This is a genomic window from Spirillospora sp. NPDC049024 (assembly GCF_040649235.1).
Taxonomy (GTDB): domain Bacteria; phylum Actinomycetota; class Actinomycetes; order Streptosporangiales; family Streptosporangiaceae; genus Spirillospora.
In genome coordinates this window covers 1-55579 of record NZ_JBEZFD010000037.1, presented here as the reverse complement: position 1 = coordinate 55579, position 55579 = coordinate 1, and the positions used below count along the sequence as shown (strand labels likewise).

Below are 55579 nucleotides of genomic sequence, written 5' to 3'. Positions count from 1 at the left end.
GGGCTGGCAGACGCGCGAGGTCGTGGACGCGATGAACGCCGACTCGGGCCTCTCGCTGAAGGAGCTGAAGGCCGACGGCGGCATGACGTCCGACAACCTCGTCATGCAGATGGTCGCCGACGTGCTGAACGTGCCGGTGGCGCGCCCGATGGTGGTGGAGACGGTGTCGCTCGGCGCCGCCTACGCCGCCGGGCTCGCGGTCGGCTACTGGGCGGGGCTCGAAGGGCTGCGGCGCAACTGGCACCGCGCCGCCCGCTGGGTCCCGGCGATGGAGCCCGCGCGGCGGGCCGCCGAGTACGACAACTGGAAGCGCGCCGTGGAGCGCACGTTCGACTGGATCCGGGCGGGGGAGGACCCGGCCGCCGCGCCCTAGATCCGGTCGCGCTCGACGAGCTGCCGGACGATCACGTTGCGCTGGATCTCGTTGGTCCCCTCTCCGACGATCATCAGCGGGGCGTCCCGGAAGTAGCGCTCGACGTCGAACTCGGTGGAGTAGCCGGCCGCGCCGTGGATGCGGACCGCGTTCAGCGCGATCTGCATGGCCGCCTCCGAGGCGTAGAGCTTGGCCATGCCCGCCTCCATGTCGCAGCGCTCGCCCGCGTCCAGGCGCTCGGCGGCGTCGAGGGTGAGCAGCCGGGCCGCGCGGAGCTGGGTGGCCATGTCGGCGAGGTAGTTGCCGATGGACTGGTGCTGCCAGATCGGCTTGCCGAAGGCCTCGCGCTGCTGGGCGTAGCGCAGGGAGTCCTCCAGGGCGGCGCGCCCGACGCCGAGCGCGCGGGCCGCGACCTGGATCCGGCCGACCTCGAGGCCGCGCATCATCTGGGCGAAGCCGCGCCCCTCCGCGCCGCCGAGCACGGCGTCGAGCGGCGCCTCGTAGCCGTCGAAGGACAGCTCGCAGCTCTCCACGCCCTTGTAGCCGAGCTTCGGCAGGTCGCGGGAGACGGTCAGGCCTGGCCCCTTCTCCACGAGCAGGATGCTGATGCCCTTGTGCCGGGGGGACGCGGCCGGGTCGGTCTTGCACATCAGCGCGATCAGGCCGGACGTGCGCGCGTTGGTGATCCACATCTTGGCGCCGTCGACGCGGTAGCGGTCCCCGTCGCGGCGCGCGGTCGTGGTCATGGCCTGCAGGTCGGAGCCGCCGGACGGCTCGGTGAGCGCCATCGTGGCGCGCAGCTCGCCGGTCGCCATCCGGGGCAGGTAGCGGGCCTTCTGCTCCTCGGTGCCGTACACGGCGAGCAGATGGGAGACGACCGTGTGGCCGCCGAACGCGCCCGCGAGCGTCATCCAGCCGCGCGCCAGCTCCTCGGTGACGAGCGCGTAGCAGGCCTTGGAGACGCTGACGTCGCCGTACGGCTCGGGCACGGCGAGCCCGAAGACCCCGAGCTCCTTCATGCGGTCGATGAGGCGGGCGGGATAGGCGCCCGCGTGCTCCAGGTCCCGGGCGACCGGGCGGACCTCCTTGTCGACGAAGTCGGCGACGACCTCGACGATGGCGCGCTCCTCGTCGCTGAGCGTGAACACGGCCCCGCCCCCTCCGGTTCGAGTCTCATATATTTGATAGGAAAATACCGGCTGTCAACGGGCGGCGGGCCTCCGCCCGTCCATAATGTGAGCCCACCACCAGGCGCACGGGGAGACGATGAGAGTGGCCCTTTCCGGTGACCAGGCCCTCGGCAGGCGCCGCCAGCTGAGCGACGAGGTGGCCGCCTACGTCCGCGAGCTCATCATGTCCGGCCAGGTCGGGCACGGGGAGTTCCTCCGCCTGGAGCGCATCGCCGAGGATCTCGGGATCAGCGTCACCCCCGTCCGGGAGGCCCTGCTCTCGCTGCGCGGCGAGGGCTTCGTCACGCTGGAGCCGCGGCGCGGGTTCATGCCGGCGCCGCTCACCCGGCAGGACGTCCAGGACCTGTTCGAGGCGCAGGCGTACTTCGCCGGCGAGCTGGCCGCCCGCGCCGCCGCGAAGATCACCGGGACCGAGCTGGAGTCGCTCGACCGGACGCAGGCGCTGCTGGAGGAGGCGTCCAAGGCCCGCGACTCCGCGGCGATCGAGCGCGCCAACCACCAGTTCCACCGGACCGTCAACCTGTGCGCGGGCTCGCCCAAGACGGCCTGGCTGCTGCAACTCGTGGTGCGGTACGCCCCGCGCCGCTTCTACTCCAGCATCGACGGCTGGACCCAGGCGTCGGTCGACGACCACCGTCTCGTCCTCGCCGCGCTGCGGGCGGGGGACGGCGACGCCGCGCGGCAGGCGATGCGCGCGCACATCCGGCACGCGGGGGCCCTGCTGGTGGTGCACCTGGAAGCGCAGGGCTTCTGGGACGAGCAGTCCGGCTGACACCGGGGTCCCCTTTCATCGCCCCGCAGGCTTCCCATATCGTATAAAAAATTTCCAGGAGGGTTGATGGACGACCGGGACCCCGAACCGGCGCGCGGCTCCGTGGTCACCACCGCCGACCACGGCGCGACGCGGGTGGTCACGCTGAACCGGCCCGAGGCCCGCAACGCGATCGACATCCCGATGCGCGAGCGGCTCCTGGCGGAGGTGCGGCGCGCCGCCGACGACCCCGGCGTCCGCGCCGTCGTGCTGACCGGCGCGGCCGGGACGTTCTCAGCGGGCGGCGACGTCCGCTCGATGGAGGGCGCCGGCCCGGACGCCGTCCGGGCGCGGCTCGACCCGGTGCACGAGGCCGTCCGGATCATCACCACCTGCGGGACGCCGTTCATCGCGGCGGTCGAGGGCGCCGCGGCCGGGCTCGGCGTGTCCCTCGCCGCCGTGTGCGACCACGTGGTCGCCGCCGAGGACGCGCGGTTCGTCGCGGCGTTCGGCAGGGTCGGCCTCGTCGCCGACGGCGGGCTGCTCTGGACGCTCCCGCATCGCGTCGGCATAGGCCGCGCCAAGGAGATGCTGGTGTTCGGGCGGACCGTGCCCGCCCAGCGCGCCTACGAGATCGGCCTGGCCGACTCCCTCGCCCCGTCCGGCAAGGCCCTGGACGCCGCCCTGGAACTCGCCGCCGAGGCCGCCGCCCTCGCCCCGCTGTCGGTCGCCGCGGCCAAGCGCCTCCTCGCCCGCACCGACCACGGCCTGGACCGCCTGCTGGACGCCGAGCGGGAGGAGCAGACCGCCCTGTTCGGCAGCGCCGACTTCGCCGAGGGGCGGGCCGCGTTCGCCGAGCGGCGCACACCGCGCTTCGAGGGCCGCTAGGGAGGATCCAGGACGTGAGCAGGCTGCAGCAGACCCATGGGCTGACCGACGAGCAGCGGGAGATCATCGCGACCGTCCGGGCGTTCGTCGACAAGGAGATCCTCCCGGTCGCGACCGAGCTGGAGCACGCCGACGCCTACCCGCAGGCGATCGTGGACGGGATGCGGGATCTCGGCCTCTTCGGCCTGACGATCGGCGAGGAGCACGGCGGGCTGGGCCAGTCCCTGCTGACCTACGCGCTCGTGGTGGAGGAGCTCTCGCGCGGCTGGATGAGCGTGTCGGGCATCGTCAACACCCACTTCATCGTCGCGTGGATGATCGCGCAGCACGGCACGGCAGAGCAGCGGGCGCACTACCTGCCGAGGATGGCGGCCGGCGAGATCCGCGGCGCGTTCTCGATGTCGGAGCCGGGCTGCGGCTCGGACGTCTCGGCCATCACGACCCGCGCCGTCCCGGACGGGGACGACTACGTGATCGACGGCCAGAAGATGTGGCTGACCAACGGAGGCTCGGCGAACCTGGTGGCGGTGCTGGTCAAGACCGACCCGGGCGCGGGCCACCGCGGCATGACCACGTTCCTGGTCGACAAGACCCCCGGCTTCGGCGAGGTCGCGCCGGGCCTCACCGTCCCCGGCAAGATCGACAAGATGGGGTACAAGGGCGTCGACACCACCGAGCTCGTCTTCGACTCCTATCGGATCCCGGCCGCGCAGGTCCTCGGCGGGGAGCCAGGGCGCGGCTTCTACCAGATGATGGACGGCGTCGAGGTCGGCCGCGTCAACGTGGCGGCGCGCGGCTGCGGCGTGGCCCGGCGCGCCTACGAGCTGGCCCTGGCCTACGCGCGGCAGCGCGAGACGTTCGGCAGGCCGATCGCCGAGCACCAGGCGGTCCTGTTCCGCCTGGCCGAGATGGCGACCAAGGTCGAGGCCGCGCACCAGATGATGGTGATGGCGGCGCGCCGCAAGGACTCCGGTGAGCGCAACGACCTCGAGGCCGGGATGGCGAAGTACCTGGCCAGCGAGTACTGCAAGGAGGTCGTGGAGGACGCGTTCCGCATCCACGGCGGCTACGCCTACTCCAGGGAGTACGAGATCGAGCGCCTGTACCGGGAGGCCCCGATGCTGCTGATCGGCGAGGGCACCGCCGACATCCAGAAAATGATCATCGGCCGCAGGCTCCTGGAGGACCGGTGACGGCGGCGGGCGCTCCGCTGCCGCTGGAAGGGATCACCGTCGTCGCGCTGGAGCAGGCGGTCGCGGCGCCGTTCGCCACGCGGCAGCTCGCCGACCTGGGCGCCCGCGTCGTCAAGGTGGAGCGCGTGGACGGCGGCGACTTCGCCCGCGCGTACGACACGGGCGTGCGCGGCGGCCTCGGCACGCACTTCGCCTGGCTCAACCGGTCGAAGGAGTCGGTCGCGCTCGACCTCAAGCGGGCCGAGGGCCGCGCGGTCCTCACCGAACTGGTCGCGCGCGCGGACGTCTTCCTGCAGAACCTCGCGCCCGGTGCCGCCGCCCGGCTCGGATTCGGCGCGGAGGAGCTGCGGGCCCGGGACCCGCGCCTGATCGTGGTCGAGATGTCGGGGTACGGGTCGCGCGGGCCGTACCGGGACAAGCGCGCCTACGACATGCTCGTCCAGGCCGAGGCGGGGCTGATCTCGGTCACCGGCACGCCCGAGACGCCCGTGAAGGCGGGCTCGCCGCTGGCCGACATCGCGGCCGGCATGTACGCCTTCTCCGGGACGCTCGCCGCGCTCGTGCGGCGCGGCACCACCGGCGAGGGCGCCTCGATCGAGGTCACGATGTTCGACGCGGTCGCCGAGTGGATGGGCCAGGCGATGTACACGACGCTCTACACCGGCTCACCGCCGCCGCGCACGCGGCTGAGCCACCCGGTGATCGCCCCGTACGACGCCTACCCGACGGCCGACGGCGTCGACGTGGTGATCGGCGTCCAGAACGACCGCGGCTGGGCCGCCCTGGCCGCCGGCGTGCTGGAGCGGCCCGACCTCGTGACCGAGCCCGCGTTCGCGACGAACCGGGCGCGGGTCGGCAACCGTGAGAAGGTGGACGCGCTCGTCGCCGCCGTCACGTCCCGCATGGGACGGGACGAGCTGCTCAGGCGGCTCGATGAGGCGGGCGTGCCGAACGCGACCCTCAACGACGGGCACGGCCTTGTCGCCCACCCGCAGCTCGCCGAGCGGGACCGGTGGCGGGAGGTGGGCTCCCCGGTCGGCGGCATCCGGGCGCTGCTCCCGCCGATCACGTTCGCCGGCGCCGAGCCCCGCATGGACCCGGTCCCGGCGCTCGGGGAGCACACCGACGCCGTGCTGCGCGAGCTGGGCCGCGACGACGCCGCCATCGAGGCCCTCCGCTCCGCCGGCGCCATCGCCTGACCGGAGGTCCAACGCGATCTCCGACCGCGCCGCCCCGGGGAGCGGCGGCTATCGTGGCGGCATGGCCAGCCGGACCCCCGCCCCCGACCGCCGCCGCGAGGAACTGCGCGACTTCCTGCGCACCCGCCGCGCCCGGCTCACCCCCGCCGACGTCGGCATGCCCGACGGCGGACGGCGCCGGACGCCGGGCCTGCGCCGCGAGGAGGTCGCGGTGCTCGCGGGGGTCGGGGTCTCCTGGTACACGTGGCTGGAGCAGGGCCGCGACATCAAGGTCTCCGGGGACGTCCTCGACGCGATCGCCCGCGCCCTGCGGCTGGACCGCGCCGAGCGCGAGCACCTTTACCTGCTCGCCGGGCTGAACCCGCCGCGCGCGGAGGCGGGCCCGGCCGCCCCGATCACGCCCGAGCTGCGGCGGGTGCTGGACGCCTGGTCGCCGCGCCCCGCCTACGTCCGCGACCGGCACTGGAACTTCGTCGCGATCAACGACGCGGCCCGCGAGGTGTTCGGGTACGGCGACACCGACCACAACTGCCTGGTCACCTACTTCACGAACGTCCGGTACCGGTCGATGCACACCCACTGGGCCGCCGCCGCGCCCGGCGTCGTGGCGCGGTTCCGCGCCGACGCCGCCCGCTACCCGGGCGACCCCGAGTTCGACCGGATCATCGCGGACCTGCTGGCGGTCAGCCCCGAGTTCGCCGAGCTGTGGCCCCGCCACGAGGTGAGCGCGGAGGCACAGGCGGTCAAGGGCATCAGGCATCCGGACGCGGGCGAGCTCGTCTTCGAGGGCACGCTGCTGCCGCTCGCCGACCGTCCGGGCCACTCCCTGGTGCTGCACAACCCGCGTCCCGGAACCGGCACGCAGGAGCGCCTCGAACGGCTGATGGCGCGCCGCGGCCTCGCCGCCGCAGGCTGACCCGGCCGCCGTCCAGGGTGGTGGTGCCACACCCAGGATGAGCGGAGTCTGTCTACGTTCCGGCCCGTCCAGCACGATCGTCCTCATGAGGAACGAAGGAGACATCATGAGGACGCGCGAGTTCGCCGGGACGCGGGTGGGCGCCGTGGGGCTCGGCTGCATGGGGATGAGCTGGGCCTACAGCGAGTCGGAACGCGACGACGACGCCTCGGTGGCGCTGATCCGGGAGGCGCTCGACCTCGGCGTGACGTTCCTGGACACCGCGCAGCCCTACGGAGACGGCCACAACGAGACGCTCGTCGGGCGGGCGCTGGCGGGACGCCGGGACGAGGCGGTCGTCGCCACCAAGACGGGCCTCGTCGTGGAGTCACTGACCACCCGCAACATCGTGCGGAACGGAAGGCCGGAGCATGTCAAGGCGTCCGCCGAGGACAGCCTGCGCCGTCTCGGCACGGACGTGATCGACCTGTACTACCTGCACCGGGTCGACCCGGAGGTGCCCCTCGCCGACACCTGGGGCGCCATGGCCGAACTGGTCGCCGAGGGCAAGGCGCGCAGCCTGGGCCTGTCGGAGGTCAGCGTCGCGCAGGCCGCCGAGGCGCACGCGATCCACCCGGTCGCGGCCGTCCAGTCGGAGCTGTCGCTGTGGACCCGGGACGCCATGGGCGCGCCCGGCGGGATCGCGGGCACCTTGCCGGGCGACACCGCGGGAGCAGGGGAGGGACCGGGCGACGTGGTCGGCTGGTGCGCCGCCCACGGCGCGGCCTTCGTGCCGTTCTCGCCGCTCGGCCGCGGCTTCCTCACGGGGACGGTCACCGCCGCCGATTTCGAGGACACCGACTTCCGCGGCGGCAACCCGCGCTTCCAGGAGGAGGCGCTGAAGGCCAACCTGCGCATCGTCGACGTGGTGAAGGCGGTCGCCGCGCGGCACGGCGCCACCCCGGCGCAGGTCGCCATCGCCTGGACGCTGGCGCAGGGCGAGCACGTCATCCCGATCCCCGGCACCAAGAAGCGGAAATATCTGCGCGACAACGCCGGAGCCGCCGCCCTGGACCTCACCGAGGCCGACCTCGCCGAGCTGGACGGCGTCCCCGCGGCCGTCGGGGGGCGGTACTGATGCGGGCCGTCACGATCCCCGAGTTCGGCGGCGCGGACGTGCTGCGCCAGGCCGAGGTGGACGTCCCCGAGCCGGGGCCTGGGCAGGTGTCCATCGACGTCGCGTACGCGGGCGCCAACTTCGCCGAAGTCCTGTACAGGCGGGGCGTCGTGGATGTGCCGCTGCCGTTCGTGCCCGGCATCGAGGTCTCCGGGCACATCCGTGCGGTCGGACCCGACGTGGAAGGGCTGCGCAGGGGCCAGCCCGTCGCCGCGCTGACGATCGTGGACAGCGGCGGCTACGCCGAGGTCGCGGTCACCTCCGCCGACCTCGTCGCGCCGCTCGACGGCCTCGGCCTCGGCCTGGACGTCGCGGCGGCCGTCCCGTCCAACGGGGCCACCGCGTTCCTCGTCCTGGACCGCGTCGCGCGCATCGAGCCGGGCGAGACCGTGCTGGTGCACGCCGCCGCCGGGGGCGTCGGCAGCCAGCTCGGCCAGGCCGCCCGGCTGCTCGGCGCGGGCCGGGTGGCCGGCACGGTCGGCGGTCCCGCCAAGATCGAGGCGGCGCGCGGGTTCGGCTACGACGACGTCGTCCTGCGCGACGCGCTGCCGGGCGAGGTCGCCGGCCTCACCGGCGGGCGCGGGTTCGACATCGTGGTGGACATGGTGGGCGGCCCGGCCCGCCGCGCCAGCCTGGACGCCCTGGCCCCGATGGGCCGGATGGTCGTGATGGGCAACGCGTCCGGCGCGGAGGACGTGGGCGTCCCGGCGAACGAGCTGTGGTTCTCCAACAAGACCGTGTCCGGATTCAACCTCGCGGCGTTCGCGGGCGTGGCACCGGCCGAGGCGGGGCGCGCCCTGCGCCGCGCGGTCGCCGCGGCCGCTTCGGGCGACCTGCGGGTCCAGGTGGAGGAACTGCCCCTGGAGCAGGCCGCCGAGGCGCACGAGCGCATCGAGTCCGGCTCCACGACCGGCAAGCTCGTGCTGGCGGTCAAGGGCTGACGCTCAGCCGCGGCCCGGCCGGAGGGCGGTCACCTCGCCGCCTTCCGGCCGGGGGACGGAGCCTGGGCGGCCAGGGCCAGCAGCTCGTCGACCGTCCACTGGTCGTAGGCGTGCTCGCCGTACTTGACCGCGACGATCCTGCCGTCGGTGCCGATCAGGAAGTCGGCGGGCAGCCCGAGGCGGCCGCCGTTCGGCATCAGCTTCGGGGCGGGGCTGCGCCGCCGCAGGACGTTCCAGGTGTCCCGGGCGGAGCCCCGGACGATCGTCCACCACACGCGCGGATCGAGCAGCGCGCGCCGCGCCGACTCCACGCCGAACTCGGCGTACAGGCGCTTGGCCGGGTCGCCGACCAGCGGGAACGGCAGGCCGCCCACGTACTCGCGCAGCTCCTTGGCGGAGGAGTGGAAGACGACGACCTCGCGGATCCCGGCGGCCTCGATCTCGTCGTGCCGCCGCACGATCGAGCGCAGGTGCAGGTTGCAGATCGGGCAGCCCGCGAACCGCCGGAACTGCAGGTGGACGAGTCGGCCGGGGTCGGGGACGGGGATCGGCGGCCCGTCCACGGGGGTCAGGTCTCGCGCGGGCACGTCCGAGCCGGGTGCCAGGTGCATGGTCGCTCCTTTAAGCGTATGTCGTACGCCTACGATCGTAAGCGTATGCCGTACGCTGTCAAGCGCCATGCCTCGACCACGCTCGCTCAGCACCGGGAGGATCGCGGGCGCCGCGCTCGCGGTCATCGACCGGGACGGCCTCGCCGGGCTGTCCATGCGCGCCGTCGCCAAGGAGCTCGGGATGAGCACCATGGCGCTCTACCGGTACGTGCGCGACCGCGAGGAGCTGGAGGGCCTGGTCGTCGACCTGGTGTACGCCGAGGTCGACACGACGCCGCCGCCCGCCGGGCCCTGGGAGGACCGGATCGAGTCCATGGCGCTGCGGATGCGGGCGGCCTTCGGCGCCCACGCGTCGATCGTCCCGCTGACCCTGACGCGCCGGCACGATTCGGCGGGGTCGCTGCGCTGGGGCGAGACGGTCGCGGGCATCCTCGCCGACGCGGGCTTCACGGGGCCCCGCGCGGCGATCGCGATGCGCGCGCTGCTCGCCCACATCATCGGCGCGATCCAGCTGGAGCACCTGAGCGCGCTGTCGGGGGAGGGGACCGCCGCCCTCGCCGGGCTGCCCGCCGACGAGTTCCCCCATCTGGCGCGGACCGCGCGGCACGCCCGCCTGCTCGGCCCCGACGAGGAGTTCCGCGGGGGGCTGGCGGCCGTGCTGCGCGGTCTCCGCGACGACGCGTCCTAGCCGGGGCTAGGTGGCCTGACGCACCAGGTGCGCCTGCTGCGCGGCGATGGCCTCGGCCGCCTGCCGCACGATCGCACCGATCAGGTCGGCGCAGTTCGGCAGGTCGTCGAGCACGCCGACGACCTGGCCGGACGCCATCACGCCGAGGTCGGGCCTGCCGTCCACCATGGCGGCCTTCAGCAGCATGGGCGTGTTGGCGGCCATCAGGACCTGCGACCACGACAGGTCCTTGCCGTGCTTCATCGCCTTGCCGTCGGCGATCATCTCCCGCCACGACATGCCGGACAGCTTCTTGAACCGCGCGCCGTTGCGCAGCGCGCGGACCAGGCCGCCGATCCGGCCGGAGCCCTCCAGCGTGTCGACCAGCTCACTGCGCAGCACCCGGTGCGGCATCCCGTCCACCTGCCGCGTCACCACGGTCTCGCCCGTCCTGAGGTAGACCTGCTTGACCGCGTCGGGCACCGAGCTGTCGGACGTCAGCAGGAACCGGGTCCCCATCGCGACGCCCGCCGCGCCGTAGGCGAGCGCGGCGGCGAGGCCGCGCCCGTCGAAGAAGCCCCCGGCCGCGATGACCGGGATGTCGACGGCGTCCACGACCTGGGGGAGCAGCAGCGTGGTGGCGACGGGGCCGGTGTGCCCGCCGCCCTCGCCGCCCTGCACCAGGACGGCGTCGGCGCCCCACCCCGCGACCTTCTCCGCGTGCCGCCGCGCGCCGACCGAGGGGATCACCACGAGCCCGGCGTCCTTCAGCTTGGCGATCAGCTCCCGCTTCGGCGCGAGCGCGAACGAGGCGACCTTCACGCCCTCCTTGATGAGCAGGTCGATGCGGTCGCCCGCGTCCCCGGCGTCGGCCCGCAGGTTGACGCCGAACGGGGCGTCGGTGCGGTCCTTGACCTCGTGGATCGCTTCCGCGAGCTGGTCGAGCGTCATGGTCGCCGACGCCAGGACGCCGAGCCCTCCCGCGTTCGCCACCGCCGTGACGAGCCGCGGACCGGCCACCCACCCCATGCCGGTCTGCACGACGGGGTGCCGCACGCCGGTCAGCCGGGTCAGCGGCGTGTCGAGCACCTGCCCGATGTCCGCCTCGCTCATGCCTGCTCCTTGCGGGGGGACGACCCCCCGCACCCCCCGGTTCGCTCCGCTCATGCTGGGACCTCCCGCTCCCGCAAGCCCTTGGGGTCGAGGACCTCGCGCATGATCCGCAGTTCCTCGCCGTCCGGCAGCCGCGTCTCGGGCACCTCGTCCGGGACGGCCAGCTCGAAGCCGGTCGCCGAGAGCACGTCGTCGACGCGCACGCCGGGGTGGACCGAGCGCAGCCGCATCCGCCTGTCCGGGGTGTCGAAGTCGAGCACGGCCAGGTTGGTCACCACGGCGCGGATCTCGTGCGCGCCGCGGTCCCAGCCGACGCCGCTCACCATGTCGACCTTCTCGGTGAACACGCGCGCCGAGTGCTTCGGCACCCAGTAGCTCGTCGTGTTCAGCAGCGTGTTGCCCGGCCCGCCGCGCACTCCGAGGAGCTGCCGGGCGGGCTGCTTCCAGTCGCCGATGCACGAGATGTTGGTGTTGCCGTGCGCGTCGATCTGGCTCGGCCCCATCACCACGTGCCGCCGCCCGTTCAGGACGAGCCACAGGTGGTCGCGGAAGGGCAGCCAGCCCTCGACGGTCCCGGCCGACCCGCCGAGCGGGACGGGCTCGGCGCTCAGCGACGGCCCGCCGTCGGTCGTCAGCAGGTCGGGCTCGAACGTCGCCCGCGCCAGCCGGGACCCCAGCATCGGGACGAACCCCGCCACCGCCGCGGCGACGATCTCCCCGTCGCCCCGGAACAGGTCCGCGCACGCGGCCGCGCACACCTCGGCCCTGGTCACCTCGCTCATCGCGCCTCCTCCCGCCAGACCCGGACCGCGTCCTGGTAGGCGGCCTCGTCGCCGGACAGGAACCGCTCGCTGAACGCCGCCCACTTGTCCGGGTCGGCCGCCGACTGCGCGTACAGCTTCTGGAACGCCTCGTCCCGCCCGAAGTCGGGCAGGCAGTCGGTGAAGTGCGCGCCGTTCGGCGTCTCCACCACGCCCGCCACCTGGGAGCGGCTGATCAGCAGCGACTGCACCGGCCCCTCCTTGGCGAAGTCGGCCGTGTCGACGAGCCGCTCGCACGAGACGTACGTCCGGTCGGCCGCCTTGGCGAACAGGTCGTCCATGTACGGGTCGGGGCCGAGGTACTGGGCGTTGCCGCGCGCGTCGGCGCGGTTCATGTGCACCAGCGCCGCGTCCATCCGCAGGGCCGGGACGGCGACGAGCTCCTGCCCGTCCTCGTAGGGCGACCGGACCGTCCGCAGCTCCGGGTTGACCCTCATCACGTCCGAGCCGAGGCCGACCGGGGTGGGCAGGAACGGCAGCCGGTGCGCCGCCGCGTACAGCCCGAACATGAACATGCCCTCGTCGTACTCGGTCAGCTCGATGGCCCCGGACTGGCGCGCCTGCCGGAAGTGCGGCTCCAGCGGGATCGAGTCCATGGTCACGAACGCGGTGACCAGCCGGCGGACCTTGCCCGCCGCGCACAGCAGCCCCACGTCCGGCCCCCCGTAGGAGACCACGGTGAGGTCGGTGACGGGGGAGCGCAGGATCGCCCGCACCAGCGCCATCGGCTTGCGCCGCGAGCCCCAGCCGCCGATCCCGAGCGTCATGCCGCTCTCCAGCGACCCCGCGACCTCCTCGACGGACATCACCTTGGAACTCATCGGGCCCCCTTGGAGACGAAGGCGTCGCGGTGCTCGTCGCCCGCGCCGACGAGGTTCAGCTCGAACGTGAAGCCCTGCTCGTAGCGGTAGCTGCGCTTGACGTCGACCGGGTCGATGCCGTTCAGCGACTCCTTGGCGCGCCGGATCACGTACCGGTCCTTGGCGGCGATGCCCGCGGCGACCTCCATCGCCTTGGCGCGCAGCTCCTCCGCCGGGACGACCTCCAGGACCGAGCCGTGGTGGTGCAGCTCCTCGGCCGTGACGTTGCGGCACGTGTAGACCATCGCGCGCATCAGGTGCTGCGGGACGAGCCGGGCCAGGTGGGTGGCCGCGCCGAGCGCGCCCCGGTCCACCTCGGGCAGCCCGAAGTAGGCGTCCCGCGAGGCGATCACGATGTCGGCGTTGCCGGCGAGGCCGACCCCGCCGCCGAGGCAGAAGCCGTGCACCGCGGCCACGACCGGGACCTCGCAGTCGTAGACGGCGGCGAACGCCGCGAAGCAGCCCCGGTTGGCGCCGACCAGCGCGGCGTGGCCCTCGGTGCTCTGCATCTCCTTGATGTCGACGCCCGCGTTGAAGCCCCGGCCCTCGGCGCGGAGCACGACGGCGCCGACCCCGGGGTCGCGGCCCGCCGCGAGCACCGCGTCGGCCAGCTCGTACCAGCCCGCGACGGTCAGGGCGTTGACCGGCGGCGCGTCCACGACGATCTCGGCGACCCCGTCCAGGGTCGTGGTGGAGACTCCCATGCGCTACCTTTCCACCAAACATTTGTTAGAACAGAAGGTAGCAGAGGCGCACGGAGGAGGCGGAATGTCACCGGAGCCGGAGGCGGCATGTCATTCGCGGCCGGAGGCGGCATGTCACTGACGCTCGACCTGGCGGGCCGGACCGTCGTGGTGACCGGGGGCGTGCGCGGGGTGGGCGCCGGCATCAGCCGCGCCTTCCTGGAGGCGGGCGCGGACGTGGTCGCGGTCGCCCGCCGCGAGCCGGAGGCGGTGCCCGAGGCGGGCGGGCGGGCCGCGCGGTTCGTCTCGCTGGACGTGCGCGACCCGGACGCCGTGCAGGCGTTCGCGGACGGCCTCGACAGCGTGGACGTGCTCGTCAACAACGCGGGCGGCGCCCCCTACCTGCCGGTGGCGGACGGCTCGCTGCGCACCCACGTCAAGATCATGGAGCTGAACCTGACCGCGCCGCTGATCATGGCCAGGGCGCTGCGGCCGCGGATCATGGAGCGGGGCGGCGGCTCGGTCATCAACATCGGCAGCGTGAGCGGCGTGCGGCCGTCGCCCGGCACCGCCGCCTACGGCGCCGCGAAGGCCGGGCTGCACAACCTCACCCAGTCGCTGGCGGTCGAGTGGGCGCCGCACATCCGGGTCAACACGCTGGTCCTCGGCATGGTCCGCACCGAGCTGTCGCACCTGCACTACGGGGACGAGGACGGTGTCGCGGCGGTGGCGAGGACCGTCCCGCTCGGCCGCCTCGCCGACCCCTACGACATCGGCGCCGCGTGCGTGTTCCTGGCGTCCGACCTGGCGTCCTACGTGACCGGCTCGTCGATGCAGGTGCACGGCGGGGGAGAGCGCCCCGCGTTCCTGGACGCCGCCACCGTCAACAAGGAGGAATCGCGATGATCTGCAAGGACCGGGTGGTCGCCGTCACCGGCGCCGGACGCGGCCTCGGCCGGGCGCACGCGCTGGAGTTCGCCCGTCAGGGCGCCCTCGTCGTGGTCAACGACCTCGGGGTCGCCCGCGACGGCACCGGCGCCGCCTCCGAGGGCCCCGCCCACGACGTGGTCCGGGAGATCGAGGCCCTCGGCGGGCGGGCCGTCGCCAACACCGACGACATCGCCACCGACGAGGGCGCCGCCGCGCTGGTCGCCGCGGCGACCGGCACGTTCGGGCGGCTGGACACCCTCGTCAACAACGCCGGGTTCCTGCGCGACCGGATGCTGGTCAACCTCGGCGAGGACGAGTGGGACGCCGTCATGCGCGTCCACCTCAAGGGCCACTTCCTGCCGCTCAAGCACGCCGGGCGGTACTGGCGGGCCGAGAGCAAGGCGGGCCGCGCCGTGGACGCGCGCGTCGTCAACACCTCCTCCGGCGCCGGGCTGCTCGGCAGTGTCGGCCAGGGCAACTACTCCGCCGCGAAGGCGGGCATCGTCGGGCTCACCCTCGTGGCGTCCGCCGAGCTCGGCCGGTACGGCGTCACCGTCAACGCGATCGCCCCCGCCGCCCGCACCCGGATGACCGAGGAGGTCTTCGCGCAGACGATGGCCGCCCCGGCCGAGGGCGAGTTCGACGCCATGGCCCCCGAGAACGTCTCGCCGCTCGTCGTCTGGCTCGGCTCCGCGCAGTCGCGGGACGTCACCGGGCGGGTCTTCGAGGCGGAGGGAGGCAAGATCTGCGTGATGGACGCCTTCCGCCACGGCCCCGCGGCGGACAAGGGCGCGCGGTGGGACCCCGCCGAGGTCGGCGACGTGGTCAAGGACCTCCTGGCGAAGGCCCCCGCGCCCGAACCGGTGTACGGGGCGGGCTGACCGGCGCCTCAGCGCGGCCGGTAGTCGTCCATGTACCGGCGGACCTTCTCGGTGTACGGCCGGAACCTCGCCGGGACGCCGCCCGCCTTCACGACCGTCTTCGACGAACTCCGGTAGGCGGCGGCGAGGTTCAGCGCCGGGTCGCCCGGGACGTTCTTCAGGTCCTTGCCCCAGTAGCACAGGAACCGGCCCATCGCGGGGATCGACAGCTCAGGCGTGATCTGTGCGGGCTTCGGCTCGGGGTTGTCGAGCCCGCCGGGCTGCCAGAACACCAGCACGCGCGGCGTCCACCGGGCGATGCCGTACTCGTCGTGCGCCGGGTCGGACAGGTGGGGGTCGAAGCCGCTCTCCGCCTTCAGCATCGCCGCGATGAGCGCCGGGCTCAGCCCGCGCATCTCGCACCACGTCCCGGCCTGCACGATCAGGTCCCGGTAGTGCGCGGGGATGTCGGATCCCGCGCGCAGCCACTGCCCGGTCCGGTCCTGCGGCTTCGCGCCGCCATTACCCCCGTGGGGGAGCCAGAACGCGACGGCGGCCGCGGCCACCGCCGCGGCCGCCCCGGCGCCCGCGACCGCCCGCCGGCCGCGCGGGCGCTTTCGCGGTGGGCTGCTTCCCGGCGCGAGGGCATCGGTGCGCGTGGTCCCGGCGGCCCGCGCCAGCGCCTCCCCGAACTCCGCCGCGGACGCCCAGCGTTTCTCCCGGTCGGGCTCCAGCGCGCGCAGCACGGCCGCGTCCACGCTGGACGGGACCGAGGCCCGGGTCTCGGCGGGCGGACGCGGCGGCACGGCGGGCGGCTCCCCGGTCAGCAGGTGGTGGGTCAGCGCGCCGAGGCCGTAGACGTCCGCGCGGCGGTCGGGCGCCCCGTCCACGTGCGTCTGCTCGGGCGCCATGTAGCCGGGCGAGCCGGCCGGGAGCGTCAGTCTCGACAGGTGCTCCCCGGTCCGCGCGATGCCGAGGTCGGCGATCATGATGCGCTCGCCGCCGCCGGGCGCCGAGCGCAGCAGCACGTTGGACGGCTTCAGATCGCGGTGCACGATGCCGAGGTCGTGCAGCTCCTGCACGCCGCGGATGATCTCCTGGGCGGTGCGCAGCGCCTCGGCCGCGGGGAGCGGCCCGCCGGCGAGCCGCTCGGCCAGCGTGCCACGGTCGGCGTAGGTCATGACGAAGTAGGGCCGCCCGTCGGGCAGCTCGCCGATGTCGAAGACCTGCACCAGCCGGTGCGAGTCGGCGAGGCGCAGCAGCCGCGCCTCCTGGACGAACCGTTCGCGCACGTCGGTGCGCAGCGTCCAGTGCCCGGCCAGGATCTTGATCGCGACCGGGGAGTCGAGGTCGGGATCGTGCCCCAGCCAGACCGAGGCGAAGCCGCCCGAGCCGAGGTGGGTGTCGATCCGGTAGCGGCCGGCGGCGGTCGGGGTCTCCACGCCTCCCCATCATGAACGAGGCCGGGGGCCCGGTGCAGTGGCTTTGGGTGAAGGATCACGTGCGGAACGTGGCCCCGGCGGAGAGCGGAATGCGCATTCCCGGCGCGGCGTTGTAACCGCCGGATAATGGATCGCCTCGTGCCGGGCGTTCCGGCTACGGTGCGAAGGTTGTGTGGGGTGAGCGGGGCCCGCGAGGCCTGGAACCCTATCCTTGTCGATGGTTATGGGGACGAGTGTGGAATCGCCGCTCGCCGGCCTGCGCGCGCGCCTGCCGCAGTTGATGCTGCGCGACCAGCACCGGTTGCGCCGCAGGATCGACGGCGTCCAGAAGATGCGCGACGCCGGGCGCCGGGCCAGGGTCGCCGAGGAGATCGCCGCCGACGTCGAGACCGCCGAACGGCGGGTCGAGCGGCGGCGCCTCGCCATGCCCGCGATCACCTATCCGGCGCAGCTGCCGGTGTCGCAGAAGAAGGACGACATCCTCGCCGCGGTCCGCGACCACCAGGTGGTGATCGTCGCGGGCGAGACCGGCTCCGGCAAGACCACCCAGATCCCCAAGATCTGCCTCGAACTGGGCCGGGGCGTGCAGGGCTCCATCGGCCACACCCAGCCGCGCCGGCTCGCCGCGCGGACGGTCGCCGACCGCATCGCCGAGGAGCTCGGCACCGAGCTCGGCGACGCCGTCGGCTACAAGGTCCGCTTCACCGACCGGTCGAGCGACGACACGCTCGTGAAGCTGATGACCGACGGCATCCTGCTCGCCGAGATCCAGACCGACCGGCTGCTGCGCCAGTACGACACGCTCATCATCGACGAGGCGCACGAGCGCAGCCTGAACATCGACTTCCTCCTCGGCTACGTCAAGGAGATCCTGCCCCGCCGCCCCGACCTCAAGGTGATCATCACCTCGGCGACGATCGACCCGGAGCGGTTCTCCGCGCACTTCGGCGACGCGCCGATCGTGGAGGTGTCCGGGCGCACCTATCCGGTCGAGGTCAGGTACCGCCCCGTCGCCGACCCCGACGACCCGTCGGCCGACCCCGACCGCGACCAGGTCCAGGCGATCGTCGACGCGGTGGACGAGCTCGGCCGCGAGGCCCCCGGCGACGTGCTGGTGTTCCTCAGCGGCGAGCGGGAGATCCGCGACACCGCCGACGCGCTCACCAAGCACTTCACCCGGCGGAAGGCGGCGACCGAGGTCCTGCCGCTGTACGCGCGGCTGTCGTCGGCCGAGCAGCACCGGGTGTTCCAGCCGCACCGCGGGCGGCGGGTCGTGCTCGCCACGAACGTCGCCGAGACGTCGCTGACCGTCCCCGGCATCAAGTACGTCGTCGACCCCGGCACCGCGCGCATCTCCCGCTACAGCCACCGCCTGAAGGTCCAGCGGCTCCCGATCGAGCCGGTCTCGCAGGCGTCGGCGAACCAGCGCAAGGGCCGCTGCGGCCGCGTCTCCGAGGGCGTGTGCATCCGGCTGTACTCCGAGGAGGACTTCGAGTCCCGCCCGGAGTTCACCGAACCGGAGATCCTCCGGACGAACCTCGCGTCGGTCATCCTGCAGATGACGGCGCTCGGCCTCGGCGACATCGCCGCGTTCCCGTTCGTGGAGCCGCCGGACCGCCGCAACGTCAAGGCGGGCGTCGACCTGCTGCACGAGCTCGGCGCCGTCGACCCGGCCGAGAAGGACCCGCGCAAGCGCCTCACCCCGCTCGGCCGCCGGCTCGCCCAGCTGCCCGTCGACCCCCGGCTCGGCCGGATGATCCTGGAGGCCGACCGCAACGGCTGCGTCCGCGAGGTGCTGATCATCGCGGCGGCGCTGTCCATCCAGGACCCGCGCGAGCGCCCCGCCGAGCACCAGCAGGCCGCCGACGAGAGGCACCGCAGGTTCGCCGACCCCGGCTCGGACTTCCTCGCCTACCTGAACCTGTGGAACTACCTGCGCGACCAGCAGAAGGAGCTGTCGGGCAGCGCGTTCCGCCGCATGTGCAAGAACGAGTTCCTGCACTACCTGCGCATCCGCGAGTGGCAGGACCTCCACGGCCAGCTCAAGCAGGTCGCCAAGTCCCTCGGCGTCACGCTCAACACCGCCGACGCGCCGCCCGACCGCATCCACACCTCGCTGCTCGCCGGCCTGCTCTCGCACATCGGCCTGCTGGACGCCGAGAAGAAGGACAAGCCGCGGCGCGGGCAGGAGTACCTGGGCGCCCGGGGCGCGAAGTTCGCGGTGTTCCCCGGGTCGTCGCTGTTCAAGAAGCCGCCGCGCTGGGTGATGTCGGCGGAGCTGGTCGAGACGTCCCGGCTGTGGGGGCGGATCAACGCCAGGATCGAGCCCGAGTGGATCGAGCCCCTCGCCCAGCACCTGGTGAAGCGCAACTACAGCGAGCCGCACTGGTCGAAGAAGCAGGCGGCCGTCATGGCGCGCGAGAAGGTCACCCTCTACGGGGTGCCGATCGTCGCCGACCGCCGCGTCAACTACGGCGCCATCGACCCGGCGCTGTCGCGCGAACTGTTCATTCGGCACGCCCTCGTCGAGGGCGACTGGGAGACCCACCACCGCTTCTTCCACGACAACCGCGCGCTGCTGGACGAGGTGGAGGAGCTGGAGCACCGCGCCCGGCGCCGCGACATCCTCGTCGACGACGAGACCCTCTTCGACTTCTACGACGCGCGGATCCCCGAGGACGTCGTCTCCGGGCGGCATTTCGACGCCTGGTGGAAGCAGGCCCGGCGCACCGATCCCGACCTGCTCGGGTTCGAGAAGTCGATGCTCATCAACGAGTCGGCGGGCGGCGTCAGCGAGTCCGACTACCCGGACGCGTGGAAGCAGGGCGCGCTGCGGCTCCGCCTCACCTACCAGTTCGAGCCCGGCACCGACGCCGACGGCGTCACCGTGCACATCCCCGTCCAGGTCCTCAACCAGGTGCGGCCGGACGGCTTCGACTGGCAGGTGCCCGGCCTGCGCACCGAGCTGGTGACCGAGCTGATCCGGTCGCTGCCGAAGCAGCTGCGGGTCAACTTCGTCCCGGCGCCCGACTACGCCCGCAAGATCCTCGACCGGGTCGCGCCGCGCACCGAACCGCTCCTGGACGCCCTGGAGCGCGAGCTGACCGCGCTGACGAGCGTGCCCGTCGCGCGGGAGGCGTGGGACCCGTCCCGGCTGCCCGCCCACCTGCGCATCACGTTCCGGGTCGTGGACGGCGGGGGCCGCACCCTCGGCGAGGGCACCGACCTGGACGAGCTGAAACGCCGCCTCGCCGGGAAGGTGCGCGGGACGCTGTCCAAGGCGGCGTCCACGATCGAGCGGTCCGGGCTCACCGCGTGGACCATCGGCGAGCTGCCCCGCACCTACGAGCGCAACCAGGCCGGCTACGACGTCAAGGCGTATCCGGCGCTCACCGACGAGGGCGACACCGTCGCCGTCCGCATGTACGAGACCGAGTCAGAGCAGCGCCGCGCGATGTGGCTCGGCACGCGGCGGCTGATCCTGCTGAACGCGCCGTCCCCGGTGAAGCTCATCCAGGGCCGCCTGACCAACAAGGGCAAGCTCGCGCTCAGCCACAACCCGCACGGCTCCGTCGCGGCGCTCTTCGACGACTGCGTCACGGCCGCCGCCGACCGGCTCATCGCCGAGGCGGGCGGGCCCGCGTGGGACGAGGACGCCTTCCGCGCCCTGTACGACCGGGTCCGCGCCGACCTGCACGACGCCACGGCCCAGATCGTCGCCCTGGTCGAGCGGATCCTCGCCGAGGCGCACGAGCTCGACCGCCGGCTGCGCGGCACGGCGAGCCTCACCCTCGTCCCTGCGCTCACCGACATCCGCGGCCACCTCGGCACGCTCGTCCATCCGGGGTTCGTCACCGCGACCGGGTGGGCCCGGCTGCCCGACCTGCCGCGCTACCTGCGCGCCCTGCAGGTCAGGCTCGACAAGCTCCCCGAGAACCCGGGGCGCGACCGCATGCTCGCGCACCAGGTCGACGTCCTGGCGCAGGAGTACGAGCAGGCGCTGCGCCGGCTCCACCCGTCCCGCCGCGAGGAGGAGCCGGCCCGGCAGGTCCGCTGGATGCTGGAGGAGCTGCGGGTCAGCCTCTTCGCCCAGCAGATCGGAACCCGCTTCCCCGTCTCCGACAAGCGCATCCGCAAGGCGATGGCCCAGCTGTAGCCGGCGGTGCGGGGCATGATCACATCCGGGTGATACTGGGGCATGGCGCTGCGCGAGTTCTACCCCCCGATCGAGCCGTACGACTCCGGTCTCCTCGACGTCGGCGACGGCGACCGCATCTACTGGGAGGCCTGCGGCAACCCGGAGGGGGTGCCCGCGGTGGTCCTGCACGGCGGGCCCGGGGGAGGGGTGCTGCCCGACCAGCGGCGGTTCTTCGACCCGTCCCGGTACCGGATCGTGCTGTTCGACCAGCGCAACTGCGGCCGGAGCCTGCCCTTCGCCGGCGACCCGGCGGTGTCGCTGGAGCACAACACCACGCCGCATCTCGTGGCCGACATCGAGCGCCTTCGCGAGCACCTGTCGATCGAGCGCTGGCTCGTGTTCGGCGGCAGCTGGGGCAGCACCCTCGCGCTCGCGTACGCGCAGGCGCATCCGGACCGCGTCGGCGCGATGGTGCTGCGCGGCATCTGGCTCGTCCGCCCCTCCGACGAGGAGTGGGGACTGGCTCCGACGGGCGCGGCGCGCCTCTTCCCGGCCGAGTGGGCGGCGTTCCGGGACGCGATCCCGCCCTCCGAGCAGGACGACCTGCTGGCCGCGTACGGCCGCCGCGTCGGCGACCCCGACCCTGCCGTGCACGTCCCGGCCGCCCGCGCGTGGGGCGCCTGGGAGCTGGCGGCCAACACGCTCCTGCCCGTCCCGCCGCCGGAGCTGGACGACGGGGTCCTGGTGGCGTTCGCCCGCATCATGCACCACTACATCGCGAACGGGGGCTTCCTGCCGGCCGGGGGCCTGCTCGCGGGCGTGGACCGCATCCGGCACATCCCCGCCCTGATCGTGAACGGGCGCTACGACGTGAAGACGCCGCCGGAGCAGGCCTGGGACCTCCACCGGGCCTGGCCGGAGGCGAGGTTCCACATCGTGGAGGACGCCGGACACGGCGGCAGCGAGCCCGGCACGCGCGACCTCCTCATCGGGGCCACCGACGACTTCGCCGCTCACTTTCCGACGGGGTGGGCGCTTCCACATGTACCACCCAAGTCACTGCAGTGACGCGCAGGGGTGCGTATCGTTCATTCCATGCCTAACAGCGAAGAGCGCGACAATAGCGGCCCCGAGGGGACGGCCGCGGCTCCCCAGGGCGCGGTCTCCGAAGGCTCGGGGGACAAGGGCACCGGTCCCGGGGCGTCCGCCGAGACGGCGGTCGCGCGCATGGGCGACCCGGTCACGGTCTGGCCGTGCGCCAACTGCGGGCGGCCCGTCCCCCAGGCGGTCGGCGCCGTCCGCACCGTCCGCTACTGCCAGGACAACGACGGCGCCTGCGCCCGCGAGGCGCGCGAGCGCCGCGACCGCGGCCGGGACGCGCCGGGCCTCACCGGGCAGGTCGCGTCGGCATGGGAGATCGTCGAGCGGCTGGAGAAGGCCGCCGACGCGCTCGCCGACTCGCTGACCTCCGAGCTGAGCGTCGCCGGCGTGGAGCGCCGCGTCGCCGAGGTGCGCGCCGAGGCCGCCCGGGAGCTCGCCATCGCGCAGAGCGAGCGCGACGCCTCCCAGCGCAAGGCCGAGGAGGCGTGGCACGAGGCCACCTCCGCCCGCAAGCGCGCAGAGGCCGCCGAGCAGGACGCCGGGCGCGCCCGCGAGGAGGCCAAGCTCGCCACCGCCAAGCGCGACGCCGCGCAGCAGGCGTGGGAGGAGGCCCACCAGATCGCGCAGCAGTCCATGACGGCCAAGCTCGCCGCCGAGAGCGAGCGCGACCGGGTCGCGGCCCGCGAGAGCGAGCTGCTCGCCGCGCTGGAGGCGGCGCGGGCCGAGCTCGTCGGCCTGCACGCCAAGCTCGCCGAGGCGGAGGGCACCGCCGAGGCGCAGCGCGTGGAGGCCGCGGTCGCCAAGCAGGGCGCCGAGGACCTGCGCAACGCCATGCGCGACACCGAGGCCCAGCGGCAGCGCGCGATGCAGGCCGCCAGCAAGGCCGAGGCCGAGCGCACCGCCGCCATGCGCGCCCAGTCGGAGGCCGAGGCGGAGGCCCTGCGCGCCAACGCCCGCGCCGAGGAGGCGGCCAAGGAGCGTGACGCCGCACTGGCGCAGGCCAAGGCCGCGACGAGCGAGCGGGACGAGCTCAACACCAAGATCAACGAGCAGGCGGTGCAGCTGCGGCAGCTGTCGCAGTCGGTCGCCGAGCAGCAGGCCGCGCTGACCGCCCTCGCCGAGGAGCGCGACGCCGCCCGCGCCGAGGCCGACCGCGCCCGCCGGCAGATCGACCAGCTCACCCACAACACGCTGTCGTCCAACTTCCCGCCCGGCGGCCGGATGTCAGGCGGCGGCCACCCGGCTCCCCCGCCCGGCGCGCCGCCGTCCGGGGCCCCCGGCACCGCACCGGCGCCCGGTATGCCGCCGGGCCCGCCCCCCATCGGCGGGCGCGTCCCGAGCGGCGTCCCGGCCCAGCCCGGGGCGCCGGCCCCCCTCGGCGCCCCCGTCCCGCATCCGGCCCCCGGCCCGAACGGGACGCCGGGCTCGACCACCGGCGGCCACTCCGCCCCGGGCGGCCCCCCGCCGCACCAGGGCCGCCCGCTCAACGGCGCCGACCGGGAGGACCCCCTGTTCACCGGCCCCTGACGGCCCCGGCCCGGGCGGCCGCGCCGTCCGGGCTCAGCCGAGGCCGACCAGCACGACCAGCGCCAGCGCCAGCCCTGCCACGGCGGCGGAGATCAGAACCTGGTAGTGCCCCTGCGCCGAGGCCCGCCGCGGCGTGAGGACCTTCCGGTGGCCCCGCGCCATGTCGGCCGCGGCGCGGCGGGCGCCCTTCCAGTAGGCCCCCGTGTAGACGGCCAGCGCCGCCAGCCCCAGGATCAGTAACCCGTCTCCGCTCATCGATCCGCCTCCCGTTTTCCGCGGAAGCTCAGATTGAACAGCGGATCCGGCTCGGGCGACAGTGTCGGACGACACGTTCCGCCGAAAAAAGCGCGTCCCGGCCGCTCCGCCCCCGGATCGGCGGCCGGGCGGTCAGCGCCCGAACGTCTCGGGGTCGACCTCGATCCAGATCTGCTCGGCGCGGCCCAGCAGCCGCCCGTCCGCCCCGTACAGCGCGGTCGCCGCGTGCATCTTGCGGCCCTCCCGGCTGCGGGCGAGGCCCATCACGACGCACTGCTCACCGGCCTCCGGCACGTCCATCACCTGCGCGGTCATGGTGCCGAGGACCGCGGGGCGGCCCGCCACGTCGAACGACCAGCCGCCCGGGCAGTCGAGCGCGGCCCACACCAGCTCCCGCTCGGGCACCCGCTCGGGCACCCACGGCGCCGCGACGGTGCCCTCGGCGACGGGACCCGGTTCGAGCCGCAGCCCGTCGCCGGGCTCGCGGTCGGGCCCGCAGACGAAGCAGCCCGGGAACGGGTGGTTCTCCGCCGCCCGGTACTTCTCCGCCGCCTGCAGCGCCTCCTCGAACGGCACGGGCGCGACGGGCGGCACCACGATCGCCCCCGCGAGCGCCTCGGCGATCAGCCGCTCGCCGTCCCACAACCGGGCGCTGTGCCCGCGCTCGTCCTCCACCGTGACGGTCAGCTCGGTGTCCAGCGGCGGCGGCTGCCGCAGCGTCACGGTCACCGTGTCGATCGGCACCCGCCCCGCCAGGCGCCCCGCCACGTATCCGCCGTTCCCGGACCCGTCCGGTCCGTGGAACCGCCTCTCGATGATCACTTGACATCCCCCGTGCTCACGTACACCACACCGAAAACGGACCGATCATAGTCAGCCCTGCCGACAGCCCGCTTCCGGGGGTGGCCGGGCAGGGCGTCCCTATACCGCCCGGGATGGCTGGGGGCGGCCCGGGCGGGTGGTGAAGAAGACCGAGAGGGAACCGCGCAGGCGGGCCCGGACGGTCTCCTCGTCGACGGGGCCGTCCGCGGGGACGGGTGTGCGGTCGAGGGCGCGGGCGATGAGGAGGTCGACGCTGCGGTCGGCGACGAGGACGGAGCACGTGTCGCACGCGTACCAGGGATAGAGCATGTTGAGGACGGCCACGGCGGTGTCGTCGTCGGACAGGTGCGTGGTGTCGAGCTCGACCTCGAACATGTCGGTGTCGTCGGGGTCGAGCGTGGGGTAGTAGAGCCAGCTCGCCGCGGGCCCGCCGCAGAAGTCGCATCCCTGGTCGGGCGGGGCGGGCTCGCCGACCGCGAGCTCGAGCTCGTGGTCCCACGGCTCCACCCGCCGGTTGTGGCGGTAGCCGACGCCGTCGAGCGAGCCCTCGCGGTTGTGCGTCACGTCGTGCACCTCGCCGCCGCAGCGGGCGCACATGAAGCCGAGGTCCTCCATGTCCCTCCCCGATAGCTGAGGCACCGGCTCTCACAGTATCCGGCCGGACGCCTCCCTCGAACCGGGCTGCGGCGGTACGTTGAAGATCGTCCACCGACGCCTCCGCCCCGGCGACCCCGGTCTCCGGCGTCCCGCACCGCCCATCCGCCGCGCGTGCCCCTTCGGTGCCCTCGACAGGCCGTGTCCGCGAGCGGGAGGTTTCCGTGTCCGACGTCGTGCTCAACGCCGACAAGATCGATCTGGTCCGCGAGCGGCGGACGCTGCTCGACCGCGTCACGCTGACGGTGCTGCGCGGCGAGCACTGGGCGCTGATCGGCCCGAACGGGGCCGGCAAGAGCACGCTCCTCGGCATCCTCGGCGCCTACACGCACCCGACGCGCGGCACGGCGGAGATCCTCGGCCGCCGGCTCGGCCGCGTGGACGTCCAGGAGCTGCGCCGGCTGATCGGGCAGGTCAACCCGCGCCACCCCCTGGAGTCGGCGCGGACGGTGCGGGAGGTCGTCCTGACCGGGGTGACGGGCACCATCGAGCTCGTCCCGCGCTGGACGCCGTCCGAGGACGACCTGCGCCGGGCGGACGAGCTGATCGGGCTGCTGGGCCTCACGCCCCGCACGGGCGCCCGCTGGCCGAACCTGTCGCAGGGGGAGCGGGGACGCGCGCTGATCGCGCGGGCGCTGATGCCCGACCCGCCGCTGCTGCTGCTCGACGAGCCCGCCACGGCCTGGACGTCGCCGCCCGGGAGCGGCTGCTCGCCGCCATCGACCAGCTGCGCGCCGAGCGCCCCGACCTGACGACCGTGCTCGTCACGCACCACCTGGAAGAGCTGCCCGTCAGCACCAGCCACGCGCTGCTGCTGCGTGACGGCCGGGTGCTCGCGTCCGGACCGGCCGGCGAGGTCCTCACGACCGAACTGGTCAGCGCGTGCTTCGACCACCCGATCACGATCAGCCGGCACCACGGGCGCTGGGCCGCGACCGCCGGGCGGGTCTGACCGGACCCCGCCGGGCCGCCGGCCGCGGTTCAGCCGCCGGCGACGCGGTGCCCGGCCAGGTGGGCGAGGACCGACTGGTTCGCCTCCCACCCGTCCGGGAACTTGACCGGCACGCCGAGGTGCACCGGCTCGGCGGACGGATGCGCGTCCAGCAGCTCGGGGATCCCCGCACGCGCCACCACGACGCACGCGTGCCGGTGCCGCGACGTCAGCACGCACAGCCGCCCCGACTCCAGGTGGAACGCGGTCGCGTCGCGGCGCCCCGACAGCGGGTGCAGCACGACCGTCACGTCGTACTCGCGGCCCTGGAGCCGGTTGGCGGTGTCGACGGTGATGCCCGCGCCGTGCGGGCCGAGCGCCGCGCGGATCGCGGTGACCTGGTCGCGGTGGGCCGCGCCGATCGCCACGCGCGCGGCGTCGACCGGATTCGAGCCCTGCTCGGAGTGGGCGACGGGGCCGCGCTGCAGCAGCCGGACGGCGAGCGCCGCCGTCGCGCGGACGGCCTCGGCGTCGGTGCGCAGCGTGTGCCGCGCGGGCAGCTCGTAGAGGGCCCAGCCGGTGGCCGCGGCCTCTTCGAGCGCGTGGTCGTAGGTGGTGCCCATGCCGCGCGCGGCGAACTCCAGCCTCCGGTCGCCCGGCCCCGTCCCGGCGCGGAAGCCGGTGAACGGATAGAACGCCTCCGACACCACCGGGGCCGCCGACGCGGGCAGGCGCCAGGACACCGGCAGCCGGTGGACGGGAAGGTCCGGATTGTGCGCGAGCAGGACGGACACGGCACTGCGCATCGGGTCCCAGGTGAGGCCGGCCCAGCGTTCGACCTCGACGCTGGAGAACGGGTCGAGCTGGCCCGGGTCGCCGACGAACAGCGCCCGCTCGAACCGCCCGGCGATGCGCAGCAGCAGGTCCGAGCGCATCTGGTACGCCTCGTCCACGATCGCCCACGGCCACGACCCGTCCGAGAGCGTCGCCCACTTCGCGCCCGTCGCGATGACGACGGTGTGCTCGGCGAGGTCGTCGGCCTTCTGCGCCACCCGCACCGACGGGTGCGCCATGACCCGCTCGGACGGCGCGTACCCCGACGCCGACAGCCGCCCCAGCGTGATACCGGGATGCTTCGCGGCGATCCGGTCGATGAGGTCGTCGACCTGCTCGTTGGTCTGCGCCACGATCATCAGCCGCTCGCCGGCCTCGGCCAGGTGCGCGGCCGCGCGGACCACCAGCGTCGACTTGCCCGCGCCCGGCGGGGAGTCGACCACCACGCCGCGGTGCCCGCCGCCGAGGTCGGCCAGGACGCCGTCGACGACCCGGGCCGCCGCGTCGCCGGGGTCGGCCGTGGAGAGGGCGGGGTCCTGCGCCGCCACCGGTACCAGGTGGCGGCCCGCGTGTCCGGTCACGACCATTCCTCTTCGGCGTCCTCGTCGGTCGGCACGTACTCGGCGGGCGGCCCGCCGTGCGTCCACGGCGTGTCCTCCCGGTCGGGGAACTTCGCGGCGCCGAACGACCCCTCGGTGAGCGAGGTGAAGCACACCCGGTCGCCGACCTCGGGGACGACGCCCGCCTCCGGGGTGAGCTTGCGGCCCATCCCGCCGGTCAGCTCCAGCAGCACGCCGCCGTCCTCCACGTCCACGATCCTCCCCTTGAGCGCCGGCCTGGCCGCGCTGCACACGGTCGTGCCGACGTCGAGCCGCACCGGGTCGCGCGTGCCGACCCGCAGCAGCGGACGCAGCTTCGGACGCTTGCCCGTCTCGTCGAGCCGGGCGGGGTCGCACTCGGTGACCGTCCCGCCGAACGCCTGGCCGGCCAGCCGGTGCTCGGCCATCACCAGGGGATCGTCGAACGCCCGCTGCGCGTCGTAGGCGTCCTGCGCGCGTTCGAGGTCGTGCAGCCGCCGCGCCGCGCGGACGGGCGGGTCGCGGCGCGCCTGAGGATACGCCTCGCCGAACGTCTGGTGGTAATAGGTGAAGGCGTCCCGGTCGCGCTCCCAGCGGCGCGGGACGCTCGCCCCCTCCGGCAGCGCGCGCAGCAGCTCGACGGCCCGCCACATCAGCTCCCACGTCGGGGTGAGCTGGGAGGCGAGCGCGGCGCGCAGCCGCTCCTCGGCGCGCGGGGCGCCGCCCGACCGGTCGTAGGCGGCGATCGCGGGCGCGAGGACCTCGTTGTCGAACGTCGGGTCGGTCGTCGGGCCCGCGGGCGGATGCTGGACGGGGTCCTCGGCGCGGGCCGCCGCGGCCGGCCCGTCCAGGCCGTCCGGCGGGTCGATCCACCCCATCAGCGCGGCGAGGTTGCCGTCCTCCAGCGAGCTCTGCCCGGTCGCCCAGTGCAGCCTCAGCAGCTCCGTCACCGCCCCCAGCAGGGACGACCCGGGATGGTCGTTGCGGTCGGCGAACCACGTCAGCCACCGGCCGAGCACCGGTACGGCGGGGTCCACCGCGTAGGGCCCCTCGGTGCTGCGGAACCGCGTCGAGCGGCCCATCAGGCGCAGGAACGCGACACCGCCCCGGTTCGGCACGAGCAGCTGCGGCGCGTCCCCGTACCGGATGCGCTCGTCGCCGTCCTTGCCGGGCGGCAGCTCCTCCACCGCGCCCCGGCTCGTCTCGATGTGGTTCAGGACGAGCTTGGCGAGGGTCGCCGCGAACGCGAACCGCAGATCGCGGTTGCGCGGCTGCGGGACGACGAGCAGGGAAGGATCGTCCGGCGCGCTGCCGACCATCACGGCCAGCGGCGCCGCCGCCTCCCCGGCGAGCTTCAGCGGGACGAGCACGAGCGGGGCGTCCGACACGTGGCAGTGCCGCACGGTCGCGAGGGGCTGCGCGATCCCGGCGGCCGCGGCCTGCAACCGCGCGAGCGAGGACAGCGCACTCATGGGCGGATCACGCGGCCCCGTGCAGCGCCTCGTCGCGCAGCCGCGCCGCGGCGCGCAGCTGCTCGGCCGTCTCGGCCAGGTCGTCTGAGGGGTGCAGCGACCCGTCCGCCAGCGCGAGCGCGGTGCCGATCGTGTCGACGCCGCCGAGGTCGTCGCGGACGGACCGGCCGAGCGCGCCCGTCGCGCCGCACGCGCGCGCCTCGTCCCGGCAGAACAGCGCCATCTCGCAGCCCGCCATGCACTCGGGCGCGTACCGCGCCTCGACCGCCCGCACGGACTCGGCGAGCGCCTCCCCGGGCTCGAACGTCAGGTCGTCGGGCAGCTCCGCGAGGATGTCGTCGACGCGGGTGAGCCGCGCGAGCTGCCGTTCCAGGACGGCGAGCTGGGGCCGGACGTCCAGCGGCGTCGCGGTGGGGCGGTTCGAGAAGTTCTCCGGGCAGACGAGGAACACCTCGTGCGACACGCGCGCCGGGTCGTGCCCGAGCTCCGCCGCCAGCCGCCGCAGCGCCAGCACGTACACCGCCGACTGGCGGGCCGCCGCCGCGACCTGCTCCGGCTCGGCCTGCCCGTCCACCACGGCGAACGACTTGATCTCGATGACGTGCATCCGGCCCTCGAGCTGGAACGCGATCACGTCGGGCTCCAGGTAGGCGGGCCGACCGGCGATCTCCAGCCGCAGCAGCGGATGGTCGAACAGCGTGCCCTCGCCGGTCTCCAGCGCGCGGGCGACCAGCCGCCGCGTCCGCGAGTGCCGCAGCTCCCGGCCCTCGTTGCCCGCGACGACCTCCAGGTCGTCGTAGGCGACCTCGGGGACGGCGAGGCCGAGCCGCTCGCGCAGCAGCGTCAGCAGCTCCGCGCAGCCGTCCGCCTTCACCTGCGCCTCGAACGCGTTCCCGCGCGTGATCGCGAACTGCGACTGGCCGAACGGCGCGGGGAACCCCAGGGCCCGCGCCACCGCGTCCTTGTCGACGCCCGCCGCGTCCATCACCCCGCGGCGGGCGCAGCCCGGATTGGAGGTGAGCGCGGCGATCGTGCGGGCGTCGTGGTTGCGCGGCGGCGCGTCGCCGCGCAGCCGGTCGAGGTCCGGCGCGGTGTCGGTCATCGGTCCGTCTCTCCGTTGATGGCGGGGCGCCGGCCGGGATCCCGCAGGGCCCGCAGCCGGGTGCCGAACAGCCGTTCGGCGTCGTCGAGCCGTTCCCGGGCGCGTGCGGCGGCCGCCTCGCGGCGCCGCCGGTCCGGGTCGCGGTGCACGTCCAGCTCGGTCCGGGCGGCCTCGGCGAGCGCGGCCGGATCGACTGTACCGACCGTACCGGTGACCGCACCGGGAATGTTGGACGCGAAACGCCACAGCAGCCGCTGCACGCTCGGCGCGGGGGTCCCGCGCCCGGCGTGCTCGGCGAGGCGCAGCGCGCAGGTGAGGAAGTCGGTGCGCGGGCTGAGCGGCCCGACGATCCGCTGCTCCAGGGGCCACGTGCTGACGGTGAGGAGTCCGCGCGCGGGCGCGAGCAGGTCGGCGGTCAGCGCGGCGCACAGGTAGTACGGGCGCGCGTACGGCGCGGTGCGGAAGGAGCGCTCCTCGTCGCGGCGCAGGCTCGTCAGGCGGCTCCCCGGGATCTCGCCGGGGAAGAACGCGGCGTACACCGACCCGATCAGCTTCGGCGCGGCGGGCGCGCCGAGCAGGGTGAGCGCCTGGTGGACCTGCTCCCGGACGGGCAGGAGCCCGCGCGGGCCGCCGTCGCCGCCGCTCGTGCCGGGCCCGGCGGCGTTGCCCAGGACCGCGTCGTCCCACGCGCTCTCGGTCCTGCGCAGTTCGGCGCGCAGCTCGCGGGCGCCCGGCCGGTCGCCGGCGGCCATGGCCCGCCGGACGGCGGCGCGCAGCTCGGCGATGCGCGTCTCCAGCTCGTCGGGGGTCGGGGCGCCGGGGGACCGGGACATGCGGCAGACAGTACAGGTGCTTCCCGACACTTCCAGTGTTTTCCAGTTTTTCAGGGTCCGGGCGGCTCAGCGCGGCTTGTGCCACACGATGGAGTAGCGCCACAGCAGATGCTGCCGGAACACCACGCCGGGCAGGAGCCGCAGCGCCTCGTCCCGCACCTCGCCCCACGTCATGTCGGGGTCCATGACCGGGGCGCCCGGGCTGCCCGCGCGCCGCCGGTTGCGGAGCAGGTGGAAGTAGTGCACCGGGAGGCCGACGGCCGCGTACGCCCGGTCGCGCGGCCCCTTGTTGTTCGCCAGGCCGACGACCACCAGGGTTCCGCCCGGCCTGACGGCTCCGCGCATCGCCGTCAGGGCCTTGACGAAGTCCATGTGGTGGATGGCGGTGACGCTGCAGACGAAGTCGTAGTGGTCCTTCGGCAGGTCGTGTTGGGGGAACCCCGCTTCGACGAAGTCGACATTGCCGATGCCCTCGCTCGCCCGGACCGCCTCCGCGATCATCTCCGGCGACCGGTCGATCCCGGTGACGTGCGCCGCCCGCGGCGCGAGGCGGCGCACCAGAAGGCCGTCCCCGCAGCCGACGTCCAGCGCCTCCCCGCAGCCGCGCGGCACGTTGCGCAGCACGACGCCGTGGTAGTGCGTGTTGTGGTTCCAGTAGTCGTCGGTCATCGTCACCACCGGGTCATCGTCACCGCCGGGTCAGGGGCGCGGGTCGCGGCGGAGGGGGTGGGCCTCCGGGACCTCTACGATAACGATCTTGACGCCGTCGGGGTCCTCGATCCACATCTCGACCAGCCCCCACGGCTCCTCCCGCGGCTCCCGCGTGACGCGCGCGCCGGCGGCCGCGAGCCGCTCGTGCTCGGCCCGGACGTCCCGGACCTGGAGCCAGAGCATCGGCGACGAGCCCGTCTCGCCCGCGCCGTGCCCCGACACCTCCAGGAAGCCCGCACCGAGGAAGAACACCACGCCGGGGGAGTCGGCCGGGCCGAACTCCCGGTACACGGCGAGGCCCAGCACGTCGCGGTAGAAGCGCTGGGTGCGCGCCGGATCGCGGGGGCGGAGCAGGATGCGGCTGCTGAGTACGTCCATGCCGCCATCCTGGCCTCGCCCCCGCCCCGTGCGCGCAGCGGCGCGCCCGGTGTCAGTCCGCGAAGCTGGCGCGGTAGGTGGCGGCCATGTCCTCGTCGCCGTGGCCCTGCTCGATGACGCGCCGGAACCGCTCGCCCACCGCGTCGTTCACGTCGACGCGGATGCCCGCGGCCTCGGCGGAGTCGTGGATGAGCCGGGTGTTCTTCTCGGCGTTGCGGACGGCGAAGCTCGGCTCGAAGTCGCCCTCGAGCATCGCCTTCATCTTGACCTGCAGGTAGGGACTGTCGAGCGGGCCGCCGGTGAGGACCTCGCCGAGCAGGGACGGGTCTAGCCCGAGCCCCTTCGCCAGCGCCACCGACTCGGCGACGACCGAGGTCAGCGAGATGGCGTAGCTCACGGCGGCCAGCTTCAGCCGGGTGCCCGCGCCGCTCGCGCCGTCCTCGTCCAGCCAGACCGTCCTGCTCCCGACCGCGCCGAAGACCGGGTCCAGGACCTTCCGCGCGTCCTGCGGCCCCGCGGCGAGGATGACGAGCTTGCCCTGCTCGGCGGGCTGCTTGGTGCCCTGGACGGGGGAGTCCACGAACGTCAGCCCGTGGTCGGCGGCGAACGCCGCCAGCCGCGGCACGTCCGCGACGCCGACCGTGCCCGCCTGCGCCCAGACCTGCCCGGCGCGCAGCCCGGGCGCCGCGTCGGTCATCGTCGCGAGGGCGGTCTCCCCGTCGTTCAGCATGGTGATGACGACGTCGGCGTCCCGGACGGCCTCGGCGGGGGAGGCCGCGACGGTGGCGCCGTCGGCGGCGAGCGGCTCCGCGCGGGCGGCGGTGCGGTTCCAGACGGCGACCCCGTGCCCGTTCCTGAGCAGGTTGCGGGCCATCGCGGCCCCCATGATCCCGGTGCCGAGCACTGCGACCTGAGTCATCCTGCGGCTCCTTTTGGACTGTTCGATACAGAATCGTGCGGACCAAGGTTCGCACATCGCGGGCCGATGCGCGTTCGCAGGGTCCCCTACCCGCCGGGAGGCGGGGATGCCTTGCCGCGCCGTCCGATCGGGGGCGGGGGCCGATCAGCCGTAGGCGGGGCTGTCGCCGGGGGCGTCGGCGTACACGGCGGTGTAGGGCACGGCGAAGGCGTCGAGGGTGCGGTCGAGGTTGGCCGACCACCAGCTCACGAGCGTGGCGGGGCCGCGCTCGCCCGCGCCGTCCTCGCCCAGGTAGCGGTGCCGGAGCGGCGCGACGTCGCAGAGCCGCTCCCACCATTCGCGGTGCACGGCCGACTGGATCTGCCCGGCGTCCAGGGGGAAGGCGGAGCGGTGCCCGCGCACGAACGCCTCGACGCGGTCGAGATCGAGGCCGCGCTCGTCCTCGCAGGCGAACAGCCGTGCCGCCGAGCGCACGACCTCGCCTGCGACCGGGCCCGTGGTGAGACCGCCCCAGCCGAGCACGGCGGTGACGTTGCCCGACCCGCCGTAGCGCAGGTGCTCGGCGTGGAAGGAGCCGTGCAGGTGCCCGACCGTGCTCACCTCGATGTCGGGCGGCTGGTGTCCGGCGAACTCGGTGAGCAGGTCGCGGCGCTCCCGCAGGCGGCGCGCGGTGAGCGCGTCGAAGTCGGTGCCGTCCTCGCCGCCCGGGACGTCGCGCAGCATCTCCTCGACGGCGGCGGCCGCGTCGGCGGCCCGCGGCGTCGGCACGAGCATGCTCTGCTGGACGGGCGGCGTGAGCTCGTCGAGCGCGGCGTGCACCCGGCCGAGCAGCTCGCCGAGGGCCTCGCACTGGGCGAACGTCAGTTCCAGGCCGCCGCGGCCCCGGCCGCCGACCCACGGGTACAGGACGTATCCGCGGCCGGCGGCGGTGACCAGCGTGCGCCCGCCGCGCGCCGGCACGGGCGCGAGCACCGGCAGACCGGCCGTGTCGAGCGCGGCCGTGACGCCGTGCTGGAACAGCACCCGGCGCCGGTCGGGGCCGGCGTGCTCCCTGAGGAAGAACGCCCCGTCCGCCGTGTCGACGCGCCAGCTCCGGTCGCCGCTCCCGGTGGCCAGCGGCGTGGTCGTGCCAGGCGCGCCGATCTCCCAGCGTTTCAGCAGCCGCGGCGGGAGCGGCTCGGGGCCGGGCCCGTCACCGGCCCTCGCCCGCTTCCCGGCGCCGCTCCGCCTCCCGCCGGCGGCCCGCTTCTCGACGCCGGCCTGTTTCTCGGAGTCGGCCTGTCTCTCCGTGTCGGCCTGTCTCTCCGTGTCGGCCGGTTCCTCGGCGTCGGGCCGGTCTCTCGTGTCAGCGCTCTGGGACGTCGGCACCTCGGCACCTCGGCTGAGTCGGACGGACGGCGGTCGAATGGGTGTTCTACGCCGACGCTACACGTCCCGGCCGCGGGGCGAAAGCCGACCGCGCGGCCCGGCGCCTCAGACGCGTTCGAGGACGACGACCGGGATGTCGCGGCTCGTCTTCTTCTGGTACTCGTCGTAGTCCGGCCAGACGGCGGCCATCTTGCGCCAGAACGCGGGCTTCTCCTCGGGCGTCGCCGTCCGGGCCCGCGCGGTGAACTTGTCGCCCTTCACCTGCACCTTCACCTCGGGGTTCTCCTGCAGGTTGCGGTACCAGGCCGGCGGCTCGTCCGCCCCGCCCTTGGACGCCACGACGAGGTAGGCGTCGCCTTCCGGCTGGTAGATGAGCGGCGTGGTCCGCTCCTTGCCGCTGCGCCGCCCGGTCGTGGTGAGCAGGAGGGTGACGGTGCCCTGCCACTCGTGCCCCTCCTCACCGTCGGTCGCCTGGTACCGCTCGACGTGCTCCTTGCCGTAAAGCATGGTCGTCTCCTCACTCGGCATCGCCATCGAAAGGCGCCCTCTTGTAACCCGCGAGCCGGGGCCGCCCTTCCCGGGATCATTACCCTGGCGTGGTGGATGATGCGGCAGAGGTGGCGCGGCGGTGCGCCGAGACGATGTACACGCAGGACGAGGTGGCGCAGGACCTCGGCATGCAGATCACCGAGATCGCGCCGGGGCGGGCGCGGTTGCGGATGACGGTGGCCGACACCATGGTGAACGGCCATGGGATCGCCCACGGCGGCTACTTGTTCCTGCTCGCCGATTCGGCGTTCGCCTACGCGTGCAACACCTATGACTCCGTGACGGTCGCCGCGTCCGCGGACGTGGTGTTCGTCGCGAGTGCGCGCGGTGGTGACGTCCTGGAGGCGACGGCGGTCGAACGCACCCGGTACGGCCGAAGCGGGATCTACGACGTCACGGTGCGCCGCGTCCCCGGCGGGGAGGTCATCGCGGAGTTCCGCGGCGGGAGCCGCAGCCGGGACCAGCGCGTCCTGAACGGCGGCACGCCCTGAGGGCCGCCGTCACAGCTCGTTGAGGACCCGGGTGAGGTAGCGCGCGGTCTCGTCGGGCCGCTCGGCGGTGATGCAGAGGTTGTTCATCGCGCGCATGTAGGTGTCGACGTCGGTCGGCTTGTCGAGGTAGAGCGCGCTGGTGAGCTGCTCCAGGTAGACGACGTCGGACAGGCCGGGCTCGGCGAAGCGCAGGATGGTGAACGGGCCGCCTGCGGCGGCGTGCCCTCCCGCGCCGAACGGCACGATCTGCAGCGTGACGTTGGGCAGCTCCGACACCTCGATCAGGTGCCGGATCTGCTCGCGCATCACCTGGCGGCCGCCGAGCGGGCGGCGCACGACCGCCTCGTCCAGCACGGCCCACAGCGTCGGCGCCTCGGGGGAGGTGAACCGCTCCTGCCGGGTGGTGCGGATCTGGACGCGGCGCTCGACCTCCTCGTCGCTGGCGTCGGAGTACCCGAGCCGGACGACGGCGCGCGCGTAGTCCTCGGTCTGCAGGAGCCCGGGGACGAACTGGAGCTCGTAGGTGCGCAGCAGGGACGCTGCCTCCTCCAGCCCGAGGTACACCTCGAACCAGCTCGGCAGGATGTCGCCGTACCGGTGCCACCAGCCGGGGGTGTTGGCCTCCTTGGCGAGCGCCAGCAGCGGGGCGCGCTCGGCGGGGTCGGAGACGCCGTAGAGGGTGAGCAGATCGGCGACGTCGCGCTCCTTGAAGCCGACCCTGCCCAGCTCCATTCGACTGATCTTGGAGTGCGATCCGCGGATCTCGTAACCCGCCTGCTCGGTGGAGATGCCGCGCGCCTCGCGCAGCCGCCGCAGTTGCGCGCCGAGGAGAATGCGCAGGACGGTCGGCCCGCCGCGGCGCGGATAATCGATCAGCCGTCCGGCCGGATCACCTTCCGGCGGGGGTGTTGGGGCAGCTGAATCCTGGGGCAAGGGGTCACCAGCCAGTCGACGGGTCTGCTCGTGGGCGGAACGGCACCGCCCTATGTTAGAGGATGCGCGGGTGTTTTTGGGATGGCGGAATACCGCCTTCCGATCCGGCGGCGCCTGACCGGCGCTGACATGGGCGAAAAGGGGTGCGGAGCCCTGTGAGCAGTGCCTGTCGGTGGCGAGTCGGCTGCGGAACGTTGCACGAGCGTTGCACGGAGTCGGCCGGGTGGTCATTTTTCCCGCGCGCGGGCCGGTGTCGGTGCAGGAATTGCCGGGTGCTCTCCCGCTTTGCGGGCGGCCAATCCTGACAGGCCATTTCGCAGGCCGTTGCCGGCTCCGTGAATGTCTCTGACCACTTATTCTGCGGGCATTCCCCCGTGGTGCGCGCCGGGCGGCCGGCGCATCGAGTGATGAAGCTCTCGTCCCGCGCGGGCGTGATCTCGGGGGGCTGCGGCGTTCTCTGTTCAGGGCGGCGGCCCACCTGGCCGCAACGGGGCCGCCGCGCGTGCCGACAGGCGACCGAACAAGCGCATCTGGGAGGACACATGAACGCGACCCGTGAGCGACCGGAGATCCGGTTCCTGACCTCGGGCGACGTCTCGGCGCACGAGCGCGCGGCGGCCGAGCGGGCCGTCCGCGACGCGCTGGCCGGCGCCCGCGGCGTGACGTCCGTCCAGGTCACGCTGAGCGTGGTGGCCGACCGGTCGCTGCCGCGCCCGGCCCTGGCCCAGGCCGTCGTCGAGTTCGACGGCCGGCGCGTGCGCGCCCAGGCCGCCGCGCCCCGCATCGACGAGGCCGTCGACATGCTGCGCGAGCGCCTGGCCGTCCGGGCGACCTCCCTGCAGGCCGGCTGAGCCTGCCCGAAGACGAACGGCGGCGCCCCGCTCCGGGGACGCCGCCGTCGGTGGCTTCAGGGCCTTCAGGCGTCCCGCCTGGCGAGGACGACGGCGGCGAGGGCGAGCGGCGCGAACGCGTACGCCAGCAGCACGGCGGTCGCCGCGGGCGGGGACAGCAGATCCCCGTAGACGGAGTTGTCCGCGCCGATCCCCGCCATCTGGGCGGGCAGGCCGCCGGGCAGGACCGAGCCGACGCGCTCGCTCCACGGCCGCGGCAGGTGGAAGGCGAGCAGCGGCAGGACGTGCCACAGGAACACCACCGACACGAGGGTTCCCGCCGTGGACCGCAGCAGCACGCCGAGCGACAGGCCGAGCAGCGCGAACACCGGGACCGCCGTCCCCTCGACGAGGAATCCGGGCAGGTCGTGCGCGATGGACGCGTGCTGGTCCGGGAAGGGCCGGTCGCCGACGACGAGCCGGGTGCCGAGGAACGAGCCGACCGTCGCGGCCTCCCCGGCGACCAGTGCGACCGCCCCGGCCACCACCGCCTTGGCCGCCAGCAGTCCCGGGCGCCTCGGGAGCGCGGTGAGACTCGTCCGGATCATGCCCGTGCGGTACTCGGACGTGACGGACAGCGCGCCGAGCACCGCCAGGCACAGCGACGCCACCCACGTGCTGAGCTCCTGCACCGGGCGCAGCAGCAGGTCGTCGCGGCGGTCGGCCGCCAGCCCGTCCCAGACGTGCGCCATCTGCACCGCGAGCAGCACGGTGAACCCGGTGAACGCCGCCGTCACCGCCAGCACCCAGTAGGTCGAGCGCACCGAGCGCAGCTTGCGCCACTCGGCCGCGACCGCGAGGGCGATCACGCGTCCCGCCGCGTGAACGAGAAGGCCCCGGCCCCCAGCGCGACGGCCGCATAGGCCGCGAGCACCGCGACCGCCGCGGACGGCGACAGGACGCCGTGGTCCGTCGACGAGCCCGGAGCGCCCGCGATCTGGTCGGACAGGCTGCCGGGCAGCGCCGACCAGATCCGCTCGTCCCACGGGGACGGAAGCAGCCGGGCGAGGCCGGGCACCACGAACAGCACGGCCATCCCGGCCGTGATCGTCCCGGCCGTGGAGCGGAGGACGGCGCCCAGCCCGCACGCGACCAGCGTGATCGCCGCCGTCGTCAGGCCGAGCCACAGCAGGTGGACCGCGACGTCCGCCGCCGGCCCCTGGAACGTGGCCACCGGACGGCTCCCCACGATCGCGTTCCCGGTGGCGGCCCCGGCGGCCAGCGCCGCCAGCGCCGCGACGAGCATCGCGGCCGCCGCCACGCCCGCCTTGGAGGCGAACAGGACCGGCCGGTTCGGCAGCGCGGCCAGCGTCGTGCGGTTCATGCCGTGCGCGTACTCCGACGTGAACGTGAGCGCCCCCAGCACCACCGCGCACACCGGCAGCGCCACGGCCAGGGGCTGCTCCGCCGGGGCCACCTTCGCCGTCGCCCTCCTCGCGGGCGGCAGGCCGTCCCAATAGCGGGCGACGTACCACGACCAAAGGAGACAGAGGAGCATGAACGCCGCGACCGTCCCGAACACGGCGAAGGTCGAGCGGACGGTCCGGAGCTTGTACCACTCGGCGGCGAGCGCGTCGATCACGACGCCACCGCCCTGAACTCGGTGCCGCCCGCGGTCAGCTCCATGTAGGCCTCCTCCAGCGTGGCGCTGTGCGGCGTCACCTCGTGCAGCGGGATCCCGTTCGCGGCGGCCGTGTCGCCGATGGCGGCCACGTCCAGCCCGGCGACCGTGAGCGCCCCGCCCGGCGCGGACTCGACCGAGCCCCCGGCGGCGGCGAGCACGGCGGTCAGCTCGGCCGGGCGCGGCGAGCGGACCAGCACCCCGCGGCGGAAGCGGTCCGCCAGCTCCCGCACCGACGTGTCCGCGATCAGCCGTCCGCGCCCGATGATGACCAGCCGGTCGGCCGTCAGCTCCATCTCGCTCATCAGATGGCTGGAGACCAGCACCGTCCGGCCCTCGGCGGCCAGCCCCCGCATCAGCTCGCGGATCCAGCGGACCCCGTCGGGGTCCAGCCCGTTCACCGGCTCGTCGAACATCAGCACCCCCGGATCGCCCAGCAGCGCCGCGGCGATCCCGAGCCGCTGCCGCATACCCAGCGAGAACCCGGCGAGCCGCTTGCGCGCGACCCCCGCGAGGCCCACCTGCTCCAGGACCTCCGCCACCCGCCGCGTCCCTATCCCGTTGCTGCGCGCCAGCCAGCCGAGATGGTCGAACGCCCGGCGCCCGCCCTGCACCGCGCCCGCGTCCAGCAGCGCCCCCACCTCGCGCATCGGCTGCCGGAGCGCCCTGTACGGGCGCCCGTTGACGAGCGCCTCACCGGACGTCGGCCGGTCCAGGCCCAGCACGACGCGCATCGTCGTCGACTTTCCGGCGCCGTTCGGGCCGAGGAACCCCGTCACCGCCCCCGGCCTCACGGTGAAGGACAGGCGGTCCACCGCCGTCGTGGCGCCGTAGCGCTTGGTCAGTTCGCGTACCTCGATCATGCCGTCGAGGGTCGTCCGCGACCGCCCCGGCGCACATCGGAACGGGGGCGGGAACCGCACGTGCGACCGTGCTCCGAGGCCGTCCCGCCGCCTCAGACCCCGGTATGACGGCCGCCGGCATGAGGCGCGGACCGCACCGCCCCGCTACCTTTCGTGACGTGGACGAATCCGAGCTGCGCTCCCCGCTCCCGCGGTTCGGCCGGCGCGGCCTCATCGGCCTCGACGCCGGGGCCGCGCTCATCTACGCCCTCGTGCTCGTGCTGCTGCCGGCCTCCACCGCCGCGCCGCCGCTCCTCGCCGTTCCGCTCGCCGCCGCGACGGCCCTGCCCCTCGCGGTGCGGCGCCTGTGGCCCGTCCCGGTCTTCGCCGCCGTCCTGTCCGCCTCGACCGCCACGCTGCTCCTCGGCCTGCCCTGGGACACCTACGCCGCCGCGGGGTTCGCCCTCTACCAGGTCGCGCTCACCCGGCGCCGCCGCCGATGGGTCCCCACCCTGCTCATCGGCGCCGTCAGCGCCGTGTTCATCTTCGCCGGCGCCGTCGCCGGTCCTGTCGGGACGCAGGCCGCGATCCTCGGCAGGCTGCTGCTCGGGGTCTCCGTCCTCGGCGCGTCCTGGACGCTCGGCCGCGTCGTCCGCGAACGCCGCGCCCACGCCGCGCACGCCGCCCGCCGCCTCGCCGACCAGGCCGTCTCCGACGAGCGCCTCCGCATCGCCCGCGAACTCCACGACGTCGTCGCGCACAGCATGAGCCTCATCGCCGTCAAGGCCGGCGTCGCCGTCCACGTCGCCGAGGCCCGCCCCGAGGAGGCCCTCGACGCCCTCCGCGTCATCGAGACCACCAGCCGCGGCACGCTCGCCGAGATGCGCCACCTCCTCGGCGTCCTGCGCACCGGCGCCGCCGACGCCGACCTCGCCCCGTCCCCGGGGCTGGCCGACCTGACCGGCCTCGCCGAGCGCGCCGCCATGGCCGGCGTCCACGTCGACCTGGACGTCGACGCGGGGGACCTCCCCGACGGCGTCGCGCTCTCCGCCTACCGCATCGTCCAGGAGGCGGTCACCAACGTCGTCAAGCACGCGGCGCCCGCACGCTGCCGCGTCCGCGTCAGGGCCGACGGGCTCCGGATGCGCATCGACGTCACCGACGACGGGCCCGGCACCCGGGTCCTGCCGGGCGGCGACGGGCACGGACTCATCGGCATGCGCGAACGCGTCATGATGTACGGCGGCGACTTCACCGCCGGCCCGCGTCCCGAAGGCGGCTTCGCCGTGTCCGCCGCCTTCCCGTACGACAGCTAGGAACCCCGTTGGATCTGAGCGTCCTCGTCGCCGACGACCAGGCGCTGCTGCGCGGCAGCTTCCGCGTCCTGATCGACACCGCACCCGGCCTCCGCACCGTCGGCGAGGCGGGCAACGGGGCCGAGGCCGTCGAGCTGGCCGCGCGGGAGCGCCCGGACGTCGTCCTGATGGACGTCCGCATGCCCGAGATGGACGGCATCGAGGCCACCCAGCGCATCTGCGCCGACCTGCCGGGCGTCCGGGTCCTGATCCTCACGACGTTCGACCTGGACACCTACGTCTACTCGGCGCTGCGTGCGGGGGCGAGCGGCTTCCTGCTGAAGGACACCCCGCCCGCCGACCTGCTGTCCGCGATCCGCGTCGTCGCGTCCGGGGAGTCCCTGCTCGCCCCGTCGGTGACCCGGCGGCTGATCGCCGAGTTCGTCCGCCGCCCCGGCCCCGCCCAGCCGCCGCCCGCCGGACTCGACGCGCTCACCGACCGCGAACGCGAGGTCCTCACCCTCATCGCGCGCGGCCTGTCCAACACCGAGCTCGCCGAGCACCTCCACCTGAGCCCCGCCACCGTGAAGACCCACATCGGCCACCTGCTGGCCAAACTCCACGCCCGCGACCGCGCCCAACTGGTCATCACCGCCTACGAAACCGGCCTGATCCGCCCCCGCTGACCCCCGTGCGAGCCGCGCCGTTCGAGCGCGCTGTGCTGACCCACTGTGTCGGCTCGCGCGGTCCGACCCGCGCCGTGCGGGCCGCGCCGTGCGGGCCGCGCCGTTCGAGCGCGCTGTGCTGACCCACTGTGTCGGCTCGCGCGGTACGACCCGCACCGTCCGAGCCACTCCTTGCGAGCCTGCGGTGCCGCCCGCGCGGCGCAATCCTCGCGGGGCCGCGCGGTGCGGGACCGCGCGGTGCGACCTGTGCCGTGCAGGGCTGCGGCGTCCGAGATCCGTGCGGGACCGCGCCGTGCGGCGGGGGAGCCGGAGGCCCGGTTGATCGCGCTCAGGTCGGACCGGTCGGTTGCCGTGGCCCATGTGCCATCGGTCAAGTAGCCGACCCGGCGGTTCCGAGGCAGGGGCTTGAGGCCCTGGGAGGCGCGGGGCAGGCGCGTGGCCGGGGCGGTCGTCAGAGCAGGGCGGGGGCCAGGCGTTCGAAGTGGTCGGCGGCCGAGGACAGGTCCGGAGTGAAGACCGTGACGCAGACGTGGTCGGCTCCCGCGTCCAGGTGCTCCTGGACCCTCTTGGCGATGGTGGTCTCATCGCCCCAGACGAAGCAGGCGTCGATGACCTCGTCAGAGCCGCCGCCGGAGAGCGCTTCGTCGCCGTATCCGAGCGACTTGAGGGAGCGGACGTAGGGGGAGCCCGGAATCGCCAGCATCTGCGTCCCTCTTGCGAGACCGCGCGCTTTCGCCGGGTCCGTCTCGAGGATGGCGCTCTGCATGGCGATGAGGAGCTTGTCGTCGCCGAGCCTCTCCCGGGCCTGCCGGGTGTGCTCGACGGGCATCGCGGCGGGGAGGGCGCCGTCCGCGCGGTCGCGGGCCAGTTCCTGCATCTTCGGGCCGAGAGCCGCGAGCAGCCGCGGGAAGGGCTTCTCGGGTACGGGCGCCGCGTCGACGGCCGCGTCCATTCCGTCGAGGTATTCGCGCATCCGGGTCAGCGGGCTTGTCCACTTCTGCCCGCTCTGTTCCACGATCGCGCCCATGCTGACGCCCACGCCGAGCGCGAGGCGCCCCGGGTAGGCGTCGGCCAGGACCGACGCCGCACCCTGCATGGTGGCGGGATGCCGTGCCCACAGGTTCGCGACGGCCGAGCCGAGAACGATCCGCTCGGTCGCAGCCAGCATCACGCTGAGCTGCGTGAACACCTCCCGCCCGCCGATCGCCTCGTTCACCCATATCGACCCGTAGCCCGCCCGCTCGACGCGCTGCGCCGCACGCCGCCATTCGTCCGCCGGCGCGATGGGCGTCACGAGCCCGACGCCGATCCTGCCGAGCGCGGCGCGAGCCTCGTCCACCGCCGTCATCGGTCCTCCTATAATCGGAACGCTTAACCCGCTTAGGACGGTACCGGAACGTCCGCCCCGCTTGTCAACCCCGACGAAGGAGGTGCCGGGTGAGCGAACGCGCGCAGCGCGCCGACGCGCGCCGCAACCGCGAGCGCATCCTTCAGGCCGCGTTCGAGGCCTTCGCCGCGGACGGCCGCCTCGTCCCGCTCGATGACATCGCCCGCCGAGCCGGCGTCGGAGCCGGGACCGTCTACCGCCACTTCCCGACCAAGGAGGCCCTGTTCCAGGCGGTCGTCTCGGACCGCATCGAGCGGATCGTGGACGAGGCGCAGGCGCTCGTCCATGCAGATGACCCCGGAGAGGCCTTCTACGGCTTCCTGATGTGGGTCGTGGAGCGTGCGATGTTCAACCACGCCCTGTGCGACGCCCTGGCCGCGGACCTGCGAACGCTGGACGTCCAAGGCATGGACGAGCAGTTCGCCTCGGCCCTGGGCGGTCTGCTGCGGCGGGCGCAGGACGCGGGCGCGGTCCGTTCGGACGTCGACGTTCAGGATGTCCGGGCCCTCATGGTCGGCGCCATGCTGATGGAACGCCGGCGGCGCCCCGAGGGCCGGCCCGGACGCATGACGGCGCTGGCATGCGACGCTCTCCGTCCCGTAACGAAAGACGACGAAACGCTGCCCGAGTCGCGTAACGAAAGGCGCTGCGAGGTGTGCGGGAAGCCGCTCACCTCGGCGCCGACCGGACGCCCCGCCCGGTTCTGCGGCGCCGCCTGCCGCCAGAAGGCCCACCGGCGGAGGAAAACCGGTTGAGCCGCAGCGAGCCCCGCGCCACCCTGGCGGGATCATGCGCACACGCGAGATCCGTGCCTGCTACGACCGCGACTCGATCACCGTCTACCAGGCGTACGCCCCCGAGATCGGCGGTCCGGCGGCGCGGCAGGGCACGTTCGTCCCGCCGTTCTCCAGGCACCGCATGACCTGGATCAAGCCGTCCTTCCTGTGGCTCATGGCCCGCAGCGACTGGGCCCGCAAGCCCGGACAGGAGACGATCCTCGCGGTGCGGATCACCCGGGCGGGCTGGGAGGAGGCGCTGGGCATGGCCGTCCCGACCGATCCCGACCGCCGAGTCTTCCGGAGCGCCGACGAATGGCGCCGCCGGTTCGCCAAGGCGATGGTGCACGTCCAATGGGACCCTGAACGCTGCCTCCGCGGCCGGAAACTCGAAGCGCGCAGCATCCAGGTAGGCCTCAGCCGCCACATCGTCGACCGCTACGTCGACGACTGGATCCTCGGCATCGAGGACCGCACCCCACTGGTCCGCAAGATCCACGGACTCCGCCAGGCCGGCCGGATCCCCCAGGCCAGAGCGCTCCTCCCCGAGGAACACCCGTACCCGCTGTCGCCCGCCCTGGCCGAACGGCTGGGAGCGTCATAGCGCCGAAGGCCCCCAGCCTCCACCGGGCAAGCGGGGCCTGGGTGGACCGAACGCCCAACCCGCCCGGTCAGCGTGACAACAGACCTCGGCATGGCATGCGCCGCACGGCAGACGTTCTCCACGCCTGTCCAGGTGCCCGGGAGAGGCCTGGTAGTCCATGAGCCAAACCCTTGCGGGTCTCCGGATGCGCTGCGGGTCTCCGGATGCGCTGCGGGTCTCCGGATGGGCCGCGGGGCCCGTCATCGCGTGCGGTAGGTCTCCAGGCGGTCGGCCAGTTCTCGGGGACGGCTCAGTGCGACGAGGTGCCCGCCGGGCATCTCGTCGACGGCGATGCCCAGCCGCTCGCCCACCACCCGCCGCTGGAAGTCCAGTGGGAAGAAGCGGTCGTCGCGTGCTTGCAGGAAGACGGTCGGAGTGCTGGGCCACTTGTGGAGCGGCCACGGCTCCGTGAAGGGTGTGGCCGACTGCGGAGCCTCCTGCGAGAGCGCCACCGCCTTCACTTCGTCCGGCACGTCGTGGAGGAAGTACTCATCTGCGTCGAACTCGGCGGGCGGCGTCCGTCCGTCCCGGACCGCCTGGTCGGACATCGCCTTCGCCTGCCCGGTGTTCTCCCACCATTCGCCGCCCGTCTCGCCTGGCGACGGGACCATGGCGTTGAGCAGCACGAGCAGGTCGACCGGCAGCCGCTCGCAGACGAGCGGTGCCGTGAGGCCGCCCATCGACTGCGCCACCAGGATGAGATCCCTCCGGTCGCCGATCGCCTCGACCACGGTGTCGACGTACTCCGTCAGGCCCGCGAAGTCATCACCGGCGGGAAGGTCGACGGCCACGACGTCGTGCCCTCGCGCCTGCAGTTCCGGTACCAGACGGTGCCAGTACCAGGCTTGGCCGCCCGCTCCAGGGATGAGGGTGTAGGTCGCCATGGTCATCGTCCTCCGTAGTCCGACGGCAGCGACGGTAGCGCCCCCCACGGACAATCAGGTCCCGAGCCAGGGTGGGACGGTGCTTCCGTCGGTCGCCCCGGCGTGTCGGGTTCGCTTCGAACGTGTGTTCGGACTAGCTTGTCGTCTCGTGCTGATCGACGAACCGGTCTCGGCGGAGACCACGCCCACGGGCCGCCCCTCCCAGATCACCGGCCCGCGCGGCCGCTACCGCGTGCGCCGGGTCCTTGAGGAATGGCAGGCCCCGGGCCAGGCGAGGTTCTACCGCCTCCAGGTGGCGACACCGGACGGCCTCGCAATCGCCGAGGTCATCGCCCCCCACCAACCCGGCCCCTGGACCCTCCACCAGGTCTGGCCCTGACCCTCCCACCCCGGTGCACGCCCGCCTCGGTCATGTCCGCTCGCGATGCGCAGGACGTGGCAGTCGTGACTTCGCCTCTGGGGCCGTGGATCTGTCGTCGTGGGACGTGCGGGAGGGGCTGGGGGTTGGCTGGGGTGCAGTGGCATGTACGCCCCGATGCGCAGGGTCTCGCGACGTTCCTTTTCGCCACTCCGCCCCGGCTGTGGTGGGGCGGGTGCCTCGTGCTGAGGTGATCGACAGATCTTGATCGACCTTCTTGTACGGTGCGGGCCTTGGCGGGGCGTGCGCATGAGGCCAGGATCGGCGCCATGGACCTGCTGGAGACTCTGGTCGGCAAGGGATTGCGCCGTGAGCCGCTGTCCCGGGCCGAGGCGCTCGCGGTGCTGGAAACCTCCGATGACGAATTGCTCGACGTGGTGGCGGCCGCCGGCAAGGTACGACGGCACTGGTTCGGGCGCCGGGTCAAGCTGAACTACCTGGTCAACCTGAAGTCGGGGCTCTGTCCTGAGGACTGCTCGTACTGCTCGCAACGGCTGGGGTCGGAGGCCGGCGTTCTGACCTACACCTGGCTGAAGCCCGACGAGGCGGCCGCGGCGGCGGAAGCGGGCGTGGCCGGTGGCGCCAAACGCCTGTGCCTGGTGGCCAGTGGACGTGGCCCGACCGACCGGGATGTGGAACGGGTCGCCGGCATCATCGACGCGATCAAAGAACGCGACGAGGAGGTGGAGATCTGCGCCTGCCTCGGGCTGCTGTCCGGCGCGCAGGCCGGGCGGCTGCGGGAGGTCGGCGTCGACGCCTACAGCCACAATCTGAACACCGCCGAAGCCGCGTATGCGGACATCTGCACCACGCACGACTTCGGCGACCGGGTCGACACCGTCCGGCAGACCAAGGATGCAGGCCTGTCGGCATGCTCCGGGCTGATCGCCGGCATGGGGGAGAGCGACGCGGACCTGGTGGACGTGGTCTTCGCGCTGCGCGACCTGGACGTGGACTCGGTCCCGGTGAACTTCTTGATCCCGTTCGACGGGACGCCGATGGCCGAGAAATGGGCCCTCACCCCGCAGCGCTGCCTGCGGATCCTGGCGATGGTGCGTTTCGTCTGCCCGGACGTGGAGGTGCGTCTCGCCGGCGGGCGGGAGATCCATCTGCGGACGCTCCAGCCCCTCGCGCTGCACGTGGTCAACTCGATCTTCCTGGGCGACTACCTGACCAGTGAGGGGCAGGCCGGCAAGGCGGACCTCGACATGATCGCCGACGCGGGCTTCGAGGTGGAAGGCACGGCCACCGCCACGCTGCCCGAACACCGAAGGCGATCGAAGGCCCCCGCGTCCGATGCCGCACCCGAACGGGAGGACATCGGCGACGACGGCGACGCCCGCCCCGCGCAGCTCGGGGGGCCTGCCCGAACCGACCTGGTGACGGTACGCCGCCGAGGAGCAGGCACCAGCCTGCCCCCCAACGCCTGACCCGGCGAGCTACCCCCGCCGCTGCCCCGACTTCGCCCCCACCGTTTTCACCCCAGACCTCCTGGACCCGCGGCCTTCATCCCCGGCCGCCGTCGTGCGAGGGCGCCTGCACCAGAGAGCCCTCCCATGCGGCGGCGCCTTGCACCAGGGGCGCTCACAAGCGGGGCACCTTCAGAGACGGGCGGCGCACGCATTAGCGGGCGCCTCCGGAGGTGGGCGGCGGTTGCACGGATGGGGTCCTGCAGAGGTGGGCTGGCGGCCGCACGGCAGGGCGCCTTCACAGGTGGGTGGTCGGGTACGGGTGGATCACCTCCGGAGGCGGGCGGGCGCATTAGTGGGCACCGCCGGAGGTGGGCGGCGGTCGCACGGGTGGGGCACCTGCAAAGGTTTGCGAATGGTTGTACGGGCGGGCGTCTTTAGAGGTGGGTAGGCGGTTGCACGGGCAGGGTGCTTCCGGGGGCGGGGGGGGGGGGGGGCTTCGCGAGCGAGTCGTCTTCACTGGTGGGGGTGGTTGTATGGGCGGGGCCTTCGTCCAGGTGGGGCTGGCAGCCATAGGCGAGGGGGCTCCACGGGCGGGACGCATTCGAGGAGGCGCCTCCTGAGCGGGGCGTGGCTAGTGGGGGAGGCGGAGGACGAGGCGTTTGGAGAAGGCTCCTCGTTCTGCGGTCTTGGCGGCGCGCTGGTCTTCCAATTGGTCGGGGGTGAGGCCGTGGAGGGAGGCGAGGGCGTGAAGTACCTCCAGAAGGTCGGCGAGTTCCGCGGGGTCGCTGGTCGCGACATACTCGCCGGCCTCCTCGTAAAGCTTGGCGCGTAGCAGGGCCGCTTGCTCGTGATGAGCCGCGACACGTGTCTCCGGGGTCCGGCCCGCATCCCGGATGATGTCGGGTATCCGATCACGGACGAGCTTCTCGGCCCGGAGTCCCTCCTCGGTTTGGTGCACCGTCCCGCCGTGGCGCCGGTCCAGGGACTGGATCCACTGGACGGCGACCGCCGCAGTCTGGACCAGTTCGTTACGGAGACTTCCCGGGTCGGACTCGGCCAGCGCCTCGAAGAACTCCTCGGCGAGGATATGACGCCATGTCAGCTCCCCGCGCGACCCTGCCGCAACGCATTCCTGCTTCGCCTCCTCAGCTCGTGTGGTGAAGCCTGGGCCGGTGCCGTCCGGGAACTCCTGGACGCCCCAGGTCCGGTCCTGGGCTTCGCGTTCGGCCGCCACATCCGCCAGCGCTCTCGCAAGCGATCCTGGCTCCTGCTCGTTCTCCATGCCGGCGACGTTAGCCACTCGGATGGCTCGCCATGGCGTGGTCCGGCTCGCAGCTGAGCAGTTCGTGCAGGACGGGCGGGAGTTCGTCCCAGAGCCACTCGTTCAACGTGCCCGGAAAGTCCGCGGGAGGGCGTATGGCCAGGCGGCGGGGTGTCACTTCGAGAAGGCGTACCGCGATGGGCCCGTCGTCCCACAGTGGATCGCGGTTGCCCCAGAACGCGGAGAAGTCGGCGCTCGTCAGCAGCAACTCCGCGGGCAGGGTGTGCTCGCCCGGGTGCCTGCCGAGGGGCAGCAGCCGCTGGGCGGTGGTGCGAAGGACGTTGAGCGCCGCCAGGTCGTGCGGGCAGGCGACGCCGGTGATCTGGAGTTCGGGTAGGCCGAACCGGCCCAACCCCCGTGTCGTGAGGTGGACGCAGGCGCAGCCGTCGATGTCCTCCTCGTCGGCGGTGCAGCGGCCGGAGTTCCGGTAGGGCGGCAGGGTGGTGCCGAGCCAGTCGTCGGCTAGGGCGAAATCCTCGAATCTTCCGAAGGGGACGACGGGCAGGACCTGGCGCGAGGCGAGGTCCACGGGGACGCCGCAGAGCGATTCGGCGATCGCCTTCGTCGCGGCGCGGGCGAGGTGCGGCCCTAACGGCAGGTCACCGGCCGGCAGGACCGAGGTGACGGCGATGTGCGTCGTTGCTCGCCGCAGTCGTTCGATGTCGTCGGCGTCCGCACCGGTGACGCCGGAGAGGTCCCACGGGGAGGCGGCGGCGGGGTGGCAGGCGAGCGCGAGGCGGGGCGAGCCGAGCCGTTCCGACACCGCCGCCGCGAAGGAGCCGGAGAACCTCCGGAGGATCGCCGCCGACAGGTCGCCGGGGTTCCTGTCGGTCGCGACGACGAAATCGGCGGTCGTCTCTTCGGGGACCGTGATGGTGACGCGCATTGCAGCCTCCTCGGGGCCGTTGGACCGGCGTGCGAGGTTCAGCTTCGAGGAGGCCGCGGGACGGAACGAGGAGAACGAGATTCTGTGGATATCGCCCGCCGACGTCCGCGCGGCACGGGCGGGCTCTTCCGCTCGGAGGTCAGAACGCGCAGGGGACGGACTTGATCCCGTTGATGAAGCTCGTCCGCTGGCGGACGGGAGGCGCCGTGGCGTGCAGGGTCGGCAGCCGCGTGTACAGCTCGCGGAGCAGCACGGTGATCTCGCGGCGGGCCAGGTGTGCGCCGAGGCAGAAGTGCGGCCCGGGGGCGCCGAAACCGAAGTGGGGGTTGGGGGAGCGCAGGACGTCGAACGCGTACGGGTCCTTGAAGACGCCGTCGTCCCTGTTCGCCGAGTTGTAGTAGAGGATCACCCGGTCGCCGGCGCGGTAGACGTGCCCGCCCAGCTCGTGGTCGCGGGTCAGCGTGCGGCGCATCCACGTCACGGGGGTGGCGTAGCGGACGATCTCCTCGACGGCGGCCGGAAGCCGCACGTCCAGGTCCGCGAGGAGGATGTCCCGCTGCTCGGGGTTGTCGGTCAGCAGGGTCAGGGAGTGCGACAGCGCGTTCCGCGTCGTCTCGTTGCCGGCCACCACCAGCAGTGCGAAGAAGCGTCCCAGGTCGAGGTCGTCGAGGGCCTCGCCGTCCACGTTCGCGTGCGTCAGCGCTGTGACGAGGTCGTCGGTGGGCTTTTCCCGGCGCAGCCGTCCGAGGTCGGCCATGAGCGCGTGCAGGAGCGAGAACTTCTCGGCGAGGATCGCCGCCCGGTCCTTCCCCTCAGGCCCTTCGTAGTCGGGGTCGCCGAGGGCGATGATGAGGTTGGTGGCGTCGATGACGTCGTCGTACGCCGACTCCGGGATGCCCATCATGGAGCAGATGATCTGCAAGGGCATCGGCATGGCGACGTGCTCCACGAAGTCGCACGGGCCGCGTTCGGTCAGCTCGTCCACGATGCGGCGGGCGAGGACGGCGACGTCCCCGGTGACCCGCTGGACGAGGCGCGGCGTGAACGAGCGGGAGACGATCCGGCGGAGCCGCGCGTGCCGCGGGTCGTCGATGCTGATCATGGAGCCGCTGTAGCGGACGACCTGAGGGGGCGGATCGACCAGGCTGACCGCGGTGGGCTGGGAGCTGAACACCTGGGGGTTCCGGCTGGCCTCGGCGACCTCCTCGTAACGGGTGATCGCGTAGAAGCCCTGGTCGTCCGGCAGGGGGCAGAAGACCGGCCCTTCCGCGGCCCGCAGGGAGGCGAACACTTCGTCGCGTTCGCCTTGCGGTCTCGCCCAGAAGTCCAGGCTGACGAGGCTGCTCTCGGCGATGGAGGGCATGAGGGAGCGCCTTCCGCTGGGGAGTCGTCGCCCACAGGCTAACCCCGCCGCCCCCAAGAAGACGATCATGCGCGGGCGGGATGGGACCCCGCCCGCGCGCGACCGTCCGCGCTCACCGGGCCGCCGCCCGGCAAAGGCACAGTTAGCGAGCGGAGAGCTCCACAAAGTGACGCTCGCCCGGTCCCACGTAAACCTGGCGCGGACGCCCGATCTTTGTGGACGGGTCGTTCATCATCTCGCGCCACTGGGCGATCCAGCCGGGGAGGCGGCCGAGGGCGAACAGGACCGTGAAGGCGTTCGTCGGGAACCCCATCGCCTTGTAGATGACGCCGGTGTAGAAGTCCACGTTCGGGTACAGCTTGCGCTCGACGAAGTAGTCGTCGCTCAGCGCGACCTCTTCGAGGCGCATGGCCAGGTCCAGCAGCGGGTCGGACTTGCCGAGCGCGTCCAGGACCTTGCCGGTGGCCTTCTTCACGACGGCGGCGCGCGGGTCGTAGTTGCGGTAGACCCGGTGCCCGAAGCCCATCAGCTTGACGCCGGGCTCCTTCTTCTTGACGCGTTCGACGAACGAGTCGATGTCGTCGCCGTTCTCGTGGATGCGCTCCAGCATCTCCAGGACGGCCTGGTTGGCGCCGCCGTGCAGAGGCCCGAACAAGGCGTCGACGCCCGCGGACACCGAGGAGAACAGGTTCGCCTGGCTGGAGCCCACCAGCCGCACGGTCGAGGTGGAGCAGTTCTGCTCGTGGTCGGCGTGCAGGACGAACAGCATGTCCAGGACGCGCGCGATCTCCGGGTCGATCTCGTACGGCTGCGTGGGCAGGCCGAACATCATGCGGAGGAAGTTCTCCACGTACCCGAGGGAGTTGTCCGGGTACAGCAGCGGCTGGCCGTTGGACGTCTTGTACGCGTAGGCGGCGATCGTCGGGAGTTTGGCGATGAGCCGGATGCTGGACCGGTCGACCTGCTCGGGGTCGAACGGGTCGAGGCTGTCCTGGTAGAACGTCGACAGGGCGCTGACCGCGGACGACAGCACGGCCATCGGGTGCGCGCGGCGCGGGAAGGCGGAGAAGAACGCGCGGAACTTCTCGTCCAGCAGGGTGTGGTGGCGCACCTTGTCGGTGAACGTGCTCAACTGGTCGGCCGTAGGCAGCTCGCCGTAGATCAGCAGGTAGGCCACCTCGAGGAAGGAGGACTTCTCCGCCAGCTCCTCGATGGGGTAGCCCCGGTAGCGCAGGATCCCCGCCTCACCGTCGATGTAGGTGATGGCCGACGTGGTGGACGCCGTGTTGGTGAAACCCGGATCGAGCGTGACATGCCCCGTCTCCTTGAGGAGGCTGCTCACGACCAGCCCCGAGGGGCCCTCGGTCGCCTCGGTGACCTCCAGAGGCATGCGGCCGCCCGCGTGGTCGAGCTCGAAGTCCGACATACTCGCTCACTCCCAACTGCGTCCACACCTGCGTAGACGTTCCGTTCTTCATCGTATCCACGTGATCACGGGGGCTGATCCGGGCCGTCCCCGTCGACGGCGGGCCGTTCGGCGGCACGGGTGCGCGAGCCGCTCACCTCTCGTCACGCCCCTCCCTCCGTCGCTTGCGGGGGTGGCGCCCCCGGGCCTCTCCGCCCACGTGCCGGAACCGGACGAGTCACCCCGGAACGCTTGGTCCGGCTGGCCTGGGCGGAAAGCCGGACGGTCAGGAGCGTTCGACCGGATTTCGCCCTCCCCGTCCGTGGCTCGCCGGCCGGTCGGCCGGCGAGGCGTTCTCATGATCTCGCGCGGGGGGAGAGGATGCCATGGAGGCTCTTCGGCGCCGTGGCTGCGGAGCCGACGAAGTGAGAAGAATCTCAGCGCGTTCGCCATCGCCGGTCCGCTCGGCGACCGGCCACGGGGCGGGCCTACTGGCGCGGCTCACGCAAGGTCGGCTGTTCCGCCGTCATCTCGACCAGTGTCAGCTCCTGGACGTCGATCAACTGCTCGACGTCCATGGGCGGCCACTCCTCGCCGTAGTGCGCGTCCAGCAACGTGCTCAGGGCGACAAGGATCTGCTCTGGAGTCGGACGTTCTCCGGGGTCCTTCGTCAGGCAGCGCGTGACGAGCCCCCGCATGGGAGCGGGCAGGAGGGTGAGGTCCGGTTCGCCGTGGACGATCCGTCCACGGACCTTGTGCCCACCGCCGAACGGCGGCGCGCCGGTCGCCGCGTAGACGAGCGTCGAGCCGAGGGAGAACACGTCGCTCTCCGGATGGACGGGATCGCCCAGGGCCTGTTCCGGCGACATGTAGGCGGGCGTCCCCAGGATCTCCGTACGCGACAGCGGCCGCGCGTCCAGGGGGCGAGCGATACCGAAGTCGATGACCCTCGGACCGTCCGAAGCGAGCAGGACGTTGGACGGCTTCAGGTCGCGGTGCACAATCCCCGCCTGATGGATCGCGATGAGCGCCTCCGCCAGCCCGGCCCCCAGCCGGCAGGCGGACTCCTCTTGCAGCGGCCCCTTCTCCCGGACGACCTTGGAGAGGCTCACCCCGCGGATGTACTGGGTCGCCAGCCAAGGCCGGTCGGCGTCAGGATCGGCGTCGACGACAGGCGCCGTGTAGAAGCCGCTCACCGAGCGAGCCGAGGTGACCTCGCGGCGGAAGCGTTCCCTCCACCTGGGGTCGTCCAGTAGTTCCTCCCGGATCACCTTCACCGCGACCAGGCGCCTGCTCGGCGACGCCCCGAGGAACACCTCGCCCATCCCGCCGGAACCGAGCCGGGCGACCACGCGGTACGGGCCGATCATCTGGGAGGGTTCTGGCTGCAGGGACACGGCTATCCGATCATGGTGGGGCGTGCTCAAATCGTGCCACGGCGCACGGGCTCGTCCGACCGCTCACGTCCAGGAGAGCGCACTCCGTTCGGCCCAGTAGCGCTCCGGCGGGACGCTCAGCCCTGCCAGCTCCTCCAGGTCGCCCTCGCCAAGCCGCACATCCGTCACCGCCAGGTTGGCCCGCAACTGGGTCGGGCTGACCGCGCCTATCAGGACGGTGCCAGCCCACGGCCTGCCGAGTGCCGCCGCCATGGCGACGGCGTCCGGCCCGACCTCGTACTTGGCCGCGAGGTCCCGCACCTCCGCGGGCGCCCGTACGGCGAGCCGCCCGTTGGCCAGCACCTCCTTGAGCAGCACATGCAGACCGGCGCCATGGGCCTCGCGCAGTGCGTCCTCGGCAGAGGTCTCCAGGAGGTTCCACGTCGATTGGACCGTGCTGAACAACCTCTGACCGGACACCTCCAACTCCATCGCCCGCCTGATCGTGTCCGATTGCCTTGGTCCGGACGTCGAGAACCCGACGCGAACACCCTCAGCCGTCAGTTGCGCCAGGGCCGCCTGGAGGGGGACGTCCTGGAACAGTGGACTCTCTTCGGTGAGCGAGTGCACTTGGTACACGGACAGATGCCCGTCCAGCAGGCTGCGCGTCTCCTCGTACTGCGCTTGGAAACGGTCGAGACTGTGTTCCTTGACCTCATGCACTTCCGCGTCGGTCTTCCAGTCACCGACGTAGGCGTAGCCCCACTTGCTCGATACGCGGACCCCCGCGGGGGCGCGTGCCTCCAGCCAGCCCCCAAGGAACTCCTCCGCCCTGCCGTAGGAGCGTGCAGCGTCCACCCACCGAATGCCTGCGGCGTAAGCGGCATCGAGGACGCTCCAGGTCGCCTCGCGCATGGCCTCCACGCTCCGCCCAGGCGGGAGTTCCCCGGCGCTGCCCACATTGATGTAGGCCGGCCGCCCCAGGGCGGCGAGCCCGATCCCGAGCCGACGTATCGCGTTCATGACCCCAGCCTCGCACGTGGAGCCCCGGCGGCCGTTATCCACAGAACCACGTTCTGGCCGCTGCGGCGGCACGCCTCCGCGAGGCTGATGCGCGTCCACGTCATCGCGACAAGAAGGGCCCGGCAATGCCAGCTCAGACGACTCGCGCCGATCACGGCGCCAACCAGTTCGCCGCGCTTCTCGGGCTCACCCGATGGCAACTGCGCCTCGGCCTCGAGCACGGACTGCTCCCGAAGCCCGACCTTGAGGAGGACCGGTGGTCCGCTGCCCTCGCCGAAGAGGTCCGCGGGCGGGGCGAGGAGATCGTCGCCAAGTTCGGCGCCGAGCCCCCGGTCGGTTCAGCACGGGCCGCCGCCCGGCTGGCGGCGCGGGTCGGCCTCGACGTCGAGCGCGGCGACATCGAGGTCCTGGTCGCCCAGGGAGACCTCAACGTCGTCAGCGCCTTCCGAGGGCATCCCGTCTACCTGCTGCGCGACCTGGACCGCCTCGATCCCGACACCGTGCGCCGGGTCGTCACTGCCAGGAAAGGCCCGCTGACCGACACCGTCGACGCCGGCGGCGCGGCGACCATCCTCGACTGGCCCCGCAAGATGTTCGACCGGATCGCGGGCGAACGCGGCCTGGCCGCGGACAGGCTCGGCCGGTACGCGCTCTCCGACGTCCAGGCTTTGCGGTCGGACGAGGACCTCGCCCGCCAGGTGGCCGAGGAGAAACGCCATCTGGCGCTCGCCCGAACGCGGCGCTCAGAGGCCCACGCCGAGGACGTCGTCCGCGCCTGGCTCCTCCGCTGCTCCGCCTTTGTGGACCGCGACGCAGAGCAGCCACCGGATACCGGCCCTCTAGGACGGGCGTTGAGAAGCCTCACAACGATCAGGGCTGAGATGGCCCGACAAGAAAGCCCGGCCCTCTGAGCCCCGCCCACTCGGGCCCTGACAGGTGGGGGAGGCGCCGCTCTCAGGCGCGCCCTCTATGGAGGTGCGGCGGGTGCGGGAGTGGGTCGGCGCTGCCTGTTGCCGGTGAGCAGCCCTGCCCGCTCGGCCCTGACGGTTGGTGGGAGGTCCCGTTCTGAGGTGTGCCCTTTGTGGAGGTGCGGCGGGTGCGGGAGTGGGTCGGCGCTGCCTGTCGCCGGTGAGCGGCCCTGCCCGCTCGGCCCTGACGGTT

At 73.2% G+C, this 55579-nt stretch carries 56 protein-coding genes (1 of these 56 cut by a window edge); 25 read left to right on the top strand and 31 right to left on the bottom strand.

Going from position 1 to position 55579, the window contains the following annotated elements; translation table 11 throughout:
- Positions 1-373, top strand: the 3' portion of a protein-coding gene (glpK, locus tag AB0C21_RS41075; protein WP_500211707.1) for a glycerol kinase GlpK. The gene continues 1154 nt to the left of window position 1, outside the view; 373 of the gene's 1527 nt are visible here — the last part of the coding sequence; the start codon falls outside the window, past its left edge; the stop codon is at positions 371-373.
- Here the strand turns inward: glpK and AB0C21_RS41070 are convergent.
- On the bottom strand, positions 370-1521 hold the full coding sequence (locus AB0C21_RS41070) for an acyl-CoA dehydrogenase family protein (protein ID WP_500211705.1): 1152 nt from the start codon (positions 1519-1521) through the stop codon (positions 370-372). The genes glpK and AB0C21_RS41070 overlap by 4 nt on opposite strands.
- 118 nt (positions 1522-1639) lie before the next feature.
- Between AB0C21_RS41070 and AB0C21_RS41065 the strand changes: the two genes are divergently transcribed.
- The 7 genes from AB0C21_RS41065 (at position 1640) to AB0C21_RS41035 (ending at position 8607) form a co-directional block, all read left to right on the top strand.
- A complete protein-coding gene (locus tag AB0C21_RS41065; protein WP_500211703.1) occupies positions 1640-2335 on the top strand; it encodes a GntR family transcriptional regulator in 696 nt (231 codons plus the stop codon).
- Between the two features lie 66 nt (positions 2336-2401).
- A complete protein-coding gene (locus AB0C21_RS41060) occupies positions 2402-3202 on the top strand; it encodes an enoyl-CoA hydratase/isomerase family protein (RefSeq protein WP_500211701.1) in 801 nt (266 codons plus the stop codon).
- A gap of 14 nt (positions 3203-3216) precedes the next feature.
- Positions 3217-4395: an acyl-CoA dehydrogenase family protein gene (locus AB0C21_RS41055; RefSeq protein WP_500211699.1), complete on the top strand. Its 1179-nt coding sequence runs from the start codon at positions 3217-3219 to the stop codon at positions 4393-4395.
- Positions 4392-5594, top strand: a complete 1203-nt coding sequence (locus AB0C21_RS41050; protein ID WP_500211698.1) for a CaiB/BaiF CoA transferase family protein — start codon at positions 4392-4394, stop codon at positions 5592-5594. The genes AB0C21_RS41055 and AB0C21_RS41050 overlap by 4 nt, the downstream gene beginning before the upstream one ends.
- A 61-nt stretch (positions 5595-5655) precedes the next feature.
- The gene (locus AB0C21_RS41045) at positions 5656-6510 is read left to right on the top strand and encodes a helix-turn-helix transcriptional regulator (protein ID WP_500211696.1); all 855 of its coding nucleotides are present in this window, start codon (positions 5656-5658) and stop codon (positions 6508-6510) included.
- A gap of 106 nt (positions 6511-6616) precedes the next feature.
- The gene (locus AB0C21_RS41040) at positions 6617-7627 is read left to right on the top strand and encodes an aldo/keto reductase (protein WP_500211694.1); all 1011 of its coding nucleotides are present in this window, start codon (positions 6617-6619) and stop codon (positions 7625-7627) included.
- The gene (locus tag AB0C21_RS41035) at positions 7627-8607 is read left to right on the top strand and encodes a quinone oxidoreductase family protein (RefSeq protein ID WP_500211692.1); all 981 of its coding nucleotides are present in this window, start codon (positions 7627-7629) and stop codon (positions 8605-8607) included. Before AB0C21_RS41040 ends, AB0C21_RS41035 begins: the two co-directional genes overlap by 1 nt.
- A 29-nt stretch (positions 8608-8636) precedes the next feature.
- On the opposite strand, the gene AB0C21_RS41030 is transcribed toward AB0C21_RS41035, so the two are convergent.
- Positions 8637-9218, bottom strand: a complete 582-nt coding sequence (locus AB0C21_RS41030; RefSeq protein ID WP_500211690.1) for a peroxiredoxin-like family protein — start codon at positions 9216-9218, stop codon at positions 8637-8639.
- A gap of 67 nt (positions 9219-9285) precedes the next feature.
- Between AB0C21_RS41030 and AB0C21_RS41025 the strand changes: the two genes are divergently transcribed.
- Positions 9286-9906 carry a TetR/AcrR family transcriptional regulator gene (locus tag AB0C21_RS41025; RefSeq protein ID WP_500211688.1) on the top strand — a complete coding sequence of 207 codons (621 nt, stop codon included), beginning with the start codon at positions 9286-9288 and terminating at the stop codon, positions 9904-9906.
- 6 nt (positions 9907-9912) lie between these two features.
- Here AB0C21_RS41025 and AB0C21_RS41020 read toward each other — a convergent pair whose 3' ends face one another.
- The 4 genes from AB0C21_RS41020 to AB0C21_RS41005 are packed head-to-tail and all read right to left on the bottom strand — an operon-like array spanning position 9913 to position 13383.
- Positions 9913-10998 carry an NAD(P)H-dependent flavin oxidoreductase gene (locus AB0C21_RS41020; protein ID WP_500211687.1) on the bottom strand — a complete coding sequence of 362 codons (1086 nt, stop codon included), beginning with the start codon at positions 10996-10998 and terminating at the stop codon, positions 9913-9915.
- 50 nt (positions 10999-11048) lie between these two features.
- Entirely contained in the window at positions 11049-11780 is a 732-nt protein-coding gene (locus AB0C21_RS41015; RefSeq protein ID WP_500211685.1) for a CoA-transferase subunit beta, read from the bottom strand.
- Positions 11777-12640 carry a CoA transferase subunit A gene (locus tag AB0C21_RS41010; protein ID WP_500211684.1) on the bottom strand — a complete coding sequence of 288 codons (864 nt, stop codon included), beginning with the start codon at positions 12638-12640 and terminating at the stop codon, positions 11777-11779. The genes AB0C21_RS41015 and AB0C21_RS41010 overlap by 4 nt, the downstream gene beginning before the upstream one ends.
- Entirely contained in the window at positions 12637-13383 is a 747-nt protein-coding gene (locus AB0C21_RS41005; protein WP_500211682.1) for an enoyl-CoA hydratase family protein, read from the bottom strand. Before AB0C21_RS41005 ends, AB0C21_RS41010 begins: the two co-directional genes overlap by 4 nt.
- A gap of 111 nt (positions 13384-13494) precedes the next feature.
- On the opposite strand from AB0C21_RS41005, the gene AB0C21_RS41000 reads away from it, so the two are divergent.
- Both AB0C21_RS41000 and AB0C21_RS40995 read left to right on the top strand, forming a co-directional pair.
- Positions 13495-14268 carry an SDR family oxidoreductase gene (locus AB0C21_RS41000; RefSeq protein ID WP_500211681.1) on the top strand — a complete coding sequence of 258 codons (774 nt, stop codon included), beginning with the start codon at positions 13495-13497 and terminating at the stop codon, positions 14266-14268.
- The gene (locus tag AB0C21_RS40995; protein WP_500211680.1) at positions 14265-15173 is read left to right on the top strand and encodes an SDR family oxidoreductase; all 909 of its coding nucleotides are present in this window, start codon (positions 14265-14267) and stop codon (positions 15171-15173) included. Before AB0C21_RS41000 ends, AB0C21_RS40995 begins: the two co-directional genes overlap by 4 nt.
- 8 nt (positions 15174-15181) lie before the next feature.
- Here AB0C21_RS40995 and AB0C21_RS40990 read toward each other — a convergent pair whose 3' ends face one another.
- A complete protein-coding gene (locus tag AB0C21_RS40990) occupies positions 15182-16594 on the bottom strand; it encodes a protein kinase domain-containing protein (RefSeq protein WP_500211678.1) in 1413 nt (470 codons plus the stop codon).
- Positions 16595-16817: 223 nt separating this feature from the next.
- Between AB0C21_RS40990 and hrpA the strand changes: the two genes are divergently transcribed.
- The 3 genes from hrpA to AB0C21_RS40975 are packed head-to-tail and all read left to right on the top strand — an operon-like array spanning position 16818 to position 23360.
- Positions 16818-20750, top strand: coding sequence for an ATP-dependent RNA helicase HrpA (hrpA, locus tag AB0C21_RS40985; RefSeq protein ID WP_500211676.1), 3933 nt, complete (start codon positions 16818-16820; stop codon positions 20748-20750).
- A gap of 48 nt (positions 20751-20798) precedes the next feature.
- Positions 20799-21800: a prolyl aminopeptidase gene (gene pip / locus AB0C21_RS40980; RefSeq protein ID WP_500211716.1), complete on the top strand. Its 1002-nt coding sequence runs from the start codon at positions 20799-20801 to the stop codon at positions 21798-21800.
- Positions 21801-21827: 27 nt separating this feature from the next.
- Positions 21828-23360, top strand: coding sequence for a chromosome segregation ATPase (locus AB0C21_RS40975; RefSeq protein ID WP_500211675.1), 1533 nt, complete (start codon positions 21828-21830; stop codon positions 23358-23360).
- Between the two features lie 33 nt (positions 23361-23393).
- On the opposite strand, the gene AB0C21_RS40970 is transcribed toward AB0C21_RS40975, so the two are convergent.
- From AB0C21_RS40970 to AB0C21_RS40960, 3 genes are all read right to left on the bottom strand, one after another.
- On the bottom strand, positions 23394-23615 hold the full coding sequence (locus AB0C21_RS40970) for a hypothetical protein (protein WP_500211673.1): 222 nt from the start codon (positions 23613-23615) through the stop codon (positions 23394-23396).
- Between the two features lie 132 nt (positions 23616-23747).
- On the bottom strand, positions 23748-24437 hold the full coding sequence (locus AB0C21_RS40965; protein ID WP_500211672.1) for a hypothetical protein: 690 nt from the start codon (positions 24435-24437) through the stop codon (positions 23748-23750).
- 99 nt (positions 24438-24536) lie between these two features.
- The gene (locus AB0C21_RS40960; protein ID WP_149264467.1) at positions 24537-25052 is read right to left on the bottom strand and encodes a hypothetical protein; all 516 of its coding nucleotides are present in this window, start codon (positions 25050-25052) and stop codon (positions 24537-24539) included.
- Between the two features lie 203 nt (positions 25053-25255).
- Between AB0C21_RS40960 and AB0C21_RS40955 the strand changes: the two genes are divergently transcribed.
- The gene (locus AB0C21_RS40955) at positions 25256-25843 is read left to right on the top strand and encodes an ATP-binding cassette domain-containing protein (protein ID WP_500211670.1); all 588 of its coding nucleotides are present in this window, start codon (positions 25256-25258) and stop codon (positions 25841-25843) included.
- 5 nt (positions 25844-25848) lie between these two features.
- A complete protein-coding gene (locus AB0C21_RS40950; protein WP_500211668.1) occupies positions 25849-26043 on the top strand; it encodes a hypothetical protein in 195 nt (64 codons plus the stop codon).
- Between the two features lie 29 nt (positions 26044-26072).
- On the opposite strand, the gene AB0C21_RS40945 is transcribed toward AB0C21_RS40950, so the two are convergent.
- From AB0C21_RS40945 to AB0C21_RS40905, 9 genes are all read right to left on the bottom strand, one after another.
- Entirely contained in the window at positions 26073-27437 is a 1365-nt protein-coding gene (locus AB0C21_RS40945) for an AAA family ATPase (RefSeq protein ID WP_353821051.1), read from the bottom strand.
- Positions 27434-28906, bottom strand: a complete 1473-nt coding sequence (locus AB0C21_RS40940) for a hypothetical protein (protein WP_500211667.1) — start codon at positions 28904-28906, stop codon at positions 27434-27436. The genes AB0C21_RS40945 and AB0C21_RS40940 overlap by 4 nt, the downstream gene beginning before the upstream one ends.
- A gap of 7 nt (positions 28907-28913) precedes the next feature.
- Positions 28914-30008, bottom strand: a complete 1095-nt coding sequence (locus tag AB0C21_RS40935; RefSeq protein WP_500211666.1) for a hypothetical protein — start codon at positions 30006-30008, stop codon at positions 28914-28916.
- Complete coding sequence (locus AB0C21_RS40930; RefSeq protein WP_500211665.1) at positions 30005-30841, bottom strand: hypothetical protein; 837 nt, start codon at positions 30839-30841, stop codon at positions 30005-30007. The genes AB0C21_RS40935 and AB0C21_RS40930 overlap by 4 nt, the downstream gene beginning before the upstream one ends.
- A gap of 66 nt (positions 30842-30907) precedes the next feature.
- Positions 30908-31510 (bottom strand): class I SAM-dependent methyltransferase, encoded by a 603-nt coding sequence (locus AB0C21_RS40925; RefSeq protein WP_500211714.1) that lies wholly within the window; start codon positions 31508-31510, stop codon positions 30908-30910.
- 30 nt (positions 31511-31540) lie between these two features.
- Positions 31541-31930: a VOC family protein gene (locus AB0C21_RS40920; protein WP_500211663.1), complete on the bottom strand. Its 390-nt coding sequence runs from the start codon at positions 31928-31930 to the stop codon at positions 31541-31543.
- 52 nt (positions 31931-31982) lie between these two features.
- The gene (locus AB0C21_RS40915; RefSeq protein ID WP_500211662.1) at positions 31983-32849 is read right to left on the bottom strand and encodes an NAD(P)-dependent oxidoreductase; all 867 of its coding nucleotides are present in this window, start codon (positions 32847-32849) and stop codon (positions 31983-31985) included.
- Between the two features lie 144 nt (positions 32850-32993).
- Entirely contained in the window at positions 32994-34217 is a 1224-nt protein-coding gene (locus tag AB0C21_RS40910; protein WP_500211660.1) for a phosphotransferase enzyme family protein, read from the bottom strand.
- Between the two features lie 105 nt (positions 34218-34322).
- Positions 34323-34724 carry a nitroreductase family deazaflavin-dependent oxidoreductase gene (locus AB0C21_RS40905; RefSeq protein WP_500211658.1) on the bottom strand — a complete coding sequence of 134 codons (402 nt, stop codon included), beginning with the start codon at positions 34722-34724 and terminating at the stop codon, positions 34323-34325.
- Between the two features lie 134 nt (positions 34725-34858).
- Here AB0C21_RS40905 and paaI point away from each other — a divergent pair, with 134 nt between their 5' ends.
- The gene (gene paaI, locus AB0C21_RS40900; RefSeq protein ID WP_500211712.1) at positions 34859-35257 is read left to right on the top strand and encodes a hydroxyphenylacetyl-CoA thioesterase PaaI; all 399 of its coding nucleotides are present in this window, start codon (positions 34859-34861) and stop codon (positions 35255-35257) included.
- Positions 35258-35266: 9 nt separating this feature from the next.
- Here paaI and AB0C21_RS40895 read toward each other — a convergent pair whose 3' ends face one another.
- Complete coding sequence (locus AB0C21_RS40895) at positions 35267-36133, bottom strand: Sco1979 family transcriptional regulator (RefSeq protein WP_149264536.1); 867 nt, start codon at positions 36131-36133, stop codon at positions 35267-35269.
- Positions 36134-36732: 599 nt separating this feature from the next.
- Here AB0C21_RS40895 and AB0C21_RS40890 point away from each other — a divergent pair.
- Complete coding sequence (locus tag AB0C21_RS40890; protein WP_149264476.1) at positions 36733-37041, top strand: hypothetical protein; 309 nt, start codon at positions 36733-36735, stop codon at positions 37039-37041.
- 65 nt (positions 37042-37106) lie between these two features.
- Here AB0C21_RS40890 and AB0C21_RS40885 read toward each other — a convergent pair whose 3' ends face one another.
- Genes AB0C21_RS40885 through AB0C21_RS40875 form a run of 3 tightly spaced genes read right to left on the bottom strand, consistent with a single transcriptional unit; the run spans position 37107 to position 39564 of the window.
- Entirely contained in the window at positions 37107-37889 is a 783-nt protein-coding gene (locus tag AB0C21_RS40885; protein WP_500211656.1) for an ABC transporter permease, read from the bottom strand.
- Positions 37886-38662 carry an ABC transporter permease gene (locus AB0C21_RS40880; protein WP_500211654.1) on the bottom strand — a complete coding sequence of 259 codons (777 nt, stop codon included), beginning with the start codon at positions 38660-38662 and terminating at the stop codon, positions 37886-37888. Before AB0C21_RS40880 ends, AB0C21_RS40885 begins: the two co-directional genes overlap by 4 nt.
- Complete coding sequence (locus tag AB0C21_RS40875; protein ID WP_500211653.1) at positions 38659-39564, bottom strand: ABC transporter ATP-binding protein; 906 nt, start codon at positions 39562-39564, stop codon at positions 38659-38661. The genes AB0C21_RS40880 and AB0C21_RS40875 overlap by 4 nt, the downstream gene beginning before the upstream one ends.
- A 158-nt stretch (positions 39565-39722) precedes the next feature.
- Between AB0C21_RS40875 and AB0C21_RS40870 the strand changes: the two genes are divergently transcribed.
- Positions 39723-40859 carry a sensor histidine kinase gene (locus tag AB0C21_RS40870; RefSeq protein WP_500211652.1) on the top strand — a complete coding sequence of 379 codons (1137 nt, stop codon included), beginning with the start codon at positions 39723-39725 and terminating at the stop codon, positions 40857-40859.
- An 8-nt stretch (positions 40860-40867) separates the two neighbouring features.
- A complete protein-coding gene (locus AB0C21_RS40865; RefSeq protein ID WP_500211651.1) occupies positions 40868-41524 on the top strand; it encodes a response regulator in 657 nt (218 codons plus the stop codon).
- Between the two features lie 451 nt (positions 41525-41975).
- On the opposite strand, the gene AB0C21_RS40860 is transcribed toward AB0C21_RS40865, so the two are convergent.
- Positions 41976-42872, bottom strand: a complete 897-nt coding sequence (locus AB0C21_RS40860) for a TIGR03620 family F420-dependent LLM class oxidoreductase (RefSeq protein ID WP_500211649.1) — start codon at positions 42870-42872, stop codon at positions 41976-41978.
- A gap of 89 nt (positions 42873-42961) precedes the next feature.
- On the opposite strand from AB0C21_RS40860, the gene AB0C21_RS40855 reads away from it, so the two are divergent.
- Positions 42962-43666: a TetR/AcrR family transcriptional regulator gene (locus AB0C21_RS40855; protein WP_500211648.1), complete on the top strand. Its 705-nt coding sequence runs from the start codon at positions 42962-42964 to the stop codon at positions 43664-43666.
- A 34-nt stretch (positions 43667-43700) separates the two neighbouring features.
- Entirely contained in the window at positions 43701-44291 is a 591-nt protein-coding gene (locus tag AB0C21_RS40850) for a DUF4291 domain-containing protein (RefSeq protein ID WP_500211646.1), read from the top strand.
- A gap of 239 nt (positions 44292-44530) precedes the next feature.
- On the opposite strand, the gene AB0C21_RS40845 is transcribed toward AB0C21_RS40850, so the two are convergent.
- Positions 44531-45214, bottom strand: a complete 684-nt coding sequence (locus AB0C21_RS40845; protein WP_500211645.1) for an alpha/beta fold hydrolase — start codon at positions 45212-45214, stop codon at positions 44531-44533.
- A 148-nt stretch (positions 45215-45362) separates the two neighbouring features.
- Between AB0C21_RS40845 and AB0C21_RS40840 the strand changes: the two genes are divergently transcribed.
- Both AB0C21_RS40840 and bioB read left to right on the top strand, forming a co-directional pair.
- The gene (locus tag AB0C21_RS40840) at positions 45363-45593 is read left to right on the top strand and encodes a hypothetical protein (RefSeq protein ID WP_149264484.1); all 231 of its coding nucleotides are present in this window, start codon (positions 45363-45365) and stop codon (positions 45591-45593) included.
- A gap of 308 nt (positions 45594-45901) precedes the next feature.
- A complete protein-coding gene (bioB, locus tag AB0C21_RS40835) occupies positions 45902-47062 on the top strand; it encodes a biotin synthase BioB (protein ID WP_500211643.1) in 1161 nt (386 codons plus the stop codon).
- Between the two features lie 613 nt (positions 47063-47675).
- Here bioB and AB0C21_RS40830 read toward each other — a convergent pair.
- From AB0C21_RS40830 to AB0C21_RS40805, 6 genes are all read right to left on the bottom strand, one after another.
- Positions 47676-48326 carry a hypothetical protein gene (locus tag AB0C21_RS40830; protein WP_500211642.1) on the bottom strand — a complete coding sequence of 217 codons (651 nt, stop codon included), beginning with the start codon at positions 48324-48326 and terminating at the stop codon, positions 47676-47678.
- A 10-nt stretch (positions 48327-48336) separates the two neighbouring features.
- The gene (locus tag AB0C21_RS40825) at positions 48337-49251 is read right to left on the bottom strand and encodes a hypothetical protein (protein WP_500211641.1); all 915 of its coding nucleotides are present in this window, start codon (positions 49249-49251) and stop codon (positions 48337-48339) included.
- 139 nt (positions 49252-49390) lie between these two features.
- Complete coding sequence (locus tag AB0C21_RS40820) at positions 49391-50614, bottom strand: cytochrome P450 (RefSeq protein ID WP_500211640.1); 1224 nt, start codon at positions 50612-50614, stop codon at positions 49391-49393.
- Between the two features lie 142 nt (positions 50615-50756).
- Complete coding sequence (locus AB0C21_RS40815) at positions 50757-52040, bottom strand: citrate synthase (RefSeq protein WP_149264488.1); 1284 nt, start codon at positions 52038-52040, stop codon at positions 50757-50759.
- Positions 52041-52507: 467 nt separating this feature from the next.
- Positions 52508-53416: a serine/threonine-protein kinase gene (locus AB0C21_RS40810; RefSeq protein WP_500211639.1), complete on the bottom strand. Its 909-nt coding sequence runs from the start codon at positions 53414-53416 to the stop codon at positions 52508-52510.
- Between the two features lie 63 nt (positions 53417-53479).
- Positions 53480-54418, bottom strand: coding sequence for an aldo/keto reductase (locus AB0C21_RS40805; RefSeq protein ID WP_500211638.1), 939 nt, complete (start codon positions 54416-54418; stop codon positions 53480-53482).
- A 125-nt stretch (positions 54419-54543) separates the two neighbouring features.
- Between AB0C21_RS40805 and AB0C21_RS40800 the strand changes: the two genes are divergently transcribed.
- A complete protein-coding gene (locus tag AB0C21_RS40800) occupies positions 54544-55329 on the top strand; it encodes a hypothetical protein (RefSeq protein ID WP_500211637.1) in 786 nt (261 codons plus the stop codon).
- The last annotated feature ends 250 nt before the right edge of the window (positions 55330-55579 follow it).

Excerpts from the sequence above, each read along its gene's own strand:
- AB0C21_RS40970 (WP_500211673.1), bottom strand. The coding sequence starts at position 23,615 with ATGAGCGGAGACGGGTTACTGATCCTGGGGCTGGCGGCGCTGGCCGTC.
- AB0C21_RS40960 (WP_149264467.1), bottom strand. The coding sequence starts at position 25,052 with ATGGAGGACCTCGGCTTCATGTGCGCCCGCTGCGGCGGCGAGGTGCAC.
- AB0C21_RS40915 (WP_500211662.1), bottom strand. The coding sequence starts at position 32,849 with ATGACTCAGGTCGCAGTGCTCGGCACCGGGATCATGGGGGCCGCGATG.
- bioB (WP_500211643.1), top strand. The coding sequence starts at position 45,902 with ATGGACCTGCTGGAGACTCTGGTCGGCAAGGGATTGCGCCGTGAGCCG.
- AB0C21_RS41035 (WP_500211692.1), top strand. The coding sequence starts at position 7,627 with ATGCGGGCCGTCACGATCCCCGAGTTCGGCGGCGCGGACGTGCTGCGC.
- AB0C21_RS40825 (WP_500211641.1), bottom strand. The coding sequence starts at position 49,251 with ATGCGCGTCACCATCACGGTCCCCGAAGAGACGACCGCCGATTTCGTC.
- AB0C21_RS41010 (WP_500211684.1), bottom strand. The coding sequence starts at position 12,640 with ATGAGTTCCAAGGTGATGTCCGTCGAGGAGGTCGCGGGGTCGCTGGAG.
- AB0C21_RS41020 (WP_500211687.1), bottom strand. The coding sequence starts at position 10,998 with ATGAGCGAGGCGGACATCGGGCAGGTGCTCGACACGCCGCTGACCCGG.
- AB0C21_RS40995 (WP_500211680.1), top strand. The coding sequence starts at position 14,265 with ATGATCTGCAAGGACCGGGTGGTCGCCGTCACCGGCGCCGGACGCGGC.
- paaI (WP_500211712.1), top strand. The coding sequence starts at position 34,859 with ATGTACACGCAGGACGAGGTGGCGCAGGACCTCGGCATGCAGATCACC.
- AB0C21_RS40920 (WP_500211663.1), bottom strand. The coding sequence starts at position 31,930 with ATGGACGTACTCAGCAGCCGCATCCTGCTCCGCCCCCGCGATCCGGCG.
- AB0C21_RS40805 (WP_500211638.1), bottom strand. The coding sequence starts at position 54,418 with ATGAACGCGATACGTCGGCTCGGGATCGGGCTCGCCGCCCTGGGGCGG.
- AB0C21_RS40815 (WP_149264488.1), bottom strand. The coding sequence starts at position 52,040 with ATGTCGGACTTCGAGCTCGACCACGCGGGCGGCCGCATGCCTCTGGAG.
- AB0C21_RS40940 (WP_500211667.1), bottom strand. The coding sequence starts at position 28,906 with ATGAGTGCGCTGTCCTCGCTCGCGCGGTTGCAGGCCGCGGCCGCCGGG.
- AB0C21_RS40875 (WP_500211653.1), bottom strand. The coding sequence starts at position 39,564 with ATGATCGAGGTACGCGAACTGACCAAGCGCTACGGCGCCACGACGGCG.
- AB0C21_RS40935 (WP_500211666.1), bottom strand. The coding sequence starts at position 30,008 with ATGACCGACACCGCGCCGGACCTCGACCGGCTGCGCGGCGACGCGCCG.
- AB0C21_RS40930 (WP_500211665.1), bottom strand. The coding sequence starts at position 30,841 with ATGTCCCGGTCCCCCGGCGCCCCGACCCCCGACGAGCTGGAGACGCGC.
- AB0C21_RS41000 (WP_500211681.1), top strand. The coding sequence starts at position 13,495 with ATGTCACTGACGCTCGACCTGGCGGGCCGGACCGTCGTGGTGACCGGG.
- AB0C21_RS40845 (WP_500211645.1), bottom strand. The coding sequence starts at position 45,214 with ATGGCGACCTACACCCTCATCCCTGGAGCGGGCGGCCAAGCCTGGTAC.
- AB0C21_RS40850 (WP_500211646.1), top strand. The coding sequence starts at position 43,701 with ATGCGCACACGCGAGATCCGTGCCTGCTACGACCGCGACTCGATCACC.
- AB0C21_RS41015 (WP_500211685.1), bottom strand. The coding sequence starts at position 11,780 with ATGAGCGAGGTGACCAGGGCCGAGGTGTGCGCGGCCGCGTGCGCGGAC.
- AB0C21_RS41040 (WP_500211694.1), top strand. The coding sequence starts at position 6,617 with ATGAGGACGCGCGAGTTCGCCGGGACGCGGGTGGGCGCCGTGGGGCTC.
- AB0C21_RS41005 (WP_500211682.1), bottom strand. The coding sequence starts at position 13,383 with ATGGGAGTCTCCACCACGACCCTGGACGGGGTCGCCGAGATCGTCGTG.
- AB0C21_RS40925 (WP_500211714.1), bottom strand. The coding sequence starts at position 31,510 with ATGACCGACGACTACTGGAACCACAACACGCACTACCACGGCGTCGTG.
- AB0C21_RS41030 (WP_500211690.1), bottom strand. The coding sequence starts at position 9,218 with ATGCACCTGGCACCCGGCTCGGACGTGCCCGCGCGAGACCTGACCCCC.
- AB0C21_RS41045 (WP_500211696.1), top strand. The coding sequence starts at position 5,656 with ATGGCCAGCCGGACCCCCGCCCCCGACCGCCGCCGCGAGGAACTGCGC.
- hrpA (WP_500211676.1), top strand. The coding sequence starts at position 16,818 with ATGGGGACGAGTGTGGAATCGCCGCTCGCCGGCCTGCGCGCGCGCCTG.
- AB0C21_RS41065 (WP_500211703.1), top strand. The coding sequence starts at position 1,640 with ATGAGAGTGGCCCTTTCCGGTGACCAGGCCCTCGGCAGGCGCCGCCAG.
- AB0C21_RS40830 (WP_500211642.1), bottom strand. The coding sequence starts at position 48,326 with ATGGAGAACGAGCAGGAGCCAGGATCGCTTGCGAGAGCGCTGGCGGAT.
- AB0C21_RS40800 (WP_500211637.1), top strand. The coding sequence starts at position 54,544 with ATGCCAGCTCAGACGACTCGCGCCGATCACGGCGCCAACCAGTTCGCC.
- AB0C21_RS41025 (WP_500211688.1), top strand. The coding sequence starts at position 9,286 with ATGCCTCGACCACGCTCGCTCAGCACCGGGAGGATCGCGGGCGCCGCG.
- AB0C21_RS40975 (WP_500211675.1), top strand. The coding sequence starts at position 21,828 with ATGCCTAACAGCGAAGAGCGCGACAATAGCGGCCCCGAGGGGACGGCC.
- AB0C21_RS41060 (WP_500211701.1), top strand. The coding sequence starts at position 2,402 with ATGGACGACCGGGACCCCGAACCGGCGCGCGGCTCCGTGGTCACCACC.
- AB0C21_RS40890 (WP_149264476.1), top strand. The coding sequence starts at position 36,733 with ATGAACGCGACCCGTGAGCGACCGGAGATCCGGTTCCTGACCTCGGGC.
- AB0C21_RS40820 (WP_500211640.1), bottom strand. The coding sequence starts at position 50,614 with ATGCCCTCCATCGCCGAGAGCAGCCTCGTCAGCCTGGACTTCTGGGCG.
- AB0C21_RS40905 (WP_500211658.1), bottom strand. The coding sequence starts at position 34,724 with ATGCTTTACGGCAAGGAGCACGTCGAGCGGTACCAGGCGACCGACGGT.
- AB0C21_RS40860 (WP_500211649.1), bottom strand. The coding sequence starts at position 42,872 with ATGACGGCGGTGGACGAGGCTCGCGCCGCGCTCGGCAGGATCGGCGTC.